Genomic DNA, 56039 nt, shown 5'->3' on the forward strand with positions numbered 1-56039 from the left:
ATGCCGGGCATGGGCTTGTCGGGGATCCGATCTATGGTGGCAAGCGGAAACTGGCCACCAGGGCGTTTACGCCCGCCGCTGCCGAATGCGTGTACGACTTTCCCCGGCAGGCGCTTCACGCCGCCGTATTGGGGTTCGAGCACCCGGTGACGGGCGAACACCTGCGGTTTGAGGCCGAACTGCCGCAAGACATGGAGAACCTGATTGCCGCGCTTCGCGCGCCGCTGACACAATAAGCAAAGTCCTGTGAGTAAGAGTTTCTTATCTTTCCTTCATGAAAGATTAATTTCAGACTGTTAGCAGCACCTCTTGAACAGGATGGGTTCTTTACCCATATCCTATGTTAAAGACTTAAACATTTGTCGGAGGGACATCATAATGGCAAATTACGCAAATCTCCCCGCGCCGACGCCCGAGGGCGGCCTGAACCGCTATATGCAGGAGATTCGCAAGTTTCCCCTGCTTGAGCCGGAAGAAGAATATATGCTGGCCAAGCGCTGGGTCGAAGAGCAGGACACAGAAGCCGCGCATAAGATGGTGACATCGCACCTGCGGCTGGCGGCCAAGATTGCCATGGGATATCGCGGCTACGGTTTGCCGCAAGCCGAAGTGATTTCCGAAGCCAATGTGGGCCTGATGCAGGCGGTCAAACGTTTTGACCCTGAAAAAGGCTTCCGTCTGGCCACATATGCCATGTGGTGGATTCGCGCCTCGATTCAGGAATATATCCTGCGGTCGTGGTCGCTGGTTAAACTGGGCACAACCTCGGCGCAGAAAAAGCTGTTCTTTAACCTGCGCAAAGCCAAAGCGCGCATCGGCGCCCTGGAAGAGGGCGACTTGCGTCCGGAAAATGTCGCGCAAATCGCCAATGATCTGGGTGTGACCGAAGAGGAAGTGATCAGCATGAACCGCCGCATGTCCGGCGGGGACGCGTCTCTGAACGCCACGGTCGGGTCCGAAGGCGAAGGCACGATGCAATGGCAGGATTGGCTTGAGGATGAAGATGCCGACCAGGCCGGAGATTATGAGGCGCGCGATGAGCTGGAAGCGCGTCGCGAGTTGCTGGCTGCGGCGCTTGACGTGTTGAACGACCGTGAAAAGGATATCCTGACTCAGCGCAGGTTGCTGGATCAGCCGGTGACGCTGGAGGACCTCAGCGCCCAATATAATGTCAGCCGCGAGCGGATTCGACAGATCGAAGTTCGCGCGTTCGAGAAACTGCAAAGGAAAATGCGGGATCTTGCGCGTGAAAAAGGGATGCTGGGTGTCAGCTGACCACGATACCAGCCTGCTGCAATAGCTGCGGGCTGGTTTTTTGCATTTGTGCGAAGAAACCTCCTCTACGCGCACATGCCCGGCGCATCCTGACGACTCATTACCAGTTGATCGTCTGAGGCCGCTATCCTGACTGTGAAGCCAAAAGAATGGCCGCAGGGTCAAAGCTATGGTAGGGCAAAGACGCGTTTCATTTCGATGACGGTGTGACAGGTCGATCCTGCGGACCTCGCAGGGGAACGAACCCTTTGGGGTTCGAACATCTATGGAGAGCGTTATGCAAAAACCGGTTCAGTTTGGCGTGTTGGGAGCCGCGAAATTCGCGCGTGAATACATGGCACCGGCGATACATGCCTCCAACGGGGCGCGATTGGCTGCGCTGGCGACGTCGGATGCGGTAAAGGCTGAACCTTTTTTGTCTTTCTGTCCCGACCTGAACATGTTCGACAGCTATGATGCGCTGTTGGCAGACCCCGGTATCGACGCGGTCTACATTCCACTGCCGAACCACCTTCATGTGGAATGGAGCCTGAAAGCGCTGGATGCCGGCAAACATGTGCTCTGCGAAAAGCCGATGACAATGAAGGCGGATGAGTTTGACGCATTGATCCAAAAGCGCGACGAAAGCGGCCTGCTTGCTGCCGAGGCGTATATGATCGTGCACCACCCCCAATGGCAATTGGCACGCAAACTGATTGCGGATGGCGCAATCGGAAATCTGGTGCATGTAACCGGGGCGTTCAGCTTCGACAATCGGGCAGATACCCAGAATATTCGAAACCGTGCTGAAACGGGCGGCGGCGGATTGCGTGACATCGGTGTTTACGTGATCGGCGGCGCCCGGTTTGCTACGGGGCAGGAACCTGTGGCGATACAGTCAGCCATCCGTTGGCAGGATGAAATCGACATCTTCACCGAAATTCGCGCGCAGTTCCCTGGTTTTACCTACTCAAGCTACGTGTCCATTCGGATGCATCCCCATCAAGAAATGGTGTTTCACGGGGAAAACGGCCTGATCCGCCTGACAACACCGTTTAATGCGCGTGTGTTTGGTGAAGCCCGGGTCGAGTTGCATCGCCCGGGGCTTGAGGTACTGGTTACCCGGTTCCCCGGAGCGGACCATTACAAGCTTCAGGTCGAGGCCTTCTGCCGCTCGGTCAGGGAAGGGGTAGAGTATCCCTGTCCGCTGGAGTTTTCTCGGGGGACGCAAGAGGTGATTGATCGTGTGTTCGCGGGTGCAGTTTCGCTGTAACTTGCCCTTTGCGCGGGCTCGGCTATCCTTTTGCGTACGTTTAGCAGGAGATGACCCATGGCCGGAGGCTGGGCGCGCGACGGCGCAGTAAACGAACAGATCGAAGCGTCGATTTCGGATGAGCTGGCGCGGATGCAGGCGCAAAAGCGGCCTGTAGGTGAAAGCCTGACTCATTGCGCCGAATGCGAAGAGCCGATCCCTGAAAAACGCCGCGTTGCTTTGCCGGGCGTGAAGCTGTGCCTTGAGTGCCAGCAGGAACGCGATGGCGCGTTCAAGGCACGTGGCGGGATCAACCGGCGGGGGTCGAAGGACAGTCAGCTGAGGTGATCTCAGGTACGGCTGCTAAGAGCCCATTGGAGACATGTAAGTTCTACGCTGTTCGTACTGCCGAGATTGCCAAAGCCACCGCCACGTATGACCGCGGTCCGTCGTCATCACCGTCAAGATATGCGAGCCGGACAGCATCTTTGATTTTCGACTTCAGATCGCCAGGCCTTTTTGAAAGATAGGCGGGAATTGGGCCATCCTCTCCATCAAAGGGAACCCAGTAATCGTCGAACGAAGTGAATTCGGTTCGGATCATGATTTCTCCCTCCCGAACATCGGTAAAGCCTGCCGAAAAGGCGACTTGCTTTAGCTGTCCTGGCTGTCGGAGTGGGCGCGTGAAGTTCTTTTTCCTGAGTGCTTCAGCTCCTTCGTCCAGCACCGCAGCAGTGTCCAGAAACATTCGATTGAATACCAGACCTCCTCTGGCGTCCCACACAGCCGCAGAAAATTGAGCGCCGGGCTTGAGCACTCGAAAAATCTCTTTGAATGCGAAATCGGTCTCAGGGATGAAATCCAGCACAAGCTGGGAAAAGGCCTGCCCGAAATGCGCGTCCGGGAATGGAAGTGTTGTCAGGTCGGCGACACCGAATGTCGTGCGACTGTCCGAGATGCTTTTTTGGGCGTGCGCGATGTAGGCTGGGGAAATATCGACCCCTACGATTTGTGCCCGTGAGGTTCTGCGCTGCATCTCCGCGGTCAATGATCCGGTGCCGCAACCTGCATCGAGTATCGGGCCGCTGTCGGAAATTTCTGAAAAATCCAGAAAACCAGGAGCTAGAAGCCTGCTAAAGCGACCCATCTGCAACTCGTAGCCTGCACCAGTTGACGCCGCGAAATCGGATGTCTTTTCAATCATGAAAACCTGCCCAGCTGCGGGCATCCAAGTGCACCCACTCAACTAGTAGCACAGCGCCACAATAACTCCTAACTTTGTCCGCTTTGTCCGCGTAGCGGGCATTCAGGAGCCCCTTGGGCGCGACATTGCCGGGCATGGCAGGTTTTTTCCGCAAGGCAGATGTCGCCGCTTTCTGTCGAGGGCGTCTCAGCCCTCCATCGCCTCCAACTCGTCGATAAAGCCTGAGATCATCGACAGGCCCTTGTCCCAGAACTTGGGGTCGCTGGCGTCCAGACCGAACGGGGCCAGCAGTGCCTTGTGGTGCATCGAACCACCAGCGCGCAGCATGTCGAAATACTTGTCCTCAAACCCATCCGCGCCGCTTTCGTAAACAGAATAAAGCGCATTCACGAGGCCGTCGCCGAAGGCATAGGCATAGACGTAAAAGGGCGAGTGAACGAAGTGTGGGATGTATGCCCAGAAGGTCTCGTACCCGTCCATGAATTCAAATGCGGGGCCAAGGCTTTCGGCCTGTACACTCATCCAAAGGGCGTTGATGTCATCCGGGGTCAGCTCGCCCTCACGTCGGGCAGCGTGCAGCTTGCATTCAAAGTCGTAGAAGGCGATCTGTCGGACCACCGTGTTGATCATATCTTCGACCTTGCCAGCCAGCAGAACCTTGCGCTGTTCCGGGGTTTCCGCCTGTTCCAGCATCTTGCGGAAGGTCAGCATCTCACCAAAGACAGAGGCAGTTTCCGCCAGCGTCAGCGGGGTGGATGACAACATCTCGCCCTGGCCTGCGGCCAGCACCTGATGGACGCCGTGTCCCAGTTCATGAGCAAGCGTCATCACATCGCGCGGTTTGCCCAGATAGTTGAGCATCACATAGGGGTGGACATCCGTAACTGTCGGATGGGCGAAGGCCCCCGGCGCTTTGCCCGGTTTCACCGCCGCGTCGATCCATCCTTTTGAGAAGAAAGGCGCCGCGATTTCGCCCATGCGGGGATCAAAGGCATCATACGCGTTCATCACCGTCTTTTGGGCCTCTTCCCAATTCACGATACGCGTGTCTTCCATGGGCAGGGGCGCGTTGCGGTCCCAGACCTGCATGACGTCCAGTCCAAGCCACTTGCGCTTCAGCTCATAATAGCGATGGCTCAGCTTGGGGTAGGCGGCCACGACCGCCTCGCGCAGGGCCTCGACCACTTCGGGTTCGACGTCGTTCGACAGGTGACGCCCGGTCTGAGCGGTCGGCATCTTGCGCCAGCGATCAACGATTTCTTTCTCTTTGGCCTGCGTGTTGTGAACGCGGGCGAAGGTTTTGATGTTGTCCTGAAAAACCGATGCCAGTTCACGCGCCGCGGCCTCACGTTTCGCGCGGTCCTGTTCCGTCAGCAGATTCAGGGTGCCTTCGATGTTCAGTTCTTCACCGTCGACATGAAATGCCAGTCCGGCAATCGTTTCGTCGAACAGACGTTCCCACGCGTCGCCGACAACCCCCAGATCATGAAGGAACTTTTCCAGCTCGTCAGACAGTTGGTAGGGCTTCATTGCACGGATGCGACGGAACACAGGTTCGTAGCGGGCGAGATCCGTGTTGGCCGCAAAATGCGCTTTCAGAACATCGTCTTCGATCCGGTTGATCTCGAGCGTGAAGAACACAAGCGGAGTGGTGAAGATCGTGATCTTTTCCTGCATATCCGACAGGAATTTGGCGCGCTCTGCGTCTGTGGTCAGTTGGTAATAGCGCAGACCTGCAAACGACATGACACGCCCGGCGATGGCGTTGATCTTTTCGTTGCGATGCACACAGGTCAGCAGGTCTGCGGCCTCCAGATCGGCCAGCTTGCCTTCGTAATCGGCAGCAAATGCGGCACATTCGCCTTCCAGCCAATCCAGATCGCGCGCTAATTCGGGTGCGTTTTCCGAGGTGTAGAGATCGCTCAGATCCCATTCCGGAAGATTGCCCAGATTGCCGGAGCCACCGATTGCGTTCGCGTCACGGACAGGGAAAGGAAGGTCGCGCATGGATCACCTTTAGTAGACTGCTTTTGCAAACATCTAGGGCTGGCGCGCCCGGATCACAAGCGGCCAATCCCAAAGGTGAAAGGGTTTACGAGGAAACCAGCTCGGGTGCGCCATTGGCCTGATTGGCCAGAAAATGCGCCGCAATCTTGTCCAGCACCGGCCCCCGAACCTCGGGTGCTTCCATTAGTACCTCGTGTTCACCATCCGGAATTTCGATCAGCGTTCCGTTGGGCCAATTGGCCATGCGCGCACGAATTGCCTTGCGGTCAACGATTTGCTCATGGCTGCCCAGAAATGTCAGGCAGGGTGTCTGAGGGGCGGTCTGCTCCATTAACCAAGCACATTCATCCAGCGACTCGCGCAGCCACAGATTTGAAGGGGCACCAAGCGCGAGTTCTGGGTGTGCATTCAACTGATCCTGCATCATCCGGTACATGTCCGGGTCGCGGGTCAGCATGTTTCCCTCGAAAGGTTGCGACAGGACATAGCTTTTGAGTGTTGTGGTGGGGGGCGTTCGTTCGCCCAGGCCAAGCGCTGTGCCCCAATAGGCCGTAACGCGGCTTAGGGGTTTCATGACCGGAGTGAAGAAAATTCCCCACATTGGGCCCGTGAACGCGCAAGCGGCAAAACATCCTTTCTCGATGACGGCACGCAACCCGATTGCACCGCCCATCGAATGCCCGACCACGTACCATGGTTTTGGCAGATCCAGCGCGCTTGCAAGTTTCAGAGTGACCTGAACGTCCTGCTGGTAATCGGTGAACTGATCGACATGTCCGACCCGAGCATCGTCCAGCAATCGATCTGCAAGACCCTGACCGCGCCAGTCGACGGCCAGCATGGCGAACCCACGCTCTACGAATTCGCTGGCAGTAGTGCCGTATTTCTCAATGTATTCCGTGCGTCCAGGAAACATCATGACAGTGCCATGTACCTTTCCGTCCGGAAGCCAGTGAGCAACGCGAATGCGTTTTTGATCCGACGTTATCAACCAGTGGGCCTTTCCACCGGCGGGGCCGCCGGCCACGTCTTCAAACAAAGGGGCCGGCGAGAACTCCATCAGGCCAGTACCGATGCAAGTTTCATGGCAACACCCATGTCGCCATCAATGCTCAGCTTGCCGGACATGAACGCACCTGTCGGGTTCAATTCACCGCTGAGGATTTGTTCGAACGTGTCGGCATCAGCGCTTAGGGTGACATCAGCGTCATCGTCGCTGACCCGCGCGCCGTTGGAATCCAGGACAATGGCACCCAGATCGGCGATATCAAACTTGGCCGAGGCATCAAACGCGCCGCCTTCCAGTTTTTCATTCAGCGCGGCAGCTGCCTTTTCAAGTATCTCGCTCATGTTTTTCCTCATATTGTTAGTGCGCCGTGAATGGACATCCCCGGTCGCAACGCTACACTGATTATTGTTATGAGCATTGCAATCCACAATCTCAAAGGTATCGTCGCGGCACTTTTTGTCCTAGTCACGATTTCCTCCACTTGCCTCGCGCAACAGGCGGATTCGCGGAACGAGGGTGAATTGCTGCAACAACTTGCCCAATCGACGCCAGATCAGGCCATCGCTTTGGATCGGCAGTTGCAAGCCCTGTGGGCGCAGTCCGGTTCAGCATCGGCTGATCTGCTGCTAGAGCGTGGCCGTGAAGCGCTGGATGACGGCGACGTAGGTGCGGCATTGGAACACCTGACCGCCCTGACGGATCATGCGCCCGAATTCGCTGAAGGCTGGCATCTGCGCGCTTCGGCCTTTTTCGGAATCGAACGGTTTGGCATGGCCGCTGCCGATCTGGAGCATGCCCTGACCCTGAACCCCAACAATTACGAGGCAATCTATGGTCTGGGCCTGATCTTTGAGATTATCGGACAACCTGACAAAGCCTACGACGCCTATTCACGGGCATTGGCTATACATCCCCACCACGAAGAAGTAACCAATGCGGTGAATCGACTGAAGCCGCAGATCGACGGCGCAGCGCTGTAAGGTCCGGGCAGGGGGCAAAGGTGAGCGGGTCATCCCGAATAGTGGCCGTTCTGGGCCCTACGAACACAGGTAAAACCCATTACGCAATCGAACGGATGCTGGGATACCGCACAGGTATCATCGGTCTGCCGCTGCGTCTGCTTGCGCGCGAGGTCTACGATAAGATCGTCGCCATCCGCGGGCCGTCGATTGTTGCGCTTGTCACCGGTGAAGAGCGGATCGTGCCCCCCCGGACCCAGTATTGGGTCTGCACTGTCGAGGCGATGCCCGAAGGTGTGGGTGCGGATTTCGTGGCGATTGATGAAATCCAGCTGTGTGCCGACCCCGAGCGCGGCCATGTCTTTACAGATCGCCTGCTTCGGTCGCGCGGAACAAACGAGACACTTTTTCTTGGCTCTGACACCATGCGTGGCCCGATTGCCGCGCTGGTGCCCGAGGCGCAGTTTGTCCGGCGCGAACGGATGTCGCAGCTGGTCTATTCCGGTTCGAAGAAACTCAGCCGGATGCCGCCCCGCAGCGCTATTGTCGGATTTTCGGTCGAAAATGTGTATGCCATCGCGGAGCTTCTGCGCCGCCTGAAAGGTGGCGCGGCGGTGGTCATGGGTGCCCTCAGCCCGCGGACGCGGAATGCTCAGGTGGAGCTTTATCAAAATGGTGAGGTTGATTACCTGGTCGCCACAGATGCTATCGGCATGGGCCTGAACCTGGATGTTAACCACGTTGCCTTTTCATCCCTGACCAAATTCGACGGGCGGCGGATGCGTCCGCTGGCCCCAAATGAGCTGGCCCAGATCGCCGGTCGGGCCGGGCGCGGGATGTCGGACGGCACCTTTGGCGTGACCGGAGAGGCACCGCCGCTGGGCGAAGGTGTCGCGCAGGCGATCATGGACAGCCGGTTCACGCCGATGAAAAAGCTGAACTGGCGGAATGCCGCTCTCCGGTTTGGTTCGATTGACGCACTGATCAACTCGCTTGAAGTCAGTCCAAATGACGAGCACCTGATCAAAGCCCGCCCTGCTGATGACCTGAATGTGTTGAAATCGCTGTCACAACAGGCCGAGATTGTCGCCCGCGCAAGTGACGGTCCATCCATTCGATTGCTGTGGGATGTGTGCAGAATCCCTGATTTTCGCGGCATCAGCCATGCAGAGCACGCAAGCCTGTTGGAAGTGATCTATGGCCACCTGCACGAACGCGGCAGTATTCCCGATGATTTCATGGCCCGGCAGATACGGCGGATTGACCAAACCCATGGGGATATCGATGCGTTATCCAAAAGGTTGGCATATATTCGCACCTGGACATATGTTGCGCAACGAAACGGTTGGGTGCGTGACGAATCACATTGGCGTGACGAAACGCGCACTGTAGAAGACAGACTGTCTGACGCACTTCATGAGCGTCTGACTCAAAGATTTGTGGACCGGCGTACATCGGTTTTGTTGCGGCGGCTCAAACAGAAGGAGGCCCTTTTGGCCGAAGTAAATGACAAGGGTGAAGTGACCGTCGAAGGAGAATTCGTCGGTCGTCTGGAAGGGTTCCGGTTTAGTCCGGACAAAAGCGCGCAAGGAACCGAGGCGAAAGCGCTCAAATCGGCATCCCTGCAAGCACTCGCGCCGCAATTCCATCTGCGTGCCGATCGCTTCTACAATGCGCCCGATACCGAAATTGATTTCACCGATCAGGGCGGCCTGATGTGGGGCGAGTATGCCGTTGGCAAACTGGTTGCCGGGTCCGAACCTCTCAAGCCTGTGGTCGAGGTTTTTGTGGACGAGGCCGCCGGTCCGGATGTCGAACAGAAGGTGCGGCGCCGGTTGCAGCATTTCATCGACCGCAAGATCGCTGCGCTGTTCGAGCCGCTGCTGAATCTGTCGCGCGACGAGGAGCTCAACGGGCTGGCGAAAGGGTTTGCCTTCCGCATGGTCGAGGCGCTGGGCGTACTGCCGCGCGCCGGCGTCGCGCAAGAGGTCAAGGATCTGGATCAGGACGCACGTGGCGCATTACGCAAGCATGGTATCCGGTTTGGCCAGTTCACCATCTTCATGCCGCTCTTGCTGAAGCCCGCACCGACGCGTCTGCGTCTGGTGCTGTGGGCGCTGTATGGCGGTTTGCAGGAATTCCCCGAAGCACCGCCTCCGGGGTTGGTGACTGTGCCGGTCGCCAAGGATGCACCGCAGGGTTACGACACCATGTGCGGCTACCGCGATGCGGGCGACCGATCGATCCGTATCGACATGCTGGAACGTCTGGCCGATATGCTTCGTGCGGAAGACAGCCGTGGCGGGTTCGAAGCCAAGCCGGATATGCTGTCGATCACTGGTATGACGCTTGAACAGTTTGCTGACCTGATGCAAGGGCTGGGTTACAAAGCCGAACGCGGCGAGCGTGGCAAGGTCAAACCGGAACCGGTTGAGCAGCCTGTGACAGAGGCGGCTGAACAAGCCGTTATCGACGAGACGCCAGCACCTGACGCGGCATCAGAAGAGGTCGCCGCGCCCGCAGAGGAGGCAGCCGAGGCCACCGAAAGCACCGAGACGGCAGCCGAGGCTGTCGCAGAAGGTCAGGTCGCGGAACCTGCGTCGGATGAACCCGAGGTCGAAGTGTTTTACACCTTCACCTGGGGTCGTCAGCGTCAGCCGAACCGTGGTCCGCGCCGCGAGCCGGGGCAGGGCAAGGGGAAACCGCGGGGCAAACCGCAGGAGGGCCGTGGCAAACCGCACGGCAAGAAGGGCGGAAAGCCGCAAGGGGCCAAGACCTTCTCGTCACGGCCACCGAAAAAAGAAAAGGCCATTGATCCCGACAACCCGTTCGCCGCAGCGCTTATGGGTCTGAAGGACGGTAATTGACGCAAGATGGCCGAGGCCAAACTGCGGATCGATAAATGGTTGTGGCAGGCGCGGTTCTTCAAGACCCGCAGCCTTGCCGCCAAACAGGTCAGTGGCGGCCATGTCCGGCTGAATGGAAACCGGGTGCTGAAACCGGCGCAGGCCGTGGCCCCCGGTGACGTTCTGACCTTCTCGCAGGGTCGCATCGTCCGCGTCATACGTGTGGAAAAACTGGGGGAACGCCGCGGTCCGGCGCCCGAGGCGCAAACTCTGTACTTTGATATGACCGAAAAGCAGGAAGCGCCTCTTGTAAATCCAGGTTTCGAGGGAAAAGGTCGGCCAACCAAGAAAGATCGACGCGCTATTGATCTTTCTCGCCCGGAAGATCACTGATCCTGTCTTGAAGAGCGGGCCAGACTGAATTAGCTAGTCGCTCAAACCGCAAACAGGAATCCGACCATGACCTATGTAGTCACCGAAAACTGTATCGCCTGCAAATACACCGACTGTGTCGAAGTGTGTCCGGTGGACTGTTTCTACGAAGGTGAAAACACGCTGGTCATTCATCCTGACGAATGCATTGACTGCGGAGTGTGCGAGCCCGAGTGCCCCGCCGATGCAATCCGCCCCGATACCGAGCCGGGTATGGAGGAGTGGGTCGAGTTCAATCGCAAGTATTCCGAACAATGGCCGGTGATCGTCACCAAGAAAGACCCGCTGCCCGACGCAGAGGAGCGTGACGGTGAAGAGGGTAAAATGGAGAAGTATTTCTCGGAAGCGCCCGGAGAAGGCGGCTGAGTGATTCGTTCCACACGGCCTGTTTTGACATAAAGATCACGGCACAACCTGTTGAACGCAGGTTAAATATGAAAAATTCCCGTAAGGTAAACTTTCGGGCGTCGTAATTTTGTGATATACTCCACCCCACATGATGACCGAGATTGGGATGCGCTCCGTAAGTATGCTCACTTTGGAGTATTGAATTTGTGACAATATCGCCGCCTGACGGGGCTGAGACAGTCCCCGCATGTGGTGTTTTTGTTGTCCGTGTCCCGTCCGCAAGCAAGGAAAAAACTGAATGACAAAGTCGAAAAAGCTCGAGTTCCGCCCGAACGACTATGTTGTCTACCCCGCCCATGGCGTGGGTCAGATTATTTCGATAGAGGAACAGGATGTCGCGGGATTCACGCTCGAGCTGTTCGTCATCTCATTTGAGAAAGACAAGATGACGTTGCGCGTGCCGACTAACAAGGCGACCGAATCCGGTCTGCGGTCGCTCAGCTCGCCCGATGTGATCAGCCAGGCGATGAAAACGCTGAAGGGCAAAGCCAAGGTTAAGCGCGCCATGTGGTCCCGTCGCGCGCAGGAATATGAACAGAAGATCAACTCGGGCGATCTGATCTCGATCGCCGAAGTTGTCCGTGACCTGCACCGCACCGATGATCAACGCGAGCAGAGCTATTCCGAGCGTCAGCTGTACGAAGCCGCTTTGGAACGTCTGACCCGTGAGGTCGCGGCTGTTTCAGGCGCTGGCGAGGTGTCTGCCGCCAAGCAGGTGGACGAAGTTCTGACCTCACGCGCTGCCTGATCGAAGGTACTTTGACAAAACGGGCCGCTCCGAATTTGGGGCGGCCTTTTTCGTGGCTTGGTGATTTGTTCATATGGCGCTAATTTCACTGTGTATGCAGCGGATTACCGGACAGACATGAAGCAGACTGTGAAATACCTGTATATCGGACACGACCCTGTTTCGGTTTGGTTTAGGTATGCGCTGATCCTGTTCGATGTTGCGACAATCATTTTCTTTGTCGCGACGGCCCACATCCCGCATGGGCCAGGTTTGACCGTTGCAAGCCAACTGGTCGGCGTGCTGATTTTTCTGGATTTCTCTGCGCGGCTCTGGATTTCAAAAGACCGCTGGAAGCTGTTGCGCCAGATTTACACGGTGGCGGATATCGTAGTCGTCCTCTCTCTGGTGCTTGATCCGTTTTTGACAGGCAACCTGGCTTTCCTGCGGATATTACGCGCCCTGCGTCTGATCCATTCATATCACCTGCTCTGGGATTTGCGGCGCGACAGCCGTTTTTTCCGCACGCACGAGGACGCTGTTATCGCAGCGATCAACCTGCTGGTCTTTGTCTTTGCCACCTCGACGGCCGTTTTGGTGTTTTTTATACCAGAAGACGCGCAAACGCCCTACGTAGATGCGCTGTATTTTACCATGGCGACGCTCACGACGACCGGGTTTGGCGACATCACTTTGGTCACACCGGGTGGCAAGCTGTTTTCTGTCTTCATTATGGTCGTTGGCGTGGCACTGTTCGTCCGGCTGGCGCAAGCAATTTTCGCGCCACAGAAGGTCCGTCACAAATGCCCCAGCTGCGGGCTGTACCGGCACGACCCAGACGCCGTGCATTGCAAACATTGCGGCGATACGTTGCGAATTGAAACAGGGGGGTCGCCTTAGGTCTGGGCGCTGAGTGTAAGCAGAAACGTGATTTCCGCCAATTGCTGCGACGCTCCCAGAATATCTCCGGTTTGACCGCCGATCTTGGTTTTTGCGACGAGCCCCAAAACGGCAACGACCAAAGTCGCGAAGACTATCGCGTTAAGCGCCAGACTTCCGCACAAGCTGAAAGCGACCAAAATCGCGATGCCCACAGCGATACAGGCTGTTCCTGCGCCGGGGGTACCAACCGAATGGCTCAGGCCCGACGTTCTGGCGTTTGGAAGAAGTACCATCAGTGCTGGCATCAATGCGCGGGAAAATACACAAGCCGCAACCACCATCCAGATCGGACCAGTGACAAGTATGGTAGAAATCGCGGATACTCGTAAAAGCTGCGACATCACCAAAGCGAGCACGCCGTAAGTTCCAATCTGGCTGTCCTTCATGATCTCCAGCCGCCGTTCAGCGGTGAAACCGCCCCAAAGCCCGTCGAACGTATCGGCCAGACCATCTTCGTGCATTGCCCCGGTCATCAGGATCAGCGCTGAAACCAGTAATGAAGCCGCCACAAACGGGGGCAGTTGAAGCCCCATCGCCAGCCAACCGGTCAGGCATGCCAACCCGCCAACGACCAGCCCAACCAGTGGAAACGCCCATACCGATTGTGCCTGCCGGGCAAAAACGGCTTTGGGCAAACGGGGCAGGGGCAGGCGGGTCAACAGCACCAGGGCCAGCGGAACATCCCACAGGGAAAACGGTTTGGTGTCGTTTTTATGCACGCCCGTGCCTTTCGGGGTCTTGTTGGTTTCGATCCTTCGGTTAAACACGCAGGACCACTCTGATGCAATGAGGCTTTCATGCTGCCTGAACTGAATGATTTGAACACGTTCCGTGCTGTCCTGGCGGGAGCTCCGGGCCCAGATGCCGCAGCGGTGCAGGGCGCGGCCGAGCGAAATGGACAATTGACCAAACCCCCCGGCGCGCTTGGTCGGCTTGAGGATCTTGCAGTCTGGTATGCAGGATGGCGGGGGGACGCCCGTCCACAGATCAGTGCGCCTCAGGTTATCGTGTTTGCCGGAAATCACGGTGTTACCGCGCAGGGTGTTTCGGCCTTTCCACCGGAAGTGACCGTGCAGATGGTGATGAATTTCGAACATGGCGGGGCGGCGATAAATCAGTTGGCCAGGGCCGCAGGCGCGAAGATGGATGTACACGCGCTGGATCTGGACAAGCCGACCGCGGATTTCACCCAAGCCCCAGCCATGACAGAGGATGAATTGCTAGCCGCGTTGCGCACTGGCTGGCAGGCCGTTGATCCGCAATCTGATCTTTTGGTGGTCGGCGAAATGGGTATTGGCAACACCACCCCGGCTGCGGCTATTGCCTGTGCTCTGTTTGGTGGCGACGCGTCCGATTGGACAGGTCGCGGAACTGGTGTGGATGACGCAGGTCTGGTCAACAAAACCCGTGTCGTGGCCGAGGGTGTCGCCAAACACGCGTCAGATGATGGTCTGGACATCCTGCGCTGTCTGGGTGGACGCGAGATAGTCGCAATGGCGGGTGCAATTGCTGCTGCGCGGGTGTTGCGCATCCCGGTGATCCTGGACGGGTTCATTTGTTCGGCCGCCGCCGCCTGTTTGTGGAAGCTGTCCGATGGCGCGCTGGATCATGCTGTGGCAGGTCACCAAAGCGCCGAAGCGGCCCATGGCGCCGTGCTGGCGAAATTGGGTAAAGAGCCGTTGCTGAGCCTTGGCCTGCGGTTGGGCGAAGGGTCCGGCGGGGCATTGGCGATCAACATTCTGAAAAGTGCCGTTGCCTGTCATTCCGGCATGGCAACCTTTGCCGAAGCTGGGGTATCTGACAGCTAAACCCGTACCTGGCCCGGGCAAAGGCTTGGGTCAGGCCGATTTTTTCGCGTGCTCTTCGGCCAGTTCCAGCAGCGCGGTTTCCAGATCCTTTTCCAGCGCCTGCGAACGCTCAATGTATTTTTTGTTTTCGGCGGTTGGCAGTCCGGGAACCCAAAGCTCGGCCAGATCACGCAATGACTTCCGGTCGTGGTGGTAAAACGTCTGCTCGGCCTGGGCTGCTTCGTACTCACTCAGCCCGATATTCTCCAGAACATAGCGACCTGCACGCAGCGAGCTGTCGAACATTTCCCGCACGATGTCATTGGCACCCGCCTGATACAACTCGTACACATGGGTCCGGTCGCGGGCGCGGGCGATGATGTGCAGGTCAGGGCGCTGCCGTCTGGCATAGCTGACCAGTCGCGTGACTTGCTTGTGATCATCCATAACGGCGACAAGAACGGATGCTTTGTCCAATCCCGCCGCGCGCAACAGTTCCGGCCGAGTGGGATCACCCAGAAAGCCTTTGACACCAAATCGGCGCATCAGCTGAATGGTTTCAATATTGTGGTCCAAAACGACTGTCTTGAAACCGCTGGCCCGTACCAGCCGGTTGACGATCTGACCAAAGCGACCAATGCCGGCGATGATGACCGGGCCCTTTTCGTCGATCACGTCCGGTTCGGGGGTGGTCGCTGAATCGCCAATCTTCTTTGACAAGGCGTCGTAGACAATGAAAAGAAGAGGTGTGATCAACATCGTCAGAGCAACGATCATCAGCAGCTTTTGCGACAGGTTGGGCGGAATAACATTCTGTTTCGTCGAAAATGCCAGCAGGACAAATCCGAACTCACCAGCCTGCGCTAACCCAAGGGTGAACAACCAGTGATCACGCCCCCGCAGTTTGAAAGCCTTGCCCACTAGATAAAGGATGATCCCCTTGGCAAGTATCACAAGCAGCGCCAGTCCAATCAGGTCCAGCGGGTCGTTGAAGAAATAACCAAAGTCTATTCCGGCCCCGACCGTGATGAAAAACAGCCCCAGAAACAACCCTTTGAACGGTTCAAGGTCACTTTCCATTTCATGTCTAAATTCAGAACTGGCCAAAACAACACCTGCCAGGAACGCGCCCAAGGCAGGTGACAGGCCGACCAGTGTCATCAGAAACGAAATCCCCACGACGATCATCAGTGCTAGTGCGGTGTACATCTCGCGCAGACGGGTTGCGTGGATGAAGCGAAACAACGGTCTTGTCAGGTAGACACCGGCCAGAATGACAAACACCACCGCGCCGATTGTGACCAGGGTAACGGCCCAGCCCGGCAACCCCTCGACCAGTGACAGGCTGTGATCGCCCGCGCCATGTGAACCTCCGGCCCCCCTGTCTATCGATCCATCGGCTTGGAAGCGCGGCATGGCGGGCAGGGCCAGCAGTGGCAACAAAGCCAGAATTGGGATCACCGCAATGTCCTGCGTCAACAGAACCGAAAATGTCGCACGGCCGCCATTTGTCTGCATCAGGCCTTTTTCTGACAAGGTTTGAAGAACGATCGCGGTCGATGAAAGCGAAAGGGTCAACCCCACCGCCAGGGCGACCGACCATGGATGGTTGGCGTACATGGCCACGGCAGCAATCGCGATTGTTGACAGCAACACCTGCAATCCGCCCAGACCCAATAGCTTGTCGCGCATGTCCCATAGGGCGCGTGGCTCCAGTTCCAGGCCAATGAGAAACAGCATCATCACCACGCCAAATTCGGCCACATGCTGAAGATTTTCGGTTTCCGCTCCGACAAGTCCCAGTACGGGTCCGATAATGATCCCGGCGGCAAGATAGCCCAGCACAGATCCCAACCCCAGTCTGGCAGACAGAGGAACGGCAATGACAGCCGCTGCCAGATAGATCGAAGCCTGGTATAGAAAGTCGTCCATGTGTATCCTCGGAACCTTTTCAGGTGGGAAGGGGGGCGTCGCGTTTAAGTTGATCCATTACGATCTGGCTCTGTACTCGTGCAACGGCAGGATGCGGCAGGATCACCTGATGTAGCAAGCTGTTGAGCGCGGACAGGTCGTCACAGTAGATGTGCAGCAGATAGTCGGCCTCGCCTGTCATCGTCCAAGCGCTGGTAATCTCGGGGCGGGTGTCGACCATGCGTGCAAAGCTTGCGGATTGCTCGGGGCCATGGGTGCCCAGATGCACCTGAACAAACCCCTGCACCTGCAGGCCCAGTTTCAGCGGGTCCAGCCGGGCAGCGTATCCGGTGATGTACCCTTCGACTTCAAGCCGCTGTCGGCGGCGTCCCGCTTGACTGGACGACAAGTTCAGCATTTCACCCAGTTGATGCGCCGTCAGATGTGCATCTTTTTGCAGCGCGGAAAGCAGTCGCTTGTCGGTTGCATCCAGCATGTGCGGAAAAATCCTGATTTTATTAATTTATATGCGCGTTTTGCGCGTCATCTTGCAGTTTATACGAAAACAATGCGCAGAAACAGCGCCAGAAAAGTCGTATTTTTGAATCAGCAAAGAAATTCCTGTTTTCGTAGGAGACGCGCCATGGGTCCTTTCCCGCACAATGCCCCGAAATCCGTGATCAGCGAAGAAAACCCTGCCGGTACAGATGGGTTTGAATTCGTCGAATTCGCCCATCCAGAACCGCAGGAGCTGCGTGATCTGTTCGCAAAGATGGGGTTTGATCTGGTGGCCCGCCACAAGGAAAAACCTGCTGTCGAGCTTTGGCAACAAGGGGATGTCACATACATCCTGAATGCTGACCCGGACAGTTTCGCGGCTAAGTTCGTGGCCGAACATGGGCCCTGCGCGCCATCGATGGGCTGGCGGGTGGTGGACGCGCAAAAAGCGTATGAGCATGCCCTGTCAAAAGGTGCGGAACCTTACGACCACGATGACAGAACAATGAATGTGCCTGCGATCAAGGGTATTGGCGGGTCGCTGATTTATTTCATTGATCAGTACTACGACACATCGCCCTATAATCAGGAATTCAATTGGATCAAGGAATCAAAACCTCGGGGCGAGGGGTTCTTCTATCTCGATCACCTGACGCACAACGTCTACAAGGGCAACATGGACAAGTGGTTCAAGTTCTATGGCGACCTGTTCAACTTCCGTGAAATCCGTTTCTTTGACATTCAGGGGAAGTTTACCGGCCTTTACAGCCGAGCGCTGACGTCTCCCTGCGGCCGTATCCGTATTCCGATCAACGAGGACCGCGGCGAGACCGGGCAGATCGTGTCTTACCTGAAGAAATACAAAGGCGAAGGCATTCAGCATATCGCTGTTGGCAGCGACGACATCTACGCTTCGACCGATGCTATTGCTGAAAACGGGCTGAAGTTCATGCCGGGTCCAAACGAAGCTTATTACGAGAAGTCCAGGACCCGCGTGGTCGGCCATGAAGAGCCGCTGGACCGGATGATGAAACACGGCATCCTGATCGACGGCGAAGGCGTCGTTGACGGAGGCGAGACGCGCATTCTGTTGCAGATATTCTCGAAAACGGTGATTGGCCCGATCTTCTTCGAGTTCATTCAACGCAAGGGTGACGATGGTTTCGGTGAAGGGAACTTCCAGGCGCTGTTTGAATCCATCGAGCGCGAACAGATCGAAAGCGGCGAGATTTCGGCTGCTTGATCAAAGTAAACCAACATGTCGGAGGCGGTTCTGCTGCCTCCGACGCACCTATTTACAGTTAATGGGTCAAGGCCTTGAGTGCCGATATCAGCCACGCGGCATCGCCAGCGTCACGTTTTGACCCTTCTTCTGATAACGCAGCTCGCTGTCGCTGATGGCAATGACCTTGCCGCCGTCAATACTGTCCCCAACTTTCAGTTTCTTGTAACGTCCACTGGGAAGCCGGACCAAGGCGCGCCGGTTGGCGGGTGTGCCGTAAACACCGATCAGATTCAGGCGACGCAAATTGATCGCGTTATCGAGCGTGGCCTGCCGGGCAACAGACGCAGTTGTGGGAATCTTGGGGGCGACAGATTTCGCCTGAAACGATCCGGATTCGTCAGAGCTCTGGTCCAGCGCGGCCGTTGATCCAAGATTGGAGTTACCAGAAGCGGGTGCCTTTGCAGTGTCCAGACCCGCCGGGCGCACCCTGGGGCGCGGGACACGGACAACGGCCAACGCGGTTGGCGTCTCGTCGATTTCTGTGCGCGCTTGCAGACTGTCCGGGCGTGCTTTTGGGCGCTTGGCCGAAAGCTCTGCCAGCGACCGCCCCCCCAACTGCCCGCGTTCGAAACTCTCGACCAGATCTGAAGGGCGAGGTTTGGGTCGTAGACCGGCCAACCTTTCGTCGACCTCGTCAAGTACGGGTTCATCTTCGAAACGCACTGGCGTTGCTGGCGGAACCTTTGACGGTCGGCCTTGATAAACGACAATCCCATCCGGGTTCAGCGTTCCTTCCGGTGTAGGTGCCACAAGCCCGCGATCATCCAGATTGAACCGCGCTCCTGCTATGCCATGTTGCACGTCCCGAACGAAGGGTTCGTCGGTATCGAAACTGGAAGCCGGGGGCAGGGCAACCGCATCGCTGGACAGGTCGGATTTGTCGATCGATGTCAGATACAAATCGTCCGGTTCCGGGGCTTCTGGCACGTCCAAAGCGGCCGGAGGCGTTACATTCACACCGGAGGCAGCGCTGATATCCTCATCTGCCTCGGGGTCCTGAGCGATGGGGTCTACCGGGGTAGGGGCCACCTTGAGCGCCTCAAGGATTGCCGCGTCGGTAGGGGTGAGCTCTGGTTGTTCTACGGCTTCGGCCTCGGCTTCGGCAGGTTCTGGCGTGGGGGGCACATCCCTGTCCAGTGGAGCCTCAGGCGGCAAGTTTTCAGGGGGGGTGATTGCCGCAACTTCGGGCACTATCAGTGGCAGGGCGTCGATATCCGGCTCGGAAACACCTATCTCGGTAGAAGTTGGACTCAGTGCGGTCTGATCTGTTTCTCCACCGCTGTCCAAGGCCAGCCAAACGCCGAAAGCGCCGCCAAGAAGAACCGCCGCGGCAAATGCCGGGATCGCAATGCGCGGTGCCTGCGCTTTCGTATTCGCAAACTTATTGTCAGGTGTTTCGGGGGTCAGAAACACGTTTGGTGCGGCTGTGCCTGCAATGGGATGCGCTGGTTTCCCGGCGGATTTTGCCGGTTCGGGCTGGTCTGTGTTTTTTGCCGACAGCGGTGGCTCTGCTGGTCGGGTTTCCGATGCGCCCGAACGCTCTGCGAACAATGCTTCTCGGGGGAATGCGTCTGCGTCTTCTTCGGCGCAAAATAAAACCGGCACGAAACCATGGTCCGAGGCAAAGGCCCGAGCCTCGCTCAGCGTTTCTTGCGCAACAGCCGCAACATAGGTGGTGCCGCCTTCGGTTTGATAGTCGTAGCTAAGTTCGGACAAAACGTAAGGCGTTGCGTCAGCAAGTGCGCTCTCAATGCGTTCCACTGTGTCTTGGGGGGGTAAGCCATCGGTTGCAACCTGAAGGTATCGAACCTGTTCGGAAGGCAAAACAAGCTTGCAGCTCAGGTCGTTTTCCAACGCAAAAGCGTTTTCCCGCAAAACCTGCATCTGACCAGACAGGTCCGGCGAATCCAAGGGAATCGAGCCGATAACGAACCATTCGTCATCCGAGTGATGATGCAATGATATTCCGGTCGCAGAAAAAGACAGCGCAAAGGCAGGTTTCATAATCCGCAGGAACCATAATTATCAACGTCAATGCAAACACCTTGGCGTTCGCAGACCGACATTAAAGCAGGAACTTGCCGAGGGAAAGAAAAAGGCAAACTCTCCTCTTGTATGGCAATGCATCGCCGACCCATCTTTAACCCAAGCAAATCGGAGTGATAACATTGAAGACATTCGCTTTTCTGGCCGCGATGATGGCCGCAACGACCGCTGGACTTGCCCATGCGGAAGAACGTCGCATCACAGTTGACGCAACTGGAACCATAGTGGTTGCCCCCGATATGGCGACGATCACATTGGGTGTGACAAATGAAAACGCCGAGGCTTCGGCGGCGATGCAGGCCACCTCGGACTCAGTTGCGAAGATGCTTGCGCGCCTGACCGGGATGGGGATTGAAGACCGCGATATCCAGACCCGCGATCTGTCGCTTTCCCCTGTTTGGTCCGGGCGGCACGGGCAGAATGGAGAAACACCGGAAATCTCGGGATTCGCTGCCTCGAACCGCGTGTTTGTGCGTGTGCGTGATCTGTCCAAACTAGGAAGTATCATGGATGCGGTCATTCAGGATGGCGCCAACGATTTCGGGGGCTTGAGCTTTGGGGTGCAGGATACCAAACCAATCGAGGCCCAAGCGCGCGCGCAAGCTGTGGGCGAAGCTATGGCCAAGGCCGAGCAGCTGGCACAGGCGGCGGGTGTAACCCTTGGCGCGGTGCAAACGATTTCGGAACAAACGGGGGGCGTGCGCCCGATGCCCGAGATGCGCATGATGAGCATGGCTGACGCAGGGGGTGTACCTGTGGCAGGTGGTGAGGTTTCGGTGTCTGTCAGCGTCTCGATGGTGTTCGAGATTTCCAAATGAATTCAACCCTTCGCGCGGGCCAACAGCGGTTTTCGTTGTTGGCCCGAAGCGTCGAAATTATCGGGTGACAACCAGGCCTCGAAAGCATCACGGATGCGTGGCCATTCGGTATCTATGATTGAATACCAGGCCGTGTCGCGGTTGCGCCCTTTGTAGTGGGTTGCTTGGCGAAACACGCCTTCGAAGGTGAACCCAAGCCGCTCTGCCGCACTGCGCGACGGACCATTCAGCGCGTCGCATTTCCACTCGTATCGCCGGTAACCCAGTTCATCGAACACGCGCCGCATCATCAGATACATGGCTTCGGTTGATTGCGGCTTGCGCTGAAGCAGGGGTGAAAAGTGGATATGCCCGACCTCAATCGCTCCGGCGGCGGGAGCTATCCTGAGGTAAGAAGCCATGCCCAACGGTACCTCATCACCGTCCAGAACGGTATGGAACATCGGGTCCGCGTCCACGCAGTTGGCGCGCGCCCAGTCTTCGAACTCAGGTTCGCTGTCAAACGGGCCGTAGGGCAGGTAGGTCCAGTTGTGGCCATCCGTGTCCTTGGCAAACGCCCGGAACAGTCCGGGCGCGTGCCTGTTCACATCAAGGGGCACGACAGAACAATACCGGCCCACCATCGGCGTATAGGGTGGTGTCGGGCGTGGAAAGTTACCCGAAACCGGTAAGCCGATGGGCTGGCCAAGGTTGTTTGTATCGTGCTGGGTCATGGTCAGGCGGTTGCTTTGGCCAGAGCCTGATCAAGGTCGGCAATCAGATCGTTCACGTCCTCGATCCCGATGGATACGCGCACCACGCCCGGACCTGCGCCCGCGGCTTCCTGCTGTTCCGGGGTCAACTGACGATGTGTGGTCGAAGCCGAATGAATGATCAGCGAACGCGCGTCGCCCAGATTGGCTACGTGGCTGAAAATCTCCAGCGCATTGACCAGTTTGATACAGGCGTCATAGCCACCTTTCACGGCGAATGTGAACAGGGCGCCGGCACCGCGTGGATACTGAGCTTTGACCCGATCCTGATAGGGCGATGACAGCAATCCAGCATAGGTGACGTAGTCCACCCGGTCATCCGCTTCCAGCCAGGCCGCGATTTTTTGCGCGTTTTCAACATGACGCTCCATCCGCAGCGACAGGGTTTCGATCCCCATCAGCGTGTAGTGGGCCGCCTGCGGGTTCATGGTCATGCCCAGATCGCGCAGACCGATGGCGATGCCGTGGAAGGTAAAGGCCAAAGGTCCGAACGTTTCGTGGAACTTCAGTCCATGATAGGCTGGTTCGGGTTGGCTGAGCGAGGGGAACTTGTCATTTGCCGACCAGTCGAACTTGCCCGAATCCACGATGCAACCGCCAGTGACCGTACCGTTGCCGGTCAGGTACTTGGTGGTCGAATGCACGACCAGGGTCGCTCCGTGTTCGATCGGGCGGCACAGATATGGTGTTGCCGAGGTGTTGTCGACAATCAGCGGAATGCCCGCCGCATCGGCCACATCTGCCAGTGCACGGATGTCCGTCACATAGCCGCCGGGATTAGCGATGGACTCGCAGAAAATCGCACGGGTATTTTCATCGATTGCGCCCTTCACCGCGTCCAGATCATCGGTGTCGACAAACTTGGCAGACCACCCAAAGCGTTTGATTGTCTGGCTGAACTGGGTGACCGTGCCGCCGTACAGACGGGTTGAGGCGACCACGTTGCAACCCGGACCCATCAGCGGGAACAGCGCCATGATCTGCGCCGCGTGCCCGGACGAACAGCAAACGGCGCCAACACCGCCCTCAAGTGTAGCCACGCGCTCCTGAAGAACAGCCACAGTTGGGTTGGTCAGGCGCGAATAGATAAAGCCCACCTCTTGCAGGTTGAACAGGGCCGCTGCGTGGTCTGCATCGCGAAACACATAGGCCGTGGTCTGATAAATGGGTGTCTGGCGCGCTCCGGTCGCCGGGTCGGGGCGGGCGCCCGCGTGAATTTGCAACGTGTCGAAACCGTAGGTGGGACCGTCAGACATCTTGAAAATCTCCTGTTGGAATTTGTCTTGCGAAATCTGTAGGCCATTGCCCGCTTGCGCACAACGATCCTGTCAGCGCAGCCAGAGGCCCCTGCTTTTGATCGTGTTGCGTATGGCCTGTTCACGTCGTGGCAGATGATCGCGGTCAAACAGGGCGCGGACTTTTGCGCCTTTACCCTGCAGAACCATCTTTTTCAGCGGCTCATATTGCTTGAGAACCTTCTTGACCTTGTTTGGAGCGACGATGGTTTCCAAAACGTCTATCACATGATCGCTTTCACGGGCGTACAGCAAGGGAAACAGGCGATAGTGGCAACTGACGGATCCATCCAGCAAACCAGAGGGCAAAACATCACGACCACCGCCGAACGAGTGAATGACAAGGGGCAGGGCGGCCTGATCCAGCCAGGGGTCAAGGCTTTGGCCTGTCAACTCCGGAATGTTTTCGTCGCGGATTGTTCTGGCGTAGTCCAGAAAACGCTCACCAAATTTCCGGGGACATTTGTAGAAGAAATAGCCTGCATTGAAATACAGGTACCGCCGCCAGTGGTCATGGGGTTGATCGGTGTCCAGCGAGCCTTCGAAATCCAACCCGAACCGGGCGTAAAGTGCGCGCCAGATACCGTCAAAACCGGGACCATACAGCGTTGGTTTGGGCCATGTCCCTTCAACTTTCAGTGACGCGCTGGGGCGGTCGAAGTCAAATGGGACGGATGTGATCTCGCCAGTGATCAGCGTGTCGGTGTCAAAGAACACAAAGGGCTCATCTTCCGGCAGGGCCATCAGCGCTTCGATCTTGTTGCCGTAGGGATAGCTTTCACCGAATACATGCGAGTCGAAGGGAAGAATTTCAGCATCCAGTTGTTTCAGGGCTTTCAGAACATCTTCGTCCTGAATGCGGGGATCCTGTTTCCAGCGTGGCCCCGGATTGGGTGTGACGACAAACAGTTTGCCCCCGAATTTCGGTGAAGAATGGCGCAGTGAAGCCGCAAACAACAGGGCCTCGTATTGCAGACGGTTGTTTTGACCGACGACCGCGACGTTGAATTTCTGTGACGTTGCCTGCATCTATGCCCGTTTCCCGACAGGTGTTTGACCATGCACCTTGAAGTTCGGATTACAGCAAGCGGCCCAAGGCGTCAAAAGCGGATAATTTGAAATTTCATCACGCGATCCCATTTCTTTCAGGGGTCGCTTCAGAAAGGGATACACATGCGGATCAATGCGGATTTCACCAAACGGGTCGCAGTACACTTTGACGAAAGTGAATGGGTCGCTTCTCCCGCAGCAGGGGTCGAGCGCAAAATGCTGGACCGGATTGGTGATGAGGTGGCCCGTGCAACAACCATTGTCCGCTTTGCGCCCGGCAGCACCTTTTCCGCCCATACCCATGACGGCGGCGAGGAATATCTGGTGCTGGACGGTGTATTTCAGGACGAGACCGGAGATTTTCCCGTCGGCAGCTATGTTCGCAACCCTCCAACTTCCTCGCACACTCCGTCCGCTGCCGAGGGCGCGACCATTCTGGTCAAGTTGCACCAGTTTGACCCGCAGGACCGGACCGAGGTTCGCCGCTCGATAAATGGCTATTCTGACGTACAGCTGTTCAAAGATGATCATGAGGACGTTTTTGTGCGGACATGGGCTGCTGGGGGCGTGGTCGAACTGGACGCGCGCGACGGCATGGAAGTGTTTGTCATAAGGGGCAGTTTCTCTGAATCGGGGGAAGAATTTTCGAAATGGGACTGGTTGCGCCTGCCTCCCGGAACGCACTCGCGGGCTGTTGCAGGGCCTGATGGGGCCCGAGTCTGGATCAAGTCCTGCCACCTTGGTGAAATGGTCTGAATGCTTTTCGGCCCTGAAATCAGCTAAAATGCCAATAAATCCGGGTTTAACGGCCCGGATTTTCGATTTTTTGACCATTTGGCAAATTTTACCAATTGATAAAAAATTTATTTGTGGCAAGCTGAGGTCATAACAAACATATCTACAGGGAGTAGAGTGATGGCACAGGGCCAGATGGCACCCGGCATCGTCGCGGGGCGGCTTTCAAGCGATGAGCTGACCTCGAATTTCACCGATCTGCATCCGCCATTGGCCCCGCATGAGGCCGCAGTTGCAGCAGACCGTTGTTATTTCTGCTATGACGCACCTTGCGTGACAGCGTGTCCGACAGACATCGATATTCCGCTATTCATCCGGCAGATTCAGGCCGGACAGCCCCAGGCTGCCGGGCGAACGATCTTTCAGCAAAACATTCTGGGCGGAATGTGCGCCCGTGTCTGTCCGACGGAAACACTGTGCGAGGAGGCCTGTGTTCGTGAGGCGGCCGAGGGCAAACCGGTCGAGATCGGACGGCTACAGCGCTTTGCGACAGATGATCTTATGTCCTCGGGCGCGCATCCGTTTGAACGTGCGGCATCGACCGGGAAAACGGTTGCTGTCGTGGGGGCAGGGCCTGCCGGTCTGGCCTGCGCCCATCGTCTTGCCATGCTGGGCCATGACGTGGTGATCCACGAAGGCAAGCCCAAACCGGGCGGTCTGAACGAATATGGGATTGCCGCCTATAAATCGACCAACAATTTTGCGCAGGCCGAGGTCGACTGGCTGCTGAAAATCGGTGGTATCACGATTGAAACCGGGTCGGTTCTGGGTGAAGGCATCTCACTGGATGGTCTGGTCGAAAACTACGACGCGGTGTTCCTGTCCATCGGGCTTGCCGGGATCAATGCCTTGCGCGCGTATGGTGTTGACAAGGACGGCGTGCGGGATGCCGTCGATTTCATCGCGGACGTGCGGCAAGCTGATGATCTTGCAAAGCTTCCTGTCGGTCGGAACGTCGTCGTTATTGGCGGAGGCATGACTGCCGTGGACGCGGCGGTAAAGTCCAAGTTGTTAGGTGCCGAAAACGTCACCATTGCCTATCGCCGGGGCCGCGACGCCATGGGTGCCAGCCGGTACGAGCAGGATCTGGCAGCCTCGCACGGGGTTCAGATTTTGACCAACGTGCAGCCGGTGGCAGTACACGGCAATGGAGCCGCTACCGAGATTGAGCTGGAATATACCTCGAGCCAGAACGGTCAGCTTACCGGAACCGGAGAGACGGTCCGGCTGCGGGCAGATCAGGTTCTCAAAGCCATCGGTCAGACGCTGGAAGGTGCGCCGGAAGGGCTGAAGCTGGACGGCAACAAGATCGCTGTCAGCGGTGCGGGACGCACTTCCGTGGCTGGTGTCTGGGCAGGTGGAGATTGCGCGGCGGGCGGCGAAGACCTCACCGTTACGGCTGTTGCTGAAGGCCGGGATGCTGCGATGGACATCCACGCGACGCTGGTTTCGTGATAGGATGGGGTATTCGCCCCATTCCTTTCGCTGCTGAGGTATTCCCATGTCCCAGATCGAACAAGCCGTAGCGCAACACTACACCACCGGAGCACTGGCCGACCGCGTTCGCGCGGCGCTTGAGGCCAGCGGTATCGATCCGGATGCGGCCACGGTCGCAGACCTGAAAGCGGGGGACGAGTTCCACACGGGCGGCGTTCTGGCGACCAACAACCTGTTTGCGCAGTTGTCGCCGACCCATGCGACCCGTGTTCTGGATGTCGGATGCGGTATCGGCGGAACCTCTCGCTATGTCGTGGATCGCTATGATTCGACAGTAACAGGCGTCGATCTGACACCGGAATTCGTTGAAACCGCCAGGGCTCTCAGCGATATGGTCGGGCATTCCTCGAAAACCAGCTTTCATGTGGGCAGCGCTTTGGAGATGCCGGTGCCGGATGCTGGGTTCGACCTGGCCGTCATGATGCATGTCGGCATGAACATAAAGGACAAGGCCGGACTGTTCGCCGAAGTGTCGCGGGCGCTTGCCAAGGGCGGTACTTTTGCCCTGTTCGATGTGATGGCCGGAGACGTGGACGAGCCGCTGGCTTTCCCTCTGCCGTGGTCCACTGTTGCCGAGACCTCGTTCGTGGATGCGCCGGATGTTTATAAGTCTGCGGCAAGCGCCGCGGGTTTTGAACTGGTGACAGAAACGGATCGCACCGAATTCGCGATACAGTTCTTTGAGGACGTCTTTGCAAAGATTGCCGAATCCGGCCCGGCACCACTGGGCATTCATCTGATGATGGGCGAGACGGCGCCCAAAAAGTTCCAGAACTACGTCAAAAACCTCAAGGCCGGGCGCATACGCCCGACCGAAATGATATTCAAAAAATCCGGCTGAGCCGGGAAGGGAGAAGCCATGGCCGATCTGACGACTAACTTTCTGGGCATTTCCAGCCCCAACCCTTACTGGCTGGCCTCTGCGCCGCCGACGGACAAAGAATACAATGTTCGTCGCGCGTTTGAGGCCGGATGGGGCGGTGTTGTGTGGAAGACGCTGGGGTCCGAGGGACCGCCGGTCGTAAATGTGAACGGCCCGCGGTATGGCGCGATTTACGGTGCCGACCGCCGTTTGCTGGGACTGAACAATATCGAACTGATCACCGACCGCCCGCTTGAGGTGAACCTCGAGGAAATGGCGCGGGTCAAGTCCGACTATCCGGATCGCGCCCTGATCGCTTCGATCATGGTGCCCTGCGAGGAAGAGGCCTGGAAAGCCATACTGCCGCGCGTGGCCGAAACCGGCGCGGACGGAATCGAATTGAACTTCGGTTGCCCGCACGGGATGAGTGAGCGCGGTATGGGGTCCGCCGTGGGGCAGGTGCCGGAATATATCGAGATGGTCACGCGTTGGTGCAAGCAATACTATGACCGTCCGGTCATCGTGAAACTGACACCGAATATCACCGACATCCGGAAACCCGCGGCGGCGGCCAGAAATGGTGGCGCGGACGCGGTGTCGCTGATCAACACGATCAATTCGATCACCAGCGTCAATCTTGACACGTTCAGCCCCGAACCCTCGATTGATGGCAAGGGCAGCCACGGAGGGTATTGTGGCCCTGCCGTGAAACCGATCGCCCTGTCGATGGTGTCCGAAATCGCACGGGCCGAGGCGACGCATGGCATGCCGATCTCGGGCATCGGGGGTGTCACCACATGGCGTGATGCGGCCGAGTTTATTTCGCTGGGATGTGGCACGGTGCAGGTCTGTACCGCTGCGATGACCTATGGGTTCAAGATCATCGATGAATTGACAGCAGGTCTGTCGGAATGGATGGATGAAAAGGGGTATACCAGCATTGATGAGGTGATCGGACGCGCGGTGCCCAATGTCACCGATTGGCAATACCTGAACCTGAACTACATCGCCAAAGCCAAGATCGATCAGGACCAGTGCATCAAATGCGGCCGGTGCTATGCCGCCTGTGAAGATACCAGCCATCAAGCGATTTCAATGTCGGATGACCGTGTGTTCGAGGTAAAGGATGACGAATGCGTCGCCTGTAACCTCTGCGTTGATGTCTGCCCGGTCGAAGGCTGCATTTCGATGGTGCCGATGGCGGCGGGTGAAATCGATCCGCGCACCGGGAAAGAAGTTCAGCCGACCTACGCGAACTGGACCACGCACCCGAACAATCCGATGGCCAAAGCAGCGGAATGATCGAGACAGGGAATATCCCTGAGGGGCCGCTGACGCGGCCCCTGAGTTCATGGTGTCAGGAGCTTTCGGTACAGCGTATCGACAAAGGGTTCTGCACCCTCAAACGGGTTTTCGTCGCCCAGAATAGCCCGCACCTGAACGTCGAAATCGGCATAATGCTGCGTCAGCGCCCAGATCGAAAACATCAGATGATAAGGGTGCAGCCGCGTGATTTTGCCCTGATCCATCCAGTTAGTGAGAATGGTGACCTTTTCGTCAACCAGTTGTTTGAGATCATTGGACAAAGCATCGTGAATGCGGGGCGCACCTTGCACAAGCTCATTGGCAAAAAGGCGGCTTTCCCGTGGTAGCTCCTGACTCATTTGCAGTTTCCGGCGAATATAGGACAGCATTTCCTCCATCGGATCACCGGTCTCATCCAGATCGTGCAAGGGCGCCAGCCAGGTTTCCAGCAAGCCCGAAAGCAATTCGGTGTGGATCGCCTCTTTCGACGCGAAATAGTAGAGGAGATTGGGTTTGCTCAACCCCGCCTCGGCGGCAATCTGATCGACGGTCGCCCCACGAAACCCGTGTGCGGAAAACACATTCAGGGCAGCCTCGAGAATCGCGGCTCGGTTCTTCTTCTGGATACGAGTCGGTGCGCGGTCTTTCGGCATGATTTCAGTGTGTCTCTTTTTTCGTCGGATAGGCACGGATTACACTGAAATTTCAGGCTTTGCCGCGCAATTTCTTGACTGATACCGAACCCGTGATAGCGTGAGTTTGACCAGTTGGTCAAATCAAGACACCAATAGCGAGCAAAATCGCAAGCAAACAGGGAATAAGACAATGGCAGCTCCGGCGCAGAATCTCAGGATCAATGGCGACAGGTTGTGGGACAGCCTGATGGAGATGGCTAAGATCGGTCCCGGTGTTGCGGGGGGGAATAACCGGCAAACTCTGACTGACGAAGATGCCGAAGGCCGCGCCTTGTTCCAGAAGTGGTGTGAAGAGGCTGGATGCACCATGGGTCTGGACCAGATGGGCAACATGTTTGCGCATCGTGAGGGCACCGATCCGGACGCTTTGCCGGTCTATGTGGGATCGCATCTGGATACGCAGCCGACCGGTGGAAAATATGACGGTGTGCTGGGCGTTCTGGGCGGGTTGGAAATTATCCGAACGCTCAACGATCTCGGGATCAAGACAAGACATCCCATCGTGGCGACCAACTGGACCAACGAGGAAGGGACGCGATATGCGCCTGCCATGCTGTCGTCCGGTGTCTTTGCAGGAATGCACACGCAGGACTGGGCGTATGACCGTGAAGACGCCGAGGGTAAGAAATTCGGGGATGAACTGAACCGGATCGGTTGGCGCGGCAAAGAAGAAGTCGGCGCGCGCAAGATGCGCGCTTTCTTTGAGTTGCATATCGAACAGGGCCCGATCCTTGAAGCCGAAGGCAAGGATATCGGCGTCGTTACCCACGGTCAGGGTCTGAGCTGGACACAGATCACGGTGACCGGCAAGGATGCCCATACAGGTTCGACTCCGATGCCGATGCGCAAGAATGCCGGACTTGCCATGGCGCGCATTCTTGAGAAAGTGGACGAAATCGCCTGGTCTCATGCACCGCATGCGGTTGGTGCTGCGGGGCATATTGACGTTTTCCCGAACTCGCGAAATGTGATCCCCGGAAAAGTCGTTTTCACGGTCGATTTCCGCTCGCCCGAGCTGGAGGTGATCACCGACATGGAAAACCGCCTGCGGGTGGCGGCGGAAGATATTGTCGAAGAAATGGGCCTGCAGATCGAATTCGAGAAAGTCGGCGGTTTTGATCCGGTTAAATTCGACGACGATTGCGTGTCTGCCGTGCGCGATGCGGCTGAAAGGTTGGGCTATTCGCATACCAACATCATCTCGGGCGCGGGGCATGATGCCTGCTGGATCAACCGTGTGGCCCCGACCGCCATGGTCATGTGCCCCTGTGTTGATGGGTTGAGCCATAATGAGGCTGAAGAGATCAGCAAGGATTGGGCAGCAGCCGGGGCAGATGTCCTGCTGCATGCCGTGGTCGAGACTGCCGAAATCGTGGAATAGGGGGCGCTGCCCCCGTCGCCCATTGGGCGACTCCCCCGGAATATTTTTGGCCAGATGAAGCAAGCGGCGCAGACCGCATCAGGGAGTTCAAAATGAGTACTGTTATCAAAAACGGAACCGTTGTCACCGCGGATTTGTCTTACAAGGCGGATGTATTGGTCGAAGGCGGCGTCATCACCGGGATCGGGATGGGTCTGAAAGGTGATAAAGAGCTGGATGCGACCGGCTGTTATGTGATGCCCGGTGGGATTGATCCGCATACCCATCTGGAAATGCCGTTCATGGGCACCTATTCCAGCGACGATTTCGAAAGCGGTACGCGGGCGGCCCTGGCGGGGGGCACGACGATGGTTGTTGATTTCGCGCTGCCCAATCCGGGTGAAAGCCTGCTGGATGCCCTGAAGCGCTGGGACAACAAATCGACACGGGCGAATTGCGACTACTCGTTCCACATGGCAGTGACATGGTGGGGTGAACAGGTATTTGACGACCTCAAGACCGTGATCGAGACGCGCGGCATCAACACGTTCAAGCATTTCATGGCCTATAAAGGCGCATTGATGGTGAATGACGATGAGCTTTACGCCTCGTTCAGGCGTTTGGCCGAACTGGGCGGAATCGCAATGGTGCATGCCGAGAATGGTGACGTTGTTGCCGAGCTGAGCGCCAAGCTGCTGGCCGAGGGGAACTCTGGCCCCGAAGCGCATGCCTATTCCAGACCACCGCAGGTGGAGGGTGAGGCCACCAACCGGGCCATCATGATAGCTGATATGGCGGGCGTGCCGCTTTATGTTGTTCATACATCCTGCGAAGAGTCTCATGAGGCCATTCGCCGGGCCCGAATGCAGGGCAAGAGAGTGTGGGGCGAACCGCTGATTCAGCATCTTACCCTGGATGAAAGTGAATATTTCAATCAGGATTGGGATCACGCCGCGCGGCGGGTCATGAGCCCTCCGTTCCGCAATAAGCAGCACCAGGACAGCCTGTGGAATGGCCTGCAATCAGGATCGCTGAGTGTTGTGGCAACCGACCATTGCGCCTTTACGACCGAACAGAAACGCTTTGGAGTTGGGGATTTCACCAAGATCCCTAACGGGACCGGCGGTCTGGAGGATCGGATGCCGATGCTGTGGACACACGGTGTGAATACCGGGCGCCTGACGCCCAACGAATTTGTAGCGGTGACTTCAACAAACATCGCCAAGATACTGAATTGCTATCCGAAAAAGGGCGCGATCCTTGTTGGAGCGGACGCAGATATCGTCGTATGGGATCCTGAGAAAACGAAAACGATCAGAGCCAGTACGCAGCAATCTTCGATCGACTACAACGTGTTTGAGGGCAAAGAGGTCAAAGGCTTGCCGCGCTTTACGCTGACCCGTGGACAGGTTGCGGTACATGATGGTGAAATCCGCACGCAGGAAGGCCATGGCGAGTTCGTTGCGCGCGAGGCAAATACGACCGTCAACAAGGCTTTGAGCGCGTGGAAAGAACTAACCGCCCCTCGGCCAGTTGAGCGGACAGGTATCCCGGCGACGGGGGTTTGATCCGTTGGGCCGCTATTTGGGCGGCCCCGGTACCACTCTTTTCAAGGCAGTAGAATGACCACTGAAAGCACGACCCAGCACGTCATCGAAGCAAGGCAGCTTGACCTCACCTTTCAAACCAATGACGGGCCTGTTCACGCGTTGAAAGACGTGAACCTGACGATCGACAAGGGTGAATTTGTTAGTTTCATTGGCCCCTCGGGCTGTGGGAAAACCACTTTCCTGCGCTGTATCGCGGCCTTGGAGTCACCGACCGGCGGGTCGCTGACTGTCAACGGAATGACAGCGGACGAAGCGCGGCGGAACAGGGCCTATGGGTATGTCTTTCAGGCAGCGGGCCTTTATCCCTGGCGCACCATCGCAAAGAACATCAAGCTGCCGCTTGAGATCATGGGCTATTCCGCGTCCGAGCAGGAAGAAAGGGTGAGAAAAGTCCTGGAACTGGTTGATCTTGAAGGGTTCGGTGGAAAATTCCCATGGCAGTTATCCGGTGGGATGCAGCAGCGCGCCAGCATCGCACGGGCCTTGGCCTTTGATGCTGATATCTTGTTGATGGATGAGCCGTTCGGCGCTTTGGATGAGATTGTGCGCGACCACCTGAACGAGCAGCTTCTGGCGCTTTGGGCAAGAACCGAAAAAACCATCGGTTTCGTGACACATTCGATTCCCGAAGCCGTATATCTGAGCACCAAAATTGTCGTGATGAGCCCGCGGCCGGGGCGGATTACGGATGTGATCGACAGCCCGCTGCCAAAGGAACGACCGTTGGACATTCGTGACACCCCAGAATTCATCGAAGTGGCCCATCGTGTTCGCGACGGGTTGCGGGCGGGGCATTCTTATGACGACTGATCCGGGGGCAGAAACCATCAGACGGGCCGTAGTAGGTGACGTGCCGGCTTGTGCCCGCGTGATTTACAATTGGGCCTCGCAGACGGACTGGATGCCTGATGAAATGCCGGTGGAGGAATTGGCGGCCTTGATCCGCGATGTGTTCGACAGCCGTGAGATCTGGGTCGCGGGTGATCCGGTTGATTGCTACATGTCCGTTGATCCGGCACAGAGTAAAATCGGTGCGTTGTATTGCAGCCGGACGGGGCAGGGAATTGGCAAGTGTTTCGTTGACAAGGCGAAGGAGGGTCGGACCCACCTTTGGCTGACAACACACAAACCCAATCAGGCGGCGCAGAGGTTTTACCGCCGTGAAGGGTTCGATGTAACCGCCGAAGAACTGCCTGCACCGCCAGACACAGTGCCCGTCTTTCGTATGGAGTGGCACGCATGAAGCAGATCATCGCCGTTTTCACCGTCGTCGCCGTGATCGTTCTGTTCTGGTATGCCGCTTGCGTTCCAATGAACATCAAAGGGGTTTTGACCGAACTTGAACGTGGTGGAGCCGAGGTTCAGCCGCCCACCGCAAGCGCGCGCCGGGATCTGGGAGAGTTCGGTCTGGTTCTGGATAATTCGTTCGCGATTCCAGTAACTTGGGAGCAGGGCAAGCCCCGTTTGCCATCACCTCATCAGGTGGCGACTGAACTGTGGGATACAACTGTCCTGAAGAAAATCAACTCGAAAAGATCGCTGATCTTTCATGGGTGGGTGACACTCAGCGCTACGATTCTGGGCTTTGTCATCGGGACCGGGCTGGGAGTCTTGTTGGCCGTTGGGATCGTGCATAGCCGCGTGATGGATTTGTCGGTCATGCCATGGGCTATCGTGAGCCAGACGATCCCGATTATCGCTCTGGCACCGATGATTATCGTGGTCCTGTACTCGGTTGGGGTTCAGGGGATCATTCCCAAAGCGATCATCTCAGCGTATCTGAGCTTTTTTCCGGTTGTTGTAGGCATGGTCAAAGGGTTGCGCAGCCCTGACGCGATGCAACTTGACCTGTTGCGGACCTATAATGCCAGCCAATCCCAGGGGTTTTGGAAACTGCGCTTGCCTGCGTCGATGCCATACCTGTTCACCTCGTTGAAAATCGGTATTGCGGCATCGCTGGTCGGCGCAATCGTGGGCGAGCTGCCGACAGGCGCTGTCGCAGGATTGGGCGCTCGGTTGCTGGCAGGCAGTTACTATGGTCAAACCGTGCAGATATGGTCAGCGCTTTTTGCAGCAGCCATTCTGGCCGCGTGCCTGGTCGGTTTGCTGGGATTGATTGAACGGTCGGTTCTGAGGCGAATGGGGATGGCGCAATGATGTTGGTTGTCTTTGCTTTGCTGCTGTGGGCCTTCGGCTGGTGGTTGAACAGCCGATTGGCCAGTGGCCCGCAAGCCGACAGCCAGATGGTACGCTTCCTGGCACCGGTGATTTTTGGTCTGACCATCGTCGGAGCCTGGGAGCTGGTGGTCCGCGGGCTTGAAGTGCCGCTGGTCATTCTGCCTGCACCCTCCGCCATAGCGGTGCGATTTGCAGGTAGCCTTGACATTCTTTGGGCCGACTTTGTTCAGACGATCCTGAAAGGCGCGCTCAGCGGATATGTCATCGGCTGTGGATCGGCCTTCCTTATAGCGATTGCTGTTGATCGGTGGGATTTCCTGCGTTTGGGGCTATTGCCAGTCGGGAATTTCGTCGCGGCTTTGCCTATTGTGGGGACGGCACCCATTCTGGTCATGTGGTTCGGGTTTGATTGGCATTCCAAAGCGGCGGTGGTCGTTGTGATGGTGTTCTTTCCGATGCTGGTCAACACCGTGGCCGGTCTGCGCGAGGCCACAGCGATGCAGCGTGACTTGATGGAAACCTATGCTGCAAGTTATTGGCAGAGCTTTCTGAAGTTGCGGTTGCCTGCGGCGATGCCTTTCATTTTCAACGGGTTGAAGATTTCGACAACTTTGGCTTTGATTGGCGCCATCGTGGCTGAATTCTTCGGATCGCCAACACTCGGTATGGGATTTCGGATATCCACCAGCGTCGGTCAATTGTCGTTGGACATGGTCTGGGCCGAAATCGTTGTTGCCGCTATCGCAGGTACGGCCTTTTATGGCCTGGTGGCGGGAATCGAAAAAGTGGTGACGTTCTGGCACCCCTCACAACGCGGATAAGACGAAGAAAATCAACAGACCCTGAAAATCGGGGCGCAACAAGCAACTAGGAGAAATGAAGATGAACAAGCTATTCAGCGGGGCGGTTGCCGCCTTTGGTCTGGCAGCCAGTACGGCGCTGGCGGCGGATGAAGTGACACTGCAACTGAAATGGGTCACGCAAGCACAATTCGCGGGCTACTACGTTGCCAAGGACAAGGGCTTTTACGAGGAAGAAGGGCTGGACGTTACCATTCTGCCCGGCGGGCCTGACATTGCTCCGACACAGGTGATTGCGGGCGGCGGTGCTGATGTGACCGTTGAATGGATGCCTGCCGCTCTGGCCGCACGTGAAAAAGGGTTGCCGTTGGTGAACATCGCCCAGCCGTTCAAAAGCTCGGGCATGATGCTGACCTGCTGGAAAGATGCCGGTATTTCGTCGCCCGAGGACCTGAAGAACCGCACGCTGGGCGTCTGGTTCTTTGGCAATGAATTCCCGTTCATGAGCTGGATGAGCCAGTTGGGCATCAGCACTGATGGGAAAGGCGACAACGGTGTGGAAGTTCTGAAACAGGGCTTCAACGTCGACCCGCTGCTGCAACGTCAGGCGGATTGCATCAGCACCATGACCTACAATGAATACTGGCAGGTCATCGATGCCGGTGTCAGCCCGGATGAACTGGTAACCTTCAAATACGAAGACCAGGGTGTCGCGACGCTGGAAGACGGTCTTTACGTTCTGGAAGAAAATCTCAGCGATGCGGCGTTCACCGACAAGATGCAGCGGTTTGTGCGCGCCTCGATGAGAGGTTGGAAATACGCCGAGGAGAACCCCGATGAAGCGGCAGATATCGTGCTGGAGAACGATGCAACGGGTGCGCAGACAGAAGAGCATCAGAAACGCATGATGGGTGAGATCGCCAAGTTGACCGCAGGTTCGAACGGCGCGCTGGACCCGGCGGATTTTGATCGCACCGTTGGTACTCTGCTGGCCGGAGGTTCTGATCCGGTGATCACCAAAACACCCGAAGGGGCCTGGACGCATCAGATCACGGACGCTGCTCTGAACTGACGCCAACGGTTCATCTGAGTGAAAAAAAACGCGGTCCCAATCGGGGCCGCGTTTCGTATTCGGGATGTCGGAATTGTGTCTGTACTTGGCATCGAAAAGAAGTAGTATTTCCCTGTAATCTAGCGCGTTCTGTACGAAGCGTAGATAACTAGGAAGAAAATGCAGGAATTTTCATCAGAATTCAGCGCTGCGATCGCCTTGATCCTCGGGGGAGATTCTGAGCTGTGGGCAATTGTGTTGTTGTCTCTGAAAGTGTCCGTGTTTGCGGTGCTGGTTTCTGCTCTGATCGGAATGCCCGTGGGGGCTGCGTTGGCCGTCGCCCGGTTCCCCGGCCGCAGGATGCTGATCGTCCTGATGAATGCACTGATGGGGTTTCCGCCGGTTGTCGTGGGCCTGCTGATCTATCTGATGCTGTCCCGTTCCGGTCCCCTTGGGGTGCTTGAGCTTTTGTACACTCCGACTGCCATGATCATTGCGCAGGTCGTTTTGGTCACCCCCATTGTCGCGGCTTTGACGCGACAGGTTGTTGAGATGCTGGCTGAGGAATATTCCGAACAGCTGCGCTCCTTGGGTGTGTCACGGCTGGCCTCGGTGCCGGTTTTGTTGTGGGATGCGCGACTGGCACTTGTCACGGCTTTGCTTGCAGGTTTTGGACGCGCCATCGCCGAGGTGGGCGCGGTTATCATCGTTGGCGGAAACATCAATCATGTGACCCGCGTGATGACGACGACCATTGCGCTTGAAACGTCGAAGGGAAATCTGTCTCTGGCATTGGCGCTGGGGGCGATCCTGATCGGAATTGCAGTTGCCGTAAACGCGATGGTCAGCGCGGTCAGTTTGCGGGCCGAACAGGAGGGGTTGCGCCATGCGTGACGTGACCTGTGACATGTCGAACTGTCTGACAGTTGAAAACTTGCAAATTCGCAGCAACGGCAAGGTTTTGCTGGATGTTCCTTCATTGGTTATGGATGGTCTGGGGCCGACGTTGCTTCTTGGCCCCAACGGTGCGGGCAAAAGCCTGTTGCTGCGGTGTTTGCATGGCCTGATCTCGCCGGATCGCGGGCGGGTGGTGCAGGATGGAAACCCTCTGGGCGCCGCGCAGAAAGCGCGCCAAGCCATGGTGTTTCAGAGACCGGTTCTGTTGCGACGGTCTGTTGCTGCAAACCTGGGCTTTGTCCTCAAACGACAGGGCATTGGGCGAACAGCAAGAAAGGCACGTATCACCGAGTTGCTGGCCGAAGGCGGGCTGGATGGTAAGGCCCGGCAATCCGCCCGATCACTGTCGGGCGGCGAGGCCCAGAGGCTGGCCATATTGCGTGCCTTGGCGCTGGAGCCCGAAACACTGTTTCTGGACGAACCGACCAGCGCCCTTGATCCCGGCGCGACACAGATGATCGAACGTATGGTTCTGCGCGCCTCTGCGCGGGGTGTACGGATCGTGATGGTGACACATGATATTGGTCAGGCCCGTCGTTTGGCCTCGGATGTGGTCATGATGCAGGGCGGTCTTGTGGTTGAACACGGTCCCGCAAAACAGGTTTTGGATACCCCGGTAAGCGAAGCATCGCGCCGCTACCTCGCGGGTGGATTGGTTACTTAAAAGATAAAACGGAGAGTATGATGTTCCGCGCAATATTTCGGGCAGCAGTGATAGCCCTTGGTCTGTCGGCAAGTGCGGCCAGGGCAGAGACTCCGTTCATTGTCGTTCAATCTACGACATCCACCCAGAACTCGGGGCTGTTGGACTATATTCTGCCGTGGTTCGAGGCCGATTCGGGCATTGACGTGCGCGTCGTGGCCGTAGGAACAGGTCAGGCAATTCGCAACGCAGTGAACGGTGACGGTGACGTCCTGCTGGTTCACGCCAAATCCGCCGAAGAGAAATTCGTCGCTGATGGATATGGCGTGGAGCGGAGGGACCTGATGTATAACGATTTTGTATTGGTGGGCCCCAAGGCAGATCCTGCCGGAATTCGCGGTGGTGCCGAAATTTTGAACGCTCTTGCTGCGATCGCAAGCGCTGAAGCCCCGTTTGCATCGCGCGGAGATGACAGTGGAACGCATAAGGCCGAGCTGCGGCATTGGTCTGCCGCGGGGCTGGATCCAACCGGCGCATCCGGAAGTTGGTATCGGGAAACCGGGTCGGGTATGGGGGCAACGCTGAATGTGGCCAGCGGCATGAACGCGTATACTCTGACAGATCGGGCGACGTGGCTATCCTTTGGTAACAGAGGCAATCTTGAGATCCTGGTCGAAGGTGATCCGCGTCTGTTCAACCAATATGGTGTGATCCTCGTAAATCCCGAAAAGCATCCCCATGTGCGCGCTGCCTCTGGACAGCGGTTCATCGATTGGTTGACCGGGCCGGACGGGCAGGAGGCGATCGCCTCTTTCCGACTGGACGGTCAGCAGGTGTTTTTCCCCAATGCGCAATAAGTTGGCCTGCGGCCAGCCCCTGCGGGGCGAGTATTTTTGAAAAGATGAAGGCGCGGGTGGAAGCTCACCCGCTGGCCCCATTGTGGTGGATCGTGCCAAGACCAGACAGGTCATAGCCGCCGAATTCGCTTGCCCGCTGGGCGAATTGACCCGAGCGCAACAGGGTTAGCAGTTTCTGTATTGGCGGATCGAAGAAGGCCCGGCGCCAGATCGCGAGGTCCAGCCGCTCGGAATGAGTAGGGACAAAACCCAAGTTGTAGAGCCCGGCTAGGGCGCCAAGCCCAAAACCGGCCTCGGCCTTCCGGTCATGCAGGGCGATGGCCAGCTCTTCTTCTGTGCGTGCGCAGCCTGGTCGAATGTCCAGATCATCCCGGCTCAGACCGTGGGCATCAAGTTGGGAGTCAAACAGGCGCTGGCTTGCCGCACTGTCCTGACGTAGCATGACGGTGCGAGACTTGAGGTCGTCAAAAGAATTGATGTCGGATATGCCCGGGGCAAGAAGCAATCCACGCTCACGTCGGGCGATTTCAAACAGGATCACCGGGGCTTCGCCCAAAGTGTCAAGCAGGGATTCTTTGTTGAATCCGCCATTTTCGTGGATGTGCAGCACAGCGGCCTGCGCGCTGCGTTTGCTGAGCCTGATCAGCCCGTCAAAAGAACCGTCGTAATAGGTGGCCAGCCCCGATCCACTTTCACGTAACGCCCAGTCCAGCAAGGGATCGTGGCTGCCCGCTATGATCGGGGGCAGGGGCGGTTCGGCGACCTGAGGACCGGATCGCGACGCGTTGAGCCAGGCAATGATCTCGGCCCGCGGAAACAACAGCTTACCCATGGCGCGCACGCACGGTATTTCGCCTGACGAGGCAAGGTCATAGGCCTTCCGCTCGCCAATGCGCAGCAGATCGGCCAGTTCACGGGTGGTCAGATATTGCGGCATTCAGTCGAGGCGCACGGCGGTGCCGGATGTTGTGTCAGCGGTACTGAATCCGATTTGTTCCAGCACAAACGGGGCTGCGCCTGCAATAACGACCATCGCGGCGACGGCGGCGAGAAAGGCTTTCATGGGCTCCTCCGGTTCAGTTCCGGTCAGTTGTTGCGCGACGCAGAAAAGCGATAAGATCCTGGCGATCCTGTGCTTTGGCAATCCGCTGCATCGGCATTTTCGACCCCGGAATGTAGTGGTCTGGCCCTTCGTCGAAAAGGGCATTTATCGTTTCGTCATTCCAAATGATATCAGAGCCTTGCAATGTATCCGAGTACAAATATCCGCGAACTGTGCCGGCCGGACGTCCAAATACACCGTGCAGGGTGGGGCCTGCACGTCGTGCATTATCGGAGGACAGGCTGTGACAGATCGAACATTTGCGCGCAAACTGGCGTTCTCCGTTGTCCATCTCATCAGGATTTTTCAGGAAACTCGGTTCTGCCGAGGCCATCTGGTGTTGGCCGGACAACGCGTCCACAGGCCAGCTGTACATCGCCTCGTCAAGTCCGCCCGCATGGATGCTTTTACCGTCTGCGGAAAATGCCAAAGCCCAGACCGGACCGCGCAACGTGGCGCGAAAATCCTGTGCAATGCGCCAATCGACGGTGTCGATGACCATAATATACCCTTCGCCATCGCCTACGGCCAAGAGTCTCCGATCCGGGCTGAGTGCAAGGGCAAGGATCGGGCGGCGGTCCAGTGTGAAGTCGCGCTCTTCCCCGGTGGCAAGGTCAAGGATACGCGTAACACCGTCAACCGCACCATAGGCGATCCAGTTATCCTGTGCATTCAGGGCCAGTTCATTGATGCCGAACCCGTGCTCGACCAGACGCCTTGTTTCCTGCCTGCTGGATACATCCCATAGCCGCAAAGCGCCGTCGACGCCCGCCGAATAAAGCTGCGTGCCGTCAGGTGAGAATGCGACCGCGTTTACGCCACTGCCAGTCGGTCCAAGCCGCGCGGGTTCTGTGCCATCGACAGGCCACAGGCCGATTGTTCCATCCCAGCTGGCCGTGGCAATAAGGGTTTCTGACGTGGCAAGGCCGACAATCTTGCCCTTGTGTCGGCCAATGACTTCACCGCTGGGCCATTTGCGCAGGGTGAAATCGTCCCCAGCAGAATAGAAAGCGGAGCCGTTGAACGCGACTGCGTTCACCGCCGCTTCGTGCCCTTCGAACCAATCTGGCTTTTGCCCGGTCCAAAGACCCACAGAGTTGTCGAAACTGGCTGTTGCGATGCGACCGTCTGGCGCGGTGGCAATGCCCATAATGGGGCCGCCATGCCCTTTCAGTGTAAAGAACTCTGCCACGGCAGGCAGGGGCACCAGCGCCAGCGCCAGAACCAGCCCACGCATCTATTCAGCGGGTGAGGCGGCTGCTTTGCCAGCCTCTTTTTCCTGCACCTCTTCCAGCCAGAGCGAGTGATGCTCGCGCGCCCATTGTTCCTCGACCTCGCCGGTTCCCATGGCGTCAAATGCGCCCTCCATACCGACCGAGCCGAGATAGATATGCGCAACGATGATCGCGATGAACACATAGGCAATCATGACATGCCAGACTTGGGCGAATTGCATCTCTTCCTGCGGTGACATCTGCACCGGCAAGGTCAGACCCAGCGCCTGAGGAACGCCCGTGGCGTTTGCGACCGAGAAGGTCTTGGCGAACAGGGGCAACTCGAACGGAAACAGCAGTGATAAGCCGGACAGACTGATTGACACGCCCAGCAGGATGCAGGCCCAGAAGATGATCTTCTGCCCCGCATTGAATTTCCGGGCGGGCGGGTGGTTGCCCTTGGTGAACAGGCCCCCGCCAGCGGCCAGCCATTTCAGGTCAGTGCGGTTGGGGATGTTATGAGCAATCCAGTTCACCGTGACGATGATCAGACCCAGCATAAAGGCCCAGGCCAGATTGTTATGCAGCCACTTGCAGCCTTGTGCGATGGTGGCGAAACCTTCCTTGCCGAAGACCGGGATCAGGAAGTCGCGGCCATAGAGCGTGAGCAAACCAGTAATGCCGAGGATCAGGAACGATCCTGCAAACAGCCAATGGCCAAAACGTTCAATCCCGTTGAAACGGGTGACTGTGCGGCCCGTTTTCTCTCCATCGATGTGGATTTTCCCACGGATCAGGAAGAACAGCAAAATGATGCCCAACATCCCGGCGATGATGTAAGTGCCATATTCGCGCAGCGGTCCGGTGCGGAAATTCAGCCACCACATGCCACCATCCTGTATCAACACGCTAGCAGCGGGGCCGTTTGACGACACGGTCACATCGGCCGAACCATAGCGCAACGCACGGTACACATCGCTGTTCGATGCAACACCACGGGTGCCAAGCTGCCCCATCAGACCCTCGACATTGCTCTGGCCGGTATTGTCGGAGCGATAAGCGTTATCCACCTTCTCACCACGTTGCCGGGCGAGGATGTCTTCGAGGGTCGTCGCTCCGCCGGTTCCCGCCCTTTCAGGTATGGCGGTGCTGTCATCGGTCGTTTGGGCGGCACCCGAAAAGGTAAGCCCAAGGGTGAACAGAAAAGCGATGAGAAAGCGGAGCATCTGAACCTCGGTCAAATTCCAAGATCGGACAACCCGCGCTGAGCGGGTTGTCCATTGCTTTGTGCAGACAGCGGCTTAGCCGTCTTTCTGGTCGTAGGCAGTACCCCAGCCCCAGGCGCCCGAGCCGAAACCGCGCGCCACGACGCGTTCACGGTAAACAGCCGACACCACGTCGCCGTCACCGGCAAGCAGGGCCTTGGTGGAGCACATTTCGGCGCAGATGGGCAGTTTGCCCTCGGCGATCCGGTTGCGACCATATTTGGCGAACTCTGCGGTCGAGTGGTTTTCTTCGGGACCACCAGCGCAGAACGTGCATTTGTCCATCTTGCCGCGTGAACCGAAATTGCCCGCCTGCGGGTATTGCGGCGCGCCAAACGGGCACGCGTAAAAGCAATAACCGCAACCGATGCACAGGTCCTTGGAGTGCAGGACAACACCTTCTTCGTTCTGATAGAAGCAGTCGACCGGGCACACCGCCATGCAGGGTGCGTCCGAACAATGCATACAGGCCACCGAGATCGAGCGTTCGCCCGGGTTGCCGTCATTGATCGTCACCACCCTGCGGCGGTTGATACCCCAAGGTACCTCATGCTCGTTCTTGCACGCGGTTACGCAGGCGTTGCATTCGATGCAGCGTTCAGCGTCGCAGAGAAACTTTGCTCTAGCCATTAATCGTCCTCCTTACGCTGCCGAGATCTTGCAGAGAGTACACTTGGTCTCCTGCATCTGGGTCACTGAATCATAGCCATAGGTCTGGGCGGTGTTGGAACTTTCGCCCAGAACATAGGGGTCAGCACCGGCGGGGTATTTGTGCCGCAGATCCTCGCCCTGGAAATGGCCGCCAAAGTGGAAAGGCATGAAGGCGACACCGGCACCAACCCGATTGGTCAGCATCGCCATCACCTTGACCTTGCCGCCTTCCGGACCTTCGACCCAGACCTGTTGTCCGTCCCGAATGCCAAGGTTGTTGGCATCGCGCGGGTTGATCTCGACGAACATATCCTGCTGAAGTTCAGCAAGCCATGGGTTAGACCGGCTTTCGTCACCACCGCCTTCATATTCGACCAGACGACCAGACGTCAGGATTATCGGGTAATCCTTTGAAAAATCGTTCTTTTGGATCGAAGCATAGAGGGTGGGCAGGCGATAGGAGTGCCGATCCTCGTAGGTCGGATAGTCCGCCACCAGATCACGCCGGTTCGTATAAAGCGGCTCGCGATGCAGTGGGATCGGATCCGGGAAGGTCCAGACGACCGCGCGGGCCTTGGCGTTCCCGAAGGGCGCGCAGCCATGCTTGATCGCCACCCGCTGGATACCACCTGAAAGGTCGGTTTTCCAATTGGTCTCGGGGCCTGCAACGGCATCGATTGCAGCGCGTTCTTCAGCCGTCAGGTCACCGTCCCAGCCAAGATCCATCAGCATCTGCATCGTGAATTCAGGGTATCCGTCCTGAATTTCTGATCCAACGCTATAGACCCCTTCGGCCAGCAGGTTGTCGCCATCGCGTTCCACACCGAACCGGGCGCGGAAGGTCAGGCCACCTTCGGCCACCGGTTTGGACATGTCATAGAGGTTCGGTGTCCCCGTATGACCCATCTCAGCGGTTCCCCAGCAGGGCCACGGCAGACCATAGTATTCGCCGTCGTTTGGTCCACCAATGGCCTGCAGCGTGGTTCTGTCGAACGTGTGCTGATTGGCCATATGGCTTTTCAGACGTTCCGGCGACTGCCCGGTATAGCCGATGGTCCAGAGGCCCGAGTTGAACTCACGCGTTATGCTTTCAACATTCGGGGTCTCGGGGTCTTCCATCTCGATATTGCGGAACAGGCGATCCGCCCAACCGAACTTGTTGGCGAACTTGGCCATGATGACCTCGTCCGGCAGGCTTTCGAACAGCGGTTCGACGACCTTGTCACGCCACTGTAGCGAGCGGTTTGACGCGGTGACCGAGCCACGGGTTTCGAACTGCGTACAGGCGGGCAAAAGGTAGACGCCATCGGTGCGGTCATGCAGAACGGCCGAGACAGTGGGATACGGGTCGATCACGACCAGCATGTCCAGCTTTTCCATTGCCGTTTTCATTTCCGGACCCCGCGTTTGCGAGTTCGGCGCGTGACCCCACAGAACCATGGCACGGACATTGTTGTCCTGATCCATGTTCGCAGGATCTTCCAGAACACCGTCGATCCAGCGGGATACCGGGATACCGCTTTCATTCATCAGCGGTTTGTCCTTGCCGTCTTTGCCCTTGATCGTGGCGAACTGGCCCTTCAGCCAATCCAGGTCTTCACCCCAGACGCGGCTCCAGTGGCCCCATGCGCCCGCGGACAGGCCGTAATAGCCGGGCAGGGTATGGGACAATACACCAAGGTCTGTCGCGCCCTGCACGTTGTCGTGGCCGCGGAAGATATTGGTGCCACCACCCGAGGTACCCATATTGCCCAATGCAAGCTGAAGCACGCAATAGGCGCGGGTGTTGTTGTTGCCGTTGGTGTGCTGTGTGCCGCCCATGCACCAGATGACTGTGCCGGGGCGGTTGTTCGCCATAGTTCGGGCAACGCGTTTCAGTTGCGAGCCAGGCACGCCGGTGACGCGTTCTGTTTCTTCAGGCGTCCATTTGGCCACCTCATCCTGAATCTGGTCCATGCCCCAGACCCGGGTGCGGATGAATTCTTTATCCTCCCATCCGTTGTCGAAGATGTGCCACAGGATGCCCCAGATCAGCGCAACGTCTGTGCCCGGGCGGAAACGGACATATTCATCCGCATGGGCCGCGGTGCGCGTAAATCGCGGGTCGCAGACGATCAGCGGTGCGTTATTCTGCTCTTTCGCGCGCAGAACGTGCAGCAGAGAGACAGGGTGCGCCTCAGCCGGGTTGCCGCCGATGATGAAGATGGCGCGCGAGTTGTGGATGTCGTTATACGAATTGGTCATGGCGCCGTAGCCCCATGTATTCGCAACACCCGCAACCGTGGTCGAGTGGCAGATACGGGCCTGATGGTCCACGTTGTTCGTGCCCCAGTAGGCGGCGAATTTGCGGAACAGATAGGCCTGTTCGTTATTGTGCTTTGCAGAGCCCAGCCAATACACGCTGTCGGGCCCGGATTCTTCGCGGATCGACATCATGCCATCGCCGATCTCGTTGATCGCCTCTTCCCAGCTAATGCGCTTCCACTCGCCGCCTTCCTTTTTCATCGGATATTTCAGTCGGCGTTCACCATGGGCGTGCTCGCGAACCGAGGCCCCCTTGGCACAGTGTGCACCCAGGTTGAACGGGCTATCCCAGCCGGGTTCCTGCCCGACCCAGACACCGTTCTGCACTTCGGCAACGACAGTACAGCCGACCGAACAGTGGGTGCATACGGATTTGATGTTTTCAACGGCCTGTTTGGCCGCCGTCTGGGCACTGGCTGGCGTCACGGTTCCACCTGTGGCGCTGATCGCGGCAAGGCCGCCGATCGTCAGGCCCGAGCCACGCAGGAATGCGCGGCGATCGACGGTTTTCTCGCCGACCTGGGACAGGATACTTGTCCGCTGGGGGCGTCTCGCAACCCCGTTGGTCTTTTTCCTAAGCATGTCTTTCCTCCCTTGCGCGCCGTGTAAGCCACGGCTGGCTTGGTACTGCTGAAACCGACGTCAGGGCCAATCGCAACCGTCTGTCGGGTGTGAGAGCGTCCGATCCTAGAACCGGGTGCTCTCGATGTAGGCGCGTGTATGCGCAGTATCCTGAATGCGGGTTTCGTCGGCCGGCAGCGCGGCGGCTTCGGCCTTCCCGGTCAGGCTGGCGGCGGCAACGGCAGCGGGTGCTGCGGTTCCGGCCAGTTTGAGGAAGTCACGGCGGGTGGCGCCTTCTTCCTTGGTCTTGCTCATGGGAACCTCCTTTCCCAATTGCGGTTTGGCGCCCATAGGACACCGGCGATGTGCGGGTTACCCCGCCGTCATCCGGAACGCTTCGCGCTCGATCTCCATGAACACCCGACCGGCAGTGCCGACGGATGCATAAAGAACCGAGTTCTCGGCTGCTTCCAAATCCGAATAGAAATGCGTGGCCCAGGGGCCGATATGCTTGCTCCAGAATGCCTTTTGGTCATCCAGGGATGCCGGGCTGCCAAAACGCCCGACGACCATTCCGGCCATCATCTCCATCAATGAGGCGATGTTATCTTCGGGCTCGAACACGTTTTGGGCACGTGTGATCCCGCGAACCGCCATGTCATTGCGCAGCTGAGCCAAGGGTTTCTCGTTCAGGAAGCCCGTCAGGTAGAAACTGGCGTAAGGCAGCAACTCACCCCGGCCCAATCCGATGAATAACGCATTGAATTCCCGTTCGGCAGCGGCTGGCTTGGTGACCTTGGCAACCCGCGCCATGGATTGAATGGCCTTGCCGAGATCCGTGTCATCTCCGACCAGACCAGCCATTTGGTTCAGCAACATCTGGTCCGGAGGACCTGCCAGTAACAGACCCAGAAAGTTATAGAAATCCGCGCGCAGGCGATCCTCGGCTGAAACATCCAGAGTGTGCGCGTCACTTGCGGTCATTCGGTCATCCTTCAAATTCAAATGTCATTCGACGTGGAGACGGGGGACGGTCGACTTCTTCCGGCTCTTCCACCTGAACCACTGAAACCGGCTGTGGCACGGGATCGGGGTCAACTGGCACGACCTCTGGTTCAGAGAGCGTATCAGTTTCGATTTCGTTTTCTTCCGTTTCTTGCGCGTCGGCGGCCAGCGCTTCGACATGCGCCAGCATGCCTTTTCCAACTTGATAGGCGGTTTGGATGTTTTCGATCACGCAGGCCGCATCGGTATAGTCCTCGCCGTAATCGACCAGCCCGTCGACATTGGCTAGAACAGGGTTCAACCGCCACAGCCGACGCAGGGCGCGGCGCTGCAGGCGATCAGGCACTGCCTTGGACATAAAGCCCGAAACATCATCGCCGGGTCCGAGGGTATCCGGATCGGGAAGGTTGAATTCGGCCAAAATCTCGGCGTCACTCTTTTCTTCAAGTTCGGTGTGATGTGCTGCGATCACCCGTTCTTCGAGGGCCATCGCCTCGGCTTCAGCTTCGGCCTGAACGGCTGCCTTCCGGCGCGACCAGAAATCACGCCGCTCTGTCATTGCAGCACCCGTCTCGGCGAGCGGTACACGTCCGATGCCTGCCGGATACGTGCATCACCTTTGCCGTCTTCAACCAGATCCGTCCGCTTCTTGTCGCGACGGCGCTTGACGAACACTTCGTGCTGGTGATGTTTCAGGGTGAAATCCCGCACCCAGGCGATCAGCCCTTCGGTCATTGGGATTTTCTCGACAATTTCTTCGCCGGTATCTGCGTAATCCTGCCCCTGGAACGGAGAAGCGGTGATCAGAACTGCATTCAGCGGCGTGTCGCCCTTCAGCTCATTCCGCAGTACAAGATAGATCGAGGGCTGCCCGTCCGACAGGTTGACCAGATAGGCTTCGGTCTCGTCCGCCCAAAGAGTCAGAGGAAGGGTGGCAGCGTGGTATTCGACCGCCTCGCCTTCGCGGCGCAGTTCCTGCCAATCGGCTGGCCCTGCACCAGGCAACACGGCGACCGCGCGCCAGTTCCAGCGGGCCCAACGCGTGACCCCGGGTGTTTTGCGCACAATGACGCCAACCGGCATGTCGATCTGGCTTGCGGCCTTGGCCACTGGATCCTCCCCGAAAGGCTCTCCACTGCCTTTCCACGTCCACTATGGTACACAAAATAGCCACGTGCCAAGCCCGTGCGTTAATACTTTGGTCGTATTCCCGGTAGCGTCTTCGTGATCAAAGCCTGAGAAGGCTTTTGTTTTATGGGATTTTGCCGCGAAATTCTGCCCGGCGCCCTGCACGCTGCGCAGGGTTGAAGTTGCTTCATCGGGAATGCAGCCTAAAGTGCAGAGGATCGGGACTGCTTCCCGAGGGAGGGGACATGGGCACGAAACTTTTGCTCTGCGATTGCGCGGGAACTCAGGCGCTGGATCCGGACAGGATCGAAAGCGCCTGCGGAATTTCCTGTTCAAAGGTGCATACCGCGCTTTGTACAAAAGAACTGCAATCCGCTGCGGCCTTGATTCAAGAGGGCGATACCGTCATCGCCTGTCTGCAAGAACAAGAGGTGTTCCGGTCGCTTGCCGAAGATATGAATATCGAGACCCCCGGCTTTGTCGACCTGCGGGATCGCGCTGGGTGGTCCGATCAGGGCGCGGATGCGACGGCCAAAATGGCTGCCTTAGCCGCCGAAGCGTTCCTGCCGCAACCCGTGACGCCCAGCGTTGATGTCATCAGCGAAGGCACGTGTTTCATCATGGGTCCGGGCACCGTTGCCTTTGGACTGGCGGAAAGGTTGGCCCGGACACTGGCTGTAACCGTTCTGGTCACAGATCAGGCTGAGCCGGACTCTCGGGCCTTCGACGTCATTCGGGGACAGTTGCGGTCTGTTTCGGGTGCTCTGGGTGGGTTTTCTTTGCGTCTGGACAATGTGCAGCAAGTGGTTCCCGCAGGCAGGGGTGCTTTCAATTGGACGGAACCAAGAGATGGGGCGCAATCGGCCTGCGATATCATTGTTGATCTGACGGGGGGCACGCCCTTTGTGCAGGCCCCGGCCAAGCGCGAGGGGTACTTGCGGGCTGATCCCAAGGATGCGGTTTCTGTAGAAAGTCTGGCTTTCGACGCCGCCCAACTGGTCGGAACATTCGAAAAACCCCTGTACGTGCGACTGGAAGAAACACTTTGCGCCCATTCGCGGGCGGAACAGGTCGGGTGCTCAAACTGTCTGGATATCTGCCCAACCGGTGCAATCACGCCCTCGGGCGAGCATGTAGCGATTGATCCGATGGTCTGCGCCGGGTGTGGTGAATGCGCGGCGGTCTGCCCGTCGACGGCGATAACCTATGAAGATCCACCTGTTTCGGCCTTGTTGTCACGGATGCACACTCTGGCGCGCACGTACCGAAGGGCAGGCGGTATCGCACCCCGGTTGCTTGTGCACGACGCCCACGGGGCCGAAATGATAAGGCTTGCAGCAAGGTTCGGGCGGGGATTGCCTTCGGATGTTATCCCGCTGGAATTGAAAGTGATATCCGGGTTCGGTCATTCGGAAATGCTGGCCTCACTGGCTCATGGATTTGCGCGTGTGGATGTGCTGCTGGCACCGACGACCGAGCGGGATGCGCTGGATCGCGAACTTGAACTGGCACGTGCCATAGCCAGTTCGGATGGGATCGGGCTGATTGAGGAGGTGGACCCTGATGCGATGGCAGACTTGCTGTATGCGCAAAATGTCCCCGAACCGTTGGCAGATCCGGTCTTGCCACTTGGCAACCGCCGACAAATCGCGCGACTGGCCGCACAGGCCCTGAATCCGCAGGCCAAAGCCCCGCTGCCATTGCCTGAAGGTGCGCCTTACGGTGCCGTTGCAGTGAATACTGACAGTTGCACGCTCTGTCTTAGTTGTGTGTCTCTGTGCCCGTCCGGGGCTTTGATGGATAACCCTGACAAGCCCCAGCTGAACTTTCAGCAGGATGCGTGCCTGCAATGCGGAATGTGCAAGACGATCTGCCCCGAAGATGCGATCACCTTGGTACCACAAATGGACCTGAGCGATGCTGCCTTGTCTCAGCAGGTCCTGAACGAGGAGGAACCATTTGCCTGCGTCGAATGCGGGGCTTTGTTTGGGGTGAAATCAACCGTTGAACGGATCATGGAAAAGCTTTCGGGCACGCACCCGATGTTTGCCTCAACGGAACAGGCGCGGATGATCCAGATGTGTGACAATTGCCGGGTGAATGCTCATTTCCAGCAGCAGGACAATCCGTTCCAGTCAAAACCAAAGCCTCGGGTCGTTACCACCGAGGATTACTATTCGGATAGAAAGGATCACTGAAGCTTTAGCGGCGAGCCCAGATCTGCGGCGTCAATGCGCGAAACAAATGCCAGGATGGCTTCAAGATCGTCCAACGTCATCTTGACCGGGTGAATTGGGGATGGTCGCTCGGGATCAAAGGGGGGTGTCAACCCGTCGATCTGCGTGAATGCGGGGTGGGGATTGAGGGCAAAGAACGCCTCGAACCGTTCCGACCAATCCGGCATCGCGCGCAGAACCGCGAAAGAGGGGGTTGAGCCAAGCCCGCTCATCCGGTTTCGGGGGCCAATCACATGACATCGACCACAATGGGTCATAGATAGTTCTTCGCCCAGCACGGTGTTGCCATCCAGGGTATCGTCCGACTGGGTGAATGTGGGATCAAAGCCGGTGCTGAACGGTTCACCCACCGCAGGAAGAAAACCTTCGACAGTGCGCTTGCCGATATCTGATTGCAGCCAGTCGCGAAACCGGATTTGACGATTATCACCTTCGATCCGCAGGTGATAGACCACTCCACTACGGGCAAAGACAGGATCACCGGGCGGCGCGGTTTCCAGCACCATGGCACCGGCATCATCTGCGACAACGCGTATCCCGGTCTTGAGAGAGAAGCGAGGAAGGATATGTTGCAACAGACCGGAGTCTTTAACCTCTGCCGGAGCCGCAAGGCCAATCGCCTCCTGCGACAAGGAGGGGGTGGCGGTGAGCGTCAGGCTCAGGCACAACAAGACAAGGCGCATGGTTTAGCCTAACTATGAAGGCTGCGATGCGTCAAATGAACAGAAAGAGACGGAGACACATGCAATGAGCGGCGACCAATACATGTCGACACGCACGCCCCTGTCGGCGGGGCACACCAAGGAGAGAACAGCATGAGTGTTCGTGACGCGGTTCTGGCGAACCTGAAAAAGATCACCGATCCGGTTTCGGGTCAGGACATTGTCAGCGCGGGCATCGTGCGCGCGCTGAATGTTGAGGGCGACACGGTTCGCTTTGTTCTTGAGATTGATCCGAAGCATGCCGACAAGATGGAACCTGTGCGCGCAACAGCTGAGAAGGCTGCGCAGATGGTTGAGGGCGTTGCAAATGTATCGGCCCTGATGACTGCGCATTCCGATAAGGCGCCGCCGGATTTGAAGCCGAAACCCAAACCATCCCAAACTGGACCGCAGGCCGTTCCCGGTGTTGACCGGATCCTCGCGGTTGCTTCTGGCAAGGGGGGGGTGGGCAAATCCACCGTGTCGGCCAATCTGGCCTGTGCACTGGCCGCAGAAGGGCGGCGCGTGGGTCTGCTGGACGCGGATGTTTACGGGCCGTCGCAGCCTCGGATGTTAGGCGTCTCGGGCCGCCCGGCCAGCCCCGATGGCAAGACGATCCTACCGCTGCGCAACCACGGCGTCACCATGATGTCGATGGGGTTGATGACCAACGAAGGGCAGGCGGTTGTCTGGCGCGGGCCGATGCTGATGGGGGCGCTGCAACAGATGATGAGCCAGGTGCAATGGGGTGCCCTGGACGTGCTGATCGTCGACCTGCCGCCCGGCACCGGTGACGTGCAACTGACGCTAAGCCAGAAATTCAAGGTGGACGGCGCTATTGTCGTCTCGACGCCGCAGGACGTGGCGCTGATTGATGCCCGCAAGGGGATCGACATGTTCAATCAGCTCAAGACACCTATTGTTGGGATGATCGAAAACATGTCCACGCATATCTGTTCGAACTGTGGGCACGAAGAACATGTTTTCGGTCATGGTGGTGTCAAGTCTGAGGCCGAGGCGATGGGCGTGCCGCTGCTGGGTGAAATCCCGTTGCATCTGGACATTCGTGTAGCCGCAGACGGGGGCGCGCCAATTGTGGTCAGCAAGCCAGACAGTCCTCAGGCCGAGGCTTTCCGCAAGATCGCCCGCGACATGATCACCAAAGGCACCGCATGAGCCAACCGGTCTTTCCCCCTTTGTTGACGGGTCACCCGGTTCAGGGTGGGGAAGACCCGTTTGAACGGGCCCAGGCTATGGCGGCTTTGGGCTGCGATGCGGGGGCGGTTGTTTATAACATTCAGGCCGATTACCTGCGTGTCGCGATCGTATTTGCGCCCGAGGTGCCACTGCGGGACGCGATGGCGATGCTGCCGCTTTGTGCTGTCGGGTTTCAGAATGCGCTGGGCGCTCTGGCCCCGCCTGAAGTGGCGGTGCATCTGGAATGGGACGGTGTGATCTGTGTGAATGGCGCGAAATGCGGTGTGTTCCGCGTTTCGGCATCCGGGGAAAACGCGGAAGAAGAACCGGATTGGCTGATTGTCGGCTGGGAGCTCGCATTGATGCAAACCAGCACCGCGCCCGGCGAGACACCGGATGTCACAGCCCTTTATGATGAAGGCTGCGCCGAGGTGTCGGCCACGCAACTGGTCGAAAGCTGGTCACGCCATATGCTGACCTGGCTCAACCGCTGGCAGGAGGATGGCAACGCGCCGCTGCATGCCGAATGGATGGGCCTGCTGCGTGGGGTAGGTGAGCCACGGGTCGATGGCGGTGTATTCCTTGGAGCGGATGAGCGGTTCGGAATGCTGATCCGCGACGGGGTCAACACCCGTTTGCGCCCGTTGACGGAATTATTGGAGAACGGACGATGAAACTGGCCCGCGCCATCCATTTCGATGAAAGCGACATGAACGTGTTTCATTCTCCGGCACGTACGGGCGAATGGTGCGTTTCGGGCGGGTTCGAGTTTTCGAACTGGAGCGGCGCGGATCTGGAAGGTAAGGCGCGTCAGGCTTTTGCGAATGGCTGGCTGGGGCTGGAAACCTTTGGCCGGGTGACATTTGTGGCGGTAACCCAGATCGAAGCCGCTGAAAGGGATCAGGTCACCCGCAACTTGGCAGAACACTTCGTGCAGTATTATGGAGCGCCCTCGGTCGAAGCCGCATTAGGCGTGGCACAGGCTGAGATTGATCACATGTCAGATCTGTGTGAAGACCATGCCGCCAACACGCTGCTGACCGTCGCCAGAGAATTATCTGAGACAGGAGTGCACGAATCCTTTCGTGTGATCACTCCGCAAGACGCACAGCTAGAGGTGCTGGCGGTGCATGGGTCTCTGGACGACTAGAAAGGGTCTACAAACCCGCCGAACTGACCGCGCTTGAAGATCAGACCCTTGCCAGTGCGGTACATGACCTGATCCACATGACCGACAATGATCAGATGATCTCCGGCCTCGTGCCGGGCATGCAAACGGCAGTCAAACCGAGCCAGGCAATTGGCCAGCTGCGGGCGATCAGCCTCGTCTGTCGTCCACTCGGCATGGGTGAAATCCACACCGTCGCGTGCAAATCTTAGCGCCTGATCCTGTTGATCCTGAGCCATGACGTGGATCGAGTAATGCGTGCAGGTGCTGAACGTATCGAAGCGGTTTGACTCTCTGGCCAGGCACCACAGCACCAGCGGCGGGTCCAGGGACACCGACGCAAACGAGTTTACGGTGATTGCACGTGGGCCGTCTTCGGTTTGCGCAGTGATCACGGTGACACCCGTTCCGAAACATCCCAGAGCCTCACGAAAGGCGTGGCTTTGATCCGGGGTTGGTGTGAAAATCTTTTCCGTCATATCGCGCGCGTGTTCCTTGGCCGCGCATCAGGTGCCATGCGTGGCCCGGATTGTCCACGAAAAGCTGAACGGCGTTTGCAAATTTCGGTGTTAATTCAGGTCTTCCAGCAGACGCCCGTGTTTGCGGGTCTGGACGATGACTTCGCCAAAGGTGTTCAGCCCGCGCGCTTGCAGGATGGGCAGCATCTTGACCAGCGCCTCGGCTGTTGCCACCGCGTCGCCCAATGCCGTATGACGTAGCGCCTCGGGGATAGTGATGTCCAGCCGTTCACACAGCGCGTCCAGTGTATGTGTATCGCTGGCGCCGAACAAAACGGCCGACAACAGCACAGTGTCGAGTATCGGATGATCCCATTCGACTTCCATACGCTTGGCATGGCGGCGAAGGAACGCCATGTCGAACGGCGCGTTATGGGCCACAATCACCGCATCGCGTGAGAATTGGTGAAACACACGTCCGGCTTTGACAATATCCGGTGCGCCCTGAACCATGTGATCACTGATCTTGTGCACGCGGGTCGAGGCAGCAGGGATCGGAATGCCCGGATCTACAAGCATGTCCAGATGCTCGCCCGCGACGATCTTGCCTTTCACAACGCGGACCGCGCCGATCTGAACGATCTCATCCTTGTGTGGCAGCAAGCCGGTTGTTTCCGTGTCGAAGACCACAAAACATAGATCCAGCAAAGAGCGGTTTTCAAACGCGCCGTCACCCGGCGTGTCCAGCAATTCGAAATCATAGACCAGCGGGCGGGCCTCATCTGGCGACATACGGGCAACGCTGTCTTCGAACACCAGCATGTAACCGGGTGCGTCACCCAATGGCTTCATTCGGGCCGAATAGGTTTGTCGGCCGTCCACGCTGGTCAGGGTGCAGAAAACATCCTTACCTGATTTGCACAACTTTCCATACGCGTCCGTCAGCCCCGTCGATTCGATATACTCGAAGAGCGAGGCGTTCAGGCGGGGATGCGCGATCTGGGCCAGCACCTCGGCCGCCTGACCGTCATACAAAACGATCTGGTGTTTTGGACTGGCCAGCAACATGGCGACCGGGATCTCGGTCAGAAGGGCAGTAAGGCGCTGTTTTTCCGCCGCCAGATGAGCGGTTTCAGCAGCCACCGCCTCGGCTGTGTGCATGGCATTTGCGGCAAGTTGCTCGGCCAGGCCAGCTGCAGCAGGGGCCAGATCTCCCAAATACCGCGCGGCCTGCATGTCCAGGTCCGTGCTGACACCGGCATGAGCGCGGGCCCGCAGTTGCGCTGAAAGCCGTTCGATCGGCTTGGCGACATTGTCGTCAAACAACAGCCAGACACCGGCGATCAAAGCCAGCAATCCAAACCCGATCAGAACCTCGGCAAAGATGAAGTCATCAAACAGGTCAGGTTGTGCGGCCCGGGCATAGGTGATCCACAGGGCGGCGGAACTGATTGATATCCCGCCGAGCGCGAGCAGGCAGAAAAACAGAAATATCCTGAGCCGCAGGCTTAACCCTGTGAGCATTGTCAAACCCCGCAGGTGGCGTCGATGATGGGGTCGGCAGGCCCGGCAGATATCCAGTCTGCATTCAGCAGACGTCCGTCATCGGAAAACTCAGCACCGTCCGCAAGGTTGGCGCGACGATTCTCGGCACAGTTTACGGCCACGGGCAGTTTTGAAACCGGAGCCCAGCGACCGAAGAAATAAAGATCGACAAGTCGTTGGTCGGGAACGTTTTCGTTTGTTCGCACCGACACGGTGTCGATAGCGGCAAAGCGGTCGACGAAGGGCACGGCATAGGTCCACGGGCGGTAGAGGGCGCGGCTTTCAACCTCTTGCACGATTGCCATTTCCTCGGGAAGCTGTTCGCGCGTACGGTCGTACCAGGAATACTCGCTGGATATGGTCACAGCGATCATCCCCAAACCCGCCGCGACCGGAGTAACCCATTTCGGC

56 protein-coding genes and 1 pseudogene (1 of these 57 running past the window's edge) are annotated in these 56039 nt (G+C 57.7%); 31 read left to right on the forward strand and 26 right to left on the reverse strand.

Features of this window, described 5'->3' with window-relative positions; translation table 11 throughout:
• The 4 genes and pseudogenes from AC2FNC_RS09780 to AC2FNC_RS09795 form a co-directional block, all read left to right on the forward strand.
• Positions 1–236 (forward strand): annotated as a pseudogene (locus AC2FNC_RS09780) (RNA pseudouridine synthase); the annotation flags it as partial.
• Between the two features lie 142 nt (positions 237–378).
• Positions 379–1275 (forward strand): RNA polymerase sigma factor RpoH, encoded by an 897-nt coding sequence (gene rpoH, locus AC2FNC_RS09785; protein WP_480476596.1) that lies wholly within the window; start codon positions 379–381, stop codon positions 1273–1275.
• A gap of 277 nt (positions 1276–1552) precedes the next feature.
• Positions 1553–2527 (forward strand): Gfo/Idh/MocA family protein, encoded by a 975-nt coding sequence (locus AC2FNC_RS09790; RefSeq protein ID WP_496715181.1) that lies wholly within the window; start codon positions 1553–1555, stop codon positions 2525–2527.
• A 57-nt stretch (positions 2528–2584) separates the two neighbouring features.
• Positions 2585–2854: a DksA/TraR family C4-type zinc finger protein gene (locus AC2FNC_RS09795; RefSeq protein WP_496715182.1), complete on the forward strand. Its 270-nt coding sequence runs from the start codon at positions 2585–2587 to the stop codon at positions 2852–2854.
• A gap of 43 nt (positions 2855–2897) precedes the next feature.
• Here the strand turns inward: AC2FNC_RS09795 and AC2FNC_RS09800 are convergent, their stop codons facing one another.
• From AC2FNC_RS09800 to AC2FNC_RS09815, 4 genes are all read right to left on the reverse strand, one after another.
• Positions 2898–3710 carry a class I SAM-dependent methyltransferase gene (locus tag AC2FNC_RS09800; protein ID WP_496715183.1) on the reverse strand — a complete coding sequence of 271 codons (813 nt, stop codon included), beginning with the start codon at positions 3708–3710 and terminating at the stop codon, positions 2898–2900.
• 186 nt (positions 3711–3896) lie between these two features.
• Positions 3897–5717: a M3 family oligoendopeptidase gene (locus tag AC2FNC_RS09805; protein ID WP_496715184.1), complete on the reverse strand. Its 1821-nt coding sequence runs from the start codon at positions 5715–5717 to the stop codon at positions 3897–3899.
• 85 nt (positions 5718–5802) lie between these two features.
• Entirely contained in the window at positions 5803–6777 is a 975-nt protein-coding gene (locus tag AC2FNC_RS09810; protein ID WP_496715186.1) for an alpha/beta hydrolase, read from the reverse strand.
• Positions 6777–7067 carry an SCP2 sterol-binding domain-containing protein gene (locus tag AC2FNC_RS09815; protein ID WP_480516666.1) on the reverse strand — a complete coding sequence of 97 codons (291 nt, stop codon included), beginning with the start codon at positions 7065–7067 and terminating at the stop codon, positions 6777–6779. The genes AC2FNC_RS09810 and AC2FNC_RS09815 overlap by 1 nt, the downstream gene beginning before the upstream one ends.
• Before the next feature lie 69 nt (positions 7068–7136).
• Here AC2FNC_RS09815 and AC2FNC_RS09820 point away from each other — a divergent pair, with 69 nt between their 5' ends.
• The 6 genes from AC2FNC_RS09820 to AC2FNC_RS09845 all read left to right on the forward strand — a co-directional run bounded on the left by AC2FNC_RS09820 (position 7137) and on the right by AC2FNC_RS09845 (position 12998).
• A complete protein-coding gene (locus AC2FNC_RS09820; RefSeq protein WP_496715187.1) occupies positions 7137–7706 on the forward strand; it encodes a tetratricopeptide repeat protein in 570 nt (189 codons plus the stop codon).
• Between the two features lie 20 nt (positions 7707–7726).
• Positions 7727–10552 (forward strand): helicase-related protein, encoded by a 2826-nt coding sequence (locus AC2FNC_RS09825; protein ID WP_496715188.1) that lies wholly within the window; start codon positions 7727–7729, stop codon positions 10550–10552.
• A gap of 6 nt (positions 10553–10558) precedes the next feature.
• Positions 10559–10924 carry an RNA-binding S4 domain-containing protein gene (locus AC2FNC_RS09830; RefSeq protein ID WP_209504209.1) on the forward strand — a complete coding sequence of 122 codons (366 nt, stop codon included), beginning with the start codon at positions 10559–10561 and terminating at the stop codon, positions 10922–10924.
• A 66-nt stretch (positions 10925–10990) separates the two neighbouring features.
• Positions 10991–11329, forward strand: a complete 339-nt coding sequence (gene fdxA / locus AC2FNC_RS09835; protein ID WP_170616129.1) for a ferredoxin FdxA — start codon at positions 10991–10993, stop codon at positions 11327–11329.
• Positions 11330–11609: 280 nt separating this feature from the next.
• A complete protein-coding gene (locus tag AC2FNC_RS09840) occupies positions 11610–12119 on the forward strand; it encodes a CarD family transcriptional regulator (protein WP_050603638.1) in 510 nt (169 codons plus the stop codon).
• 117 nt (positions 12120–12236) lie between these two features.
• On the forward strand, positions 12237–12998 hold the full coding sequence (locus tag AC2FNC_RS09845) for a potassium channel family protein (RefSeq protein WP_480476612.1): 762 nt from the start codon (positions 12237–12239) through the stop codon (positions 12996–12998).
• On the opposite strand, the gene cobS is transcribed toward AC2FNC_RS09845, so the two are convergent.
• Complete coding sequence (gene cobS, locus AC2FNC_RS09850) at positions 12995–13807, reverse strand: adenosylcobinamide-GDP ribazoletransferase (RefSeq protein WP_480516672.1); 813 nt, start codon at positions 13805–13807, stop codon at positions 12995–12997. The two genes, AC2FNC_RS09845 and cobS, sit on opposite strands and share 4 nt — an antisense overlap.
• Positions 13808–13837: 30 nt before the next feature.
• On the opposite strand from cobS, the gene cobT reads away from it, so the two are divergent.
• Complete coding sequence (cobT, locus tag AC2FNC_RS09855; RefSeq protein WP_480516674.1) at positions 13838–14848, forward strand: nicotinate-nucleotide--dimethylbenzimidazole phosphoribosyltransferase; 1011 nt, start codon at positions 13838–13840, stop codon at positions 14846–14848.
• 30 nt (positions 14849–14878) lie between these two features.
• Here the strand turns inward: cobT and AC2FNC_RS09860 are convergent, their stop codons facing one another.
• Together AC2FNC_RS09860 and AC2FNC_RS09865 are read right to left on the reverse strand one after the other, a co-directional pair.
• Entirely contained in the window at positions 14879–16759 is a 1881-nt protein-coding gene (locus AC2FNC_RS09860) for a monovalent cation:proton antiporter-2 (CPA2) family protein (protein WP_480493394.1), read from the reverse strand.
• Positions 16760–16778: 19 nt separating this feature from the next.
• Positions 16779–17234 carry an Lrp/AsnC family transcriptional regulator gene (locus AC2FNC_RS09865; RefSeq protein ID WP_480553259.1) on the reverse strand — a complete coding sequence of 152 codons (456 nt, stop codon included), beginning with the start codon at positions 17232–17234 and terminating at the stop codon, positions 16779–16781.
• Between the two features lie 147 nt (positions 17235–17381).
• Here AC2FNC_RS09865 and hppD point away from each other — a divergent pair, with 147 nt between their 5' ends.
• A complete protein-coding gene (gene hppD / locus AC2FNC_RS09870) occupies positions 17382–18479 on the forward strand; it encodes a 4-hydroxyphenylpyruvate dioxygenase (protein WP_480476620.1) in 1098 nt (365 codons plus the stop codon).
• 87 nt (positions 18480–18566) lie between these two features.
• On the opposite strand, the gene AC2FNC_RS09875 is transcribed toward hppD, so the two are convergent.
• Positions 18567–20525 carry a hypothetical protein gene (locus AC2FNC_RS09875; protein WP_480516676.1) on the reverse strand — a complete coding sequence of 653 codons (1959 nt, stop codon included), beginning with the start codon at positions 20523–20525 and terminating at the stop codon, positions 18567–18569.
• Between the two features lie 155 nt (positions 20526–20680).
• Here AC2FNC_RS09875 and AC2FNC_RS09880 point away from each other — a divergent pair, with 155 nt between their 5' ends.
• The gene (locus AC2FNC_RS09880) at positions 20681–21385 is read left to right on the forward strand and encodes an SIMPL domain-containing protein (RefSeq protein ID WP_480516678.1); all 705 of its coding nucleotides are present in this window, start codon (positions 20681–20683) and stop codon (positions 21383–21385) included.
• A gap of 2 nt (positions 21386–21387) precedes the next feature.
• Here the strand turns inward: AC2FNC_RS09880 and AC2FNC_RS09885 are convergent, their stop codons facing one another.
• The 3 genes from AC2FNC_RS09885 to AC2FNC_RS09895 all read right to left on the reverse strand — a co-directional run bounded on the left by AC2FNC_RS09885 (position 21388) and on the right by AC2FNC_RS09895 (position 24461).
• Positions 21388–22098, reverse strand: coding sequence for a GNAT family N-acetyltransferase (locus tag AC2FNC_RS09885; protein WP_480516680.1), 711 nt, complete (start codon positions 22096–22098; stop codon positions 21388–21390).
• Between the two features lie 2 nt (positions 22099–22100).
• Positions 22101–23393: an O-acetylhomoserine aminocarboxypropyltransferase/cysteine synthase family protein gene (locus AC2FNC_RS09890; RefSeq protein ID WP_480553261.1), complete on the reverse strand. Its 1293-nt coding sequence runs from the start codon at positions 23391–23393 to the stop codon at positions 22101–22103.
• Positions 23394–23465: 72 nt separating this feature from the next.
• The gene (locus AC2FNC_RS09895; RefSeq protein ID WP_496715191.1) at positions 23466–24461 is read right to left on the reverse strand and encodes a GT-B fold glycosyltransferase domain-containing protein; all 996 of its coding nucleotides are present in this window, start codon (positions 24459–24461) and stop codon (positions 23466–23468) included.
• A gap of 144 nt (positions 24462–24605) precedes the next feature.
• On the opposite strand from AC2FNC_RS09895, the gene AC2FNC_RS09900 reads away from it, so the two are divergent.
• The 4 genes from AC2FNC_RS09900 (at position 24606) to preA (ending at position 28938) form a co-directional block, all read left to right on the forward strand.
• Positions 24606–25238 (forward strand): cupin domain-containing protein, encoded by a 633-nt coding sequence (locus AC2FNC_RS09900; RefSeq protein ID WP_480553264.1) that lies wholly within the window; start codon positions 24606–24608, stop codon positions 25236–25238.
• 159 nt (positions 25239–25397) lie between these two features.
• Positions 25398–26732 carry an NAD(P)-dependent oxidoreductase gene (locus AC2FNC_RS09905; protein WP_496715192.1) on the forward strand — a complete coding sequence of 445 codons (1335 nt, stop codon included), beginning with the start codon at positions 25398–25400 and terminating at the stop codon, positions 26730–26732.
• 46 nt (positions 26733–26778) lie between these two features.
• A complete protein-coding gene (locus tag AC2FNC_RS09910; protein WP_480553266.1) occupies positions 26779–27615 on the forward strand; it encodes a class I SAM-dependent methyltransferase in 837 nt (278 codons plus the stop codon).
• Positions 27616–27633: 18 nt separating this feature from the next.
• Positions 27634–28938, forward strand: a complete 1305-nt coding sequence (gene preA / locus AC2FNC_RS09915; RefSeq protein WP_480622441.1) for an NAD-dependent dihydropyrimidine dehydrogenase subunit PreA — start codon at positions 27634–27636, stop codon at positions 28936–28938.
• 47 nt (positions 28939–28985) lie between these two features.
• Here the strand turns inward: preA and AC2FNC_RS09920 are convergent, their stop codons facing one another.
• On the reverse strand, positions 28986–29594 hold the full coding sequence (locus AC2FNC_RS09920; RefSeq protein WP_480516692.1) for a TetR family transcriptional regulator C-terminal domain-containing protein: 609 nt from the start codon (positions 29592–29594) through the stop codon (positions 28986–28988).
• 172 nt (positions 29595–29766) lie between these two features.
• Between AC2FNC_RS09920 and AC2FNC_RS09925 the strand changes: the two genes are divergently transcribed.
• The 10 genes from AC2FNC_RS09925 to AC2FNC_RS09970 all read left to right on the forward strand — a co-directional run bounded on the left by AC2FNC_RS09925 (position 29767) and on the right by AC2FNC_RS09970 (position 39092).
• On the forward strand, positions 29767–31017 hold the full coding sequence (locus tag AC2FNC_RS09925) for a Zn-dependent hydrolase (RefSeq protein WP_480604244.1): 1251 nt from the start codon (positions 29767–29769) through the stop codon (positions 31015–31017).
• 92 nt (positions 31018–31109) lie between these two features.
• The gene (gene hydA, locus AC2FNC_RS09930) at positions 31110–32564 is read left to right on the forward strand and encodes a dihydropyrimidinase (RefSeq protein ID WP_480604246.1); all 1455 of its coding nucleotides are present in this window, start codon (positions 31110–31112) and stop codon (positions 32562–32564) included.
• A gap of 54 nt (positions 32565–32618) precedes the next feature.
• Entirely contained in the window at positions 32619–33416 is a 798-nt protein-coding gene (locus AC2FNC_RS09935) for an ABC transporter ATP-binding protein (RefSeq protein ID WP_480553271.1), read from the forward strand.
• Positions 33406–33849 carry a GNAT family N-acetyltransferase gene (locus tag AC2FNC_RS09940; RefSeq protein ID WP_496715195.1) on the forward strand — a complete coding sequence of 148 codons (444 nt, stop codon included), beginning with the start codon at positions 33406–33408 and terminating at the stop codon, positions 33847–33849. Before AC2FNC_RS09935 ends, AC2FNC_RS09940 begins: the two co-directional genes overlap by 11 nt.
• Positions 33846–34763: an ABC transporter permease gene (locus AC2FNC_RS09945; RefSeq protein WP_480516702.1), complete on the forward strand. Its 918-nt coding sequence runs from the start codon at positions 33846–33848 to the stop codon at positions 34761–34763. The genes AC2FNC_RS09940 and AC2FNC_RS09945 overlap by 4 nt, the downstream gene beginning before the upstream one ends.
• Entirely contained in the window at positions 34760–35605 is an 846-nt protein-coding gene (locus AC2FNC_RS09950) for an ABC transporter permease (protein WP_480516704.1), read from the forward strand. Before AC2FNC_RS09945 ends, AC2FNC_RS09950 begins: the two co-directional genes overlap by 4 nt.
• A 61-nt stretch (positions 35606–35666) precedes the next feature.
• Positions 35667–36656, forward strand: a complete 990-nt coding sequence (locus tag AC2FNC_RS09955) for an ABC transporter substrate-binding protein (protein ID WP_496715198.1) — start codon at positions 35667–35669, stop codon at positions 36654–36656.
• Between the two features lie 159 nt (positions 36657–36815).
• Positions 36816–37529, forward strand: a complete 714-nt coding sequence (locus tag AC2FNC_RS09960) for an ABC transporter permease (RefSeq protein ID WP_496715200.1) — start codon at positions 36816–36818, stop codon at positions 37527–37529.
• A complete protein-coding gene (locus tag AC2FNC_RS09965; RefSeq protein ID WP_496715202.1) occupies positions 37522–38256 on the forward strand; it encodes an ATP-binding cassette domain-containing protein in 735 nt (244 codons plus the stop codon). Before AC2FNC_RS09960 ends, AC2FNC_RS09965 begins: the two co-directional genes overlap by 8 nt.
• A 20-nt stretch (positions 38257–38276) precedes the next feature.
• Complete coding sequence (locus AC2FNC_RS09970; protein WP_480476660.1) at positions 38277–39092, forward strand: ABC transporter substrate-binding protein; 816 nt, start codon at positions 38277–38279, stop codon at positions 39090–39092.
• 64 nt (positions 39093–39156) lie between these two features.
• Here the strand turns inward: AC2FNC_RS09970 and AC2FNC_RS09975 are convergent, their stop codons facing one another.
• From AC2FNC_RS09975 to AC2FNC_RS10020, 10 genes are all read right to left on the reverse strand, one after another.
• Positions 39157–40029 (reverse strand): substrate-binding domain-containing protein, encoded by an 873-nt coding sequence (locus AC2FNC_RS09975; protein WP_480493374.1) that lies wholly within the window; start codon positions 40027–40029, stop codon positions 39157–39159.
• Positions 40030–40155 (reverse strand): hypothetical protein, encoded by a 126-nt coding sequence (locus AC2FNC_RS09980; RefSeq protein ID WP_480476664.1) that lies wholly within the window; start codon positions 40153–40155, stop codon positions 40030–40032.
• A gap of 13 nt (positions 40156–40168) precedes the next feature.
• Positions 40169–41431: a c-type cytochrome gene (locus tag AC2FNC_RS09985; protein WP_480516708.1), complete on the reverse strand. Its 1263-nt coding sequence runs from the start codon at positions 41429–41431 to the stop codon at positions 40169–40171.
• On the reverse strand, positions 41432–42634 hold the full coding sequence (locus AC2FNC_RS09990) for a formate dehydrogenase subunit gamma (RefSeq protein WP_480516710.1): 1203 nt from the start codon (positions 42632–42634) through the stop codon (positions 41432–41434).
• Between the two features lie 75 nt (positions 42635–42709).
• Positions 42710–43303, reverse strand: a complete 594-nt coding sequence (fdh3B, locus tag AC2FNC_RS09995) for a formate dehydrogenase FDH3 subunit beta (protein ID WP_209504177.1) — start codon at positions 43301–43303, stop codon at positions 42710–42712.
• A 12-nt stretch (positions 43304–43315) separates the two neighbouring features.
• Positions 43316–46210 carry a formate dehydrogenase subunit alpha gene (locus AC2FNC_RS10000; protein WP_496715206.1) on the reverse strand — a complete coding sequence of 965 codons (2895 nt, stop codon included), beginning with the start codon at positions 46208–46210 and terminating at the stop codon, positions 43316–43318.
• A 105-nt stretch (positions 46211–46315) separates the two neighbouring features.
• Positions 46316–46504: a ubiquinol-cytochrome c reductase iron-sulfur subunit N-terminal domain-containing protein gene (locus AC2FNC_RS10005; protein ID WP_480516714.1), complete on the reverse strand. Its 189-nt coding sequence runs from the start codon at positions 46502–46504 to the stop codon at positions 46316–46318.
• A 57-nt stretch (positions 46505–46561) separates the two neighbouring features.
• On the reverse strand, positions 46562–47173 hold the full coding sequence (locus AC2FNC_RS10010; protein ID WP_496715208.1) for a TorD/DmsD family molecular chaperone: 612 nt from the start codon (positions 47171–47173) through the stop codon (positions 46562–46564).
• 4 nt (positions 47174–47177) lie between these two features.
• Positions 47178–47753, reverse strand: a complete 576-nt coding sequence (locus AC2FNC_RS10015; protein ID WP_496715210.1) for a DUF3306 domain-containing protein — start codon at positions 47751–47753, stop codon at positions 47178–47180.
• Positions 47750–48304, reverse strand: coding sequence for a DUF3305 domain-containing protein (locus tag AC2FNC_RS10020; RefSeq protein WP_480476678.1), 555 nt, complete (start codon positions 48302–48304; stop codon positions 47750–47752). The genes AC2FNC_RS10015 and AC2FNC_RS10020 overlap by 4 nt, the downstream gene beginning before the upstream one ends.
• Before the next feature lie 263 nt (positions 48305–48567).
• On the opposite strand from AC2FNC_RS10020, the gene AC2FNC_RS10025 reads away from it, so the two are divergent.
• The gene (locus AC2FNC_RS10025; RefSeq protein ID WP_496715212.1) at positions 48568–50520 is read left to right on the forward strand and encodes a 4Fe-4S binding protein; all 1953 of its coding nucleotides are present in this window, start codon (positions 48568–48570) and stop codon (positions 50518–50520) included.
• Here AC2FNC_RS10025 and AC2FNC_RS10030 read toward each other — a convergent pair.
• The gene (locus AC2FNC_RS10030) at positions 50514–51242 is read right to left on the reverse strand and encodes a hypothetical protein (RefSeq protein ID WP_496715214.1); all 729 of its coding nucleotides are present in this window, start codon (positions 51240–51242) and stop codon (positions 50514–50516) included. The genes AC2FNC_RS10025 and AC2FNC_RS10030 overlap by 7 nt on opposite strands.
• A 132-nt stretch (positions 51243–51374) precedes the next feature.
• Here AC2FNC_RS10030 and AC2FNC_RS10035 point away from each other — a divergent pair, with 132 nt between their 5' ends.
• The 3 genes from AC2FNC_RS10035 to AC2FNC_RS10045 are packed head-to-tail and all read left to right on the forward strand — an operon-like array spanning position 51375 to position 53607.
• The gene (locus tag AC2FNC_RS10035) at positions 51375–52436 is read left to right on the forward strand and encodes an Mrp/NBP35 family ATP-binding protein (protein ID WP_480553290.1); all 1062 of its coding nucleotides are present in this window, start codon (positions 51375–51377) and stop codon (positions 52434–52436) included.
• The gene (locus AC2FNC_RS10040; RefSeq protein WP_480476686.1) at positions 52433–53131 is read left to right on the forward strand and encodes a biotin/lipoate--protein ligase family protein; all 699 of its coding nucleotides are present in this window, start codon (positions 52433–52435) and stop codon (positions 53129–53131) included. Before AC2FNC_RS10035 ends, AC2FNC_RS10040 begins: the two co-directional genes overlap by 4 nt.
• Entirely contained in the window at positions 53128–53607 is a 480-nt protein-coding gene (locus AC2FNC_RS10045; protein ID WP_480493367.1) for a DUF6505 family protein, read from the forward strand. Before AC2FNC_RS10040 ends, AC2FNC_RS10045 begins: the two co-directional genes overlap by 4 nt.
• On the opposite strand, the gene AC2FNC_RS10050 is transcribed toward AC2FNC_RS10045, so the two are convergent.
• The 3 genes from AC2FNC_RS10050 to AC2FNC_RS10060 form a co-directional block, all read right to left on the reverse strand.
• Entirely contained in the window at positions 53604–54104 is a 501-nt protein-coding gene (locus tag AC2FNC_RS10050) for a flavin reductase family protein (protein WP_480476690.1), read from the reverse strand. The two genes, AC2FNC_RS10045 and AC2FNC_RS10050, sit on opposite strands and share 4 nt — an antisense overlap.
• A gap of 90 nt (positions 54105–54194) precedes the next feature.
• The gene (locus AC2FNC_RS10055) at positions 54195–55607 is read right to left on the reverse strand and encodes a 3'-5' exonuclease (RefSeq protein WP_480553291.1); all 1413 of its coding nucleotides are present in this window, start codon (positions 55605–55607) and stop codon (positions 54195–54197) included.
• A 2-nt stretch (positions 55608–55609) separates the two neighbouring features.
• Positions 55610–56039 carry the 3' portion of a hypothetical protein gene (locus AC2FNC_RS10060; RefSeq protein WP_480516730.1) on the reverse strand. Its footprint extends 89 nt past the window's final position, so only the last 430 of its 519 coding nucleotides appear in the window; its start codon lies beyond the right edge, outside the window; its stop codon occupies positions 55610–55612.

It is taken from the genome of Ruegeria sp. BHSA123 (genome assembly GCF_059613425.1).

Excerpts from the sequence above, each read along its gene's own strand:
- rpoH (WP_480476596.1), top strand. The coding sequence starts at position 379 with ATGGCAAATTACGCAAATCTCCCCGCGCCGACGCCCGAGGGCGGCCTG.
- AC2FNC_RS09790 (WP_496715181.1), top strand. The coding sequence starts at position 1,553 with ATGCAAAAACCGGTTCAGTTTGGCGTGTTGGGAGCCGCGAAATTCGCG.
- AC2FNC_RS09795 (WP_496715182.1), top strand. The coding sequence starts at position 2,585 with ATGGCCGGAGGCTGGGCGCGCGACGGCGCAGTAAACGAACAGATCGAA.
- AC2FNC_RS09800 (WP_496715183.1), bottom strand. The coding sequence starts at position 3,710 with ATGATTGAAAAGACATCCGATTTCGCGGCGTCAACTGGTGCAGGCTAC.
- AC2FNC_RS09805 (WP_496715184.1), bottom strand. The coding sequence starts at position 5,717 with ATGCGCGACCTTCCTTTCCCTGTCCGTGACGCGAACGCAATCGGTGGC.
- AC2FNC_RS09810 (WP_496715186.1), bottom strand. The coding sequence starts at position 6,777 with ATGGAGTTCTCGCCGGCCCCTTTGTTTGAAGACGTGGCCGGCGGCCCC.
- AC2FNC_RS09815 (WP_480516666.1), bottom strand. The coding sequence starts at position 7,067 with ATGAGCGAGATACTTGAAAAGGCAGCTGCCGCGCTGAATGAAAAACTG.
- AC2FNC_RS09820 (WP_496715187.1), top strand. The coding sequence starts at position 7,137 with ATGAGCATTGCAATCCACAATCTCAAAGGTATCGTCGCGGCACTTTTT.
- AC2FNC_RS09830 (WP_209504209.1), top strand. The coding sequence starts at position 10,559 with ATGGCCGAGGCCAAACTGCGGATCGATAAATGGTTGTGGCAGGCGCGG.
- fdxA (WP_170616129.1), top strand. The coding sequence starts at position 10,991 with ATGACCTATGTAGTCACCGAAAACTGTATCGCCTGCAAATACACCGAC.
- AC2FNC_RS09840 (WP_050603638.1), top strand. The coding sequence starts at position 11,610 with ATGACAAAGTCGAAAAAGCTCGAGTTCCGCCCGAACGACTATGTTGTC.
- AC2FNC_RS09845 (WP_480476612.1), top strand. The coding sequence starts at position 12,237 with ATGAAGCAGACTGTGAAATACCTGTATATCGGACACGACCCTGTTTCG.
- cobT (WP_480516674.1), top strand. The coding sequence starts at position 13,838 with ATGCTGCCTGAACTGAATGATTTGAACACGTTCCGTGCTGTCCTGGCG.
- AC2FNC_RS09860 (WP_480493394.1), bottom strand. The coding sequence starts at position 16,759 with ATGGACGACTTTCTATACCAGGCTTCGATCTATCTGGCAGCGGCTGTC.
- AC2FNC_RS09865 (WP_480553259.1), bottom strand. The coding sequence starts at position 17,234 with ATGCTGGATGCAACCGACAAGCGACTGCTTTCCGCGCTGCAAAAAGAT.
- hppD (WP_480476620.1), top strand. The coding sequence starts at position 17,382 with ATGGGTCCTTTCCCGCACAATGCCCCGAAATCCGTGATCAGCGAAGAA.
- AC2FNC_RS09875 (WP_480516676.1), bottom strand. The coding sequence starts at position 20,525 with ATGAAACCTGCCTTTGCGCTGTCTTTTTCTGCGACCGGAATATCATTG.
- AC2FNC_RS09885 (WP_480516680.1), bottom strand. The coding sequence starts at position 22,098 with ATGACCCAGCACGATACAAACAACCTTGGCCAGCCCATCGGCTTACCG.
- AC2FNC_RS09890 (WP_480553261.1), bottom strand. The coding sequence starts at position 23,393 with ATGTCTGACGGTCCCACCTACGGTTTCGACACGTTGCAAATTCACGCG.
- AC2FNC_RS09895 (WP_496715191.1), bottom strand. The coding sequence starts at position 24,461 with ATGCAGGCAACGTCACAGAAATTCAACGTCGCGGTCGTCGGTCAAAAC.
- AC2FNC_RS09900 (WP_480553264.1), top strand. The coding sequence starts at position 24,606 with ATGCGGATCAATGCGGATTTCACCAAACGGGTCGCAGTACACTTTGAC.
- AC2FNC_RS09905 (WP_496715192.1), top strand. The coding sequence starts at position 25,398 with ATGGCACAGGGCCAGATGGCACCCGGCATCGTCGCGGGGCGGCTTTCA.
- AC2FNC_RS09910 (WP_480553266.1), top strand. The coding sequence starts at position 26,779 with ATGTCCCAGATCGAACAAGCCGTAGCGCAACACTACACCACCGGAGCA.
- preA (WP_480622441.1), top strand. The coding sequence starts at position 27,634 with ATGGCCGATCTGACGACTAACTTTCTGGGCATTTCCAGCCCCAACCCT.
- AC2FNC_RS09920 (WP_480516692.1), bottom strand. The coding sequence starts at position 29,594 with ATGCCGAAAGACCGCGCACCGACTCGTATCCAGAAGAAGAACCGAGCC.
- AC2FNC_RS09925 (WP_480604244.1), top strand. The coding sequence starts at position 29,767 with ATGGCAGCTCCGGCGCAGAATCTCAGGATCAATGGCGACAGGTTGTGG.
- hydA (WP_480604246.1), top strand. The coding sequence starts at position 31,110 with ATGAGTACTGTTATCAAAAACGGAACCGTTGTCACCGCGGATTTGTCT.
- AC2FNC_RS09935 (WP_480553271.1), top strand. The coding sequence starts at position 32,619 with ATGACCACTGAAAGCACGACCCAGCACGTCATCGAAGCAAGGCAGCTT.
- AC2FNC_RS09940 (WP_496715195.1), top strand. The coding sequence starts at position 33,406 with ATGACGACTGATCCGGGGGCAGAAACCATCAGACGGGCCGTAGTAGGT.
- AC2FNC_RS09945 (WP_480516702.1), top strand. The coding sequence starts at position 33,846 with ATGAAGCAGATCATCGCCGTTTTCACCGTCGTCGCCGTGATCGTTCTG.
- AC2FNC_RS09950 (WP_480516704.1), top strand. The coding sequence starts at position 34,760 with ATGATGTTGGTTGTCTTTGCTTTGCTGCTGTGGGCCTTCGGCTGGTGG.
- AC2FNC_RS09955 (WP_496715198.1), top strand. The coding sequence starts at position 35,667 with ATGAACAAGCTATTCAGCGGGGCGGTTGCCGCCTTTGGTCTGGCAGCC.
- AC2FNC_RS09960 (WP_496715200.1), top strand. The coding sequence starts at position 36,816 with ATGCAGGAATTTTCATCAGAATTCAGCGCTGCGATCGCCTTGATCCTC.
- AC2FNC_RS09965 (WP_496715202.1), top strand. The coding sequence starts at position 37,522 with ATGCGTGACGTGACCTGTGACATGTCGAACTGTCTGACAGTTGAAAAC.
- AC2FNC_RS09970 (WP_480476660.1), top strand. The coding sequence starts at position 38,277 with ATGTTCCGCGCAATATTTCGGGCAGCAGTGATAGCCCTTGGTCTGTCG.
- AC2FNC_RS09975 (WP_480493374.1), bottom strand. The coding sequence starts at position 40,029 with ATGCCGCAATATCTGACCACCCGTGAACTGGCCGATCTGCTGCGCATT.
- AC2FNC_RS09980 (WP_480476664.1), bottom strand. The coding sequence starts at position 40,155 with ATGAAAGCCTTTCTCGCCGCCGTCGCCGCGATGGTCGTTATTGCAGGC.
- AC2FNC_RS09985 (WP_480516708.1), bottom strand. The coding sequence starts at position 41,431 with ATGCGTGGGCTGGTTCTGGCGCTGGCGCTGGTGCCCCTGCCTGCCGTG.
- AC2FNC_RS09990 (WP_480516710.1), bottom strand. The coding sequence starts at position 42,634 with ATGCTCCGCTTTCTCATCGCTTTTCTGTTCACCCTTGGGCTTACCTTT.
- fdh3B (WP_209504177.1), bottom strand. The coding sequence starts at position 43,303 with ATGGCTAGAGCAAAGTTTCTCTGCGACGCTGAACGCTGCATCGAATGC.
- AC2FNC_RS10000 (WP_496715206.1), bottom strand. The coding sequence starts at position 46,210 with ATGCTTAGGAAAAAGACCAACGGGGTTGCGAGACGCCCCCAGCGGACA.
- AC2FNC_RS10005 (WP_480516714.1), bottom strand. The coding sequence starts at position 46,504 with ATGAGCAAGACCAAGGAAGAAGGCGCCACCCGCCGTGACTTCCTCAAA.
- AC2FNC_RS10010 (WP_496715208.1), bottom strand. The coding sequence starts at position 47,173 with ATGACCGCAAGTGACGCGCACACTCTGGATGTTTCAGCCGAGGATCGC.
- AC2FNC_RS10015 (WP_496715210.1), bottom strand. The coding sequence starts at position 47,753 with ATGACAGAGCGGCGTGATTTCTGGTCGCGCCGGAAGGCAGCCGTTCAG.
- AC2FNC_RS10025 (WP_496715212.1), top strand. The coding sequence starts at position 48,568 with ATGGGCACGAAACTTTTGCTCTGCGATTGCGCGGGAACTCAGGCGCTG.
- AC2FNC_RS10030 (WP_496715214.1), bottom strand. The coding sequence starts at position 51,242 with ATGCGCCTTGTCTTGTTGTGCCTGAGCCTGACGCTCACCGCCACCCCC.
- AC2FNC_RS10035 (WP_480553290.1), top strand. The coding sequence starts at position 51,375 with ATGAGTGTTCGTGACGCGGTTCTGGCGAACCTGAAAAAGATCACCGAT.
- AC2FNC_RS10040 (WP_480476686.1), top strand. The coding sequence starts at position 52,433 with ATGAGCCAACCGGTCTTTCCCCCTTTGTTGACGGGTCACCCGGTTCAG.
- AC2FNC_RS10045 (WP_480493367.1), top strand. The coding sequence starts at position 53,128 with ATGAAACTGGCCCGCGCCATCCATTTCGATGAAAGCGACATGAACGTG.
- AC2FNC_RS10050 (WP_480476690.1), bottom strand. The coding sequence starts at position 54,104 with ATGACGGAAAAGATTTTCACACCAACCCCGGATCAAAGCCACGCCTTT.
- AC2FNC_RS10055 (WP_480553291.1), bottom strand. The coding sequence starts at position 55,607 with ATGCTCACAGGGTTAAGCCTGCGGCTCAGGATATTTCTGTTTTTCTGC.